Below are 56,025 nucleotides of genomic sequence, written 5' to 3' on the forward strand. Positions count from 1 at the left end.
CCCCCGAGCCCCGAGCCCCGACAGCGACTCCGCCGGCTGCTCCCACGACCACGCCGGTGCGTTCGGCCAGGCCCGAACCACCCGCCCGAACCACTCCACCCAAGCCTCACCACTCCGGTGAACACCTCAGGAAAGGGAAATCCATGATCTACCACTGCATCCGATTCACCATCCGGCCCGACGTCCCCCGGGAGACCGCGGACGCCATCGTCCAGGGCATGACGGGACAGAACGCGGACAACGCGTCGGGGGTCTTCGGCCGCGACTTCGGCGGGGAGTACGAGTACGGCGCCGTCAACGCCGTCGAGGACCTCGCGAGCTACGAGAAGATGATGAACGACCCCGCGCACCTGGAGGTCGACCGGCTCGGTCTGCCGCTGATCTCCAAGTTCGCCTCGTTCGACATCACCGACGACCAGGACCCGGAGATGGACGCGAAGATCGCCGCGATCCACCGGCGCCGGTTCGATGCCCACCCCGACCTCGTCGAGCTGATCGACGACCTCGACGAGTACATCGGCAGCGCCGCCCCCGGCAGGCACGCCGCCTGACCGACCACGGCGACGAGGCCGTTCACCCGCACCTTGCGCCGATCTCCGTCACCGTCCCGGAGGGGTGAACGCCCTCGCACCGGTGAGCGCGAGGCCGTGGACTCTCCTGGCCCCGACCTCGACCACGTCGAGGCCGTCTCCTCCCGGCTCTTCGTGCGGACCGTGGTGGACCTCCTCGCCGGCCGAGGTCGTTCCGGTCCCGGTGGTGGACCGGCGGTCGACCACGCAGGGACCCCCGACGCGTATCCGTCGGGGGTCCCCTCCTACGTCGAGTGTGACGTACCGGTGCGGCGGCGGAACACGGCGTGGCCCACGACCGCGGCATGGCGCCGCCGTGCACGCCCATGGCCCGGCACTCCGTGGTGGACGACCGGCCCCGGGCTATGACGAGGTGGCGCGGTCCCCGCGTTCCGACGTGCCGGAGCCGGCACTGGCGAGGACGAAGACACCGCTCACGACGAAGGGCAGTAGGGCGAAGAAGTAACCGACCCATGATCCACCGAAGTAGGGGACGAGCACTCCGAGGACGCCGGCGGCGAAGAGCACCCCGAGGGTGACCCACAGGACTCTCTGTCTCCAGGGGACTCCTCTGATCGTTCTCACCTGAACCTTTCCTGGTCCCGGTCCGCGGCGGCCCGTCGGGAGGAACGGGTCACCGCCGACCGAAGTATGTGCGATCGGTCGGTCACCCTATGGCGTACCGCGCACAGGACGGGTCAAACCGGAAGCGTCGACGACACGATCGGTCGCACACCCGGCACCTCCGCCGCCACCTGCGCAAAGAGGGCCCGAAGACGTCACGGATCCACCCGGAGGAAGCCCGGCCGCCGCAGCCACCGAGGAACCGCACTCCTCGAACAGGCGAGCCGCTCCGTCTCCGACGCCGGCGGACACCACGGGAGGCCTCCGTCCGAGTGGATCCGTCGACCTGTCGACAAGCCGACGGATCCTCCGACGTCCGCGAGCACCCCCGCGCCCGATCCCGACGCCGGAGCGACCTCGATGGCCACCGTCGCGCTTCGCCCCGCACGGGAACCGGGCGGGGAGACCGGTCACCCGACGGGCGGGCGAGAGCACCCGCACGTCGCGCCCGCCGGACGCGAGGACGTGCGGCCTACCGCCCGGACTCCTCCAGGCGCAGAGCGACCCCCAGGGCGAAGAAGGTGGGTGCCCACTCGCCGACGAAGATCCCCCACCTGTCGGCGCGGTCGGTCCCCGCGTCCTCCTTCTTCTTGGACACGATCCAGCTCAGGAAGGACAGACCGATGCTGACGGTACCGGCGGTGTAGGCCATGTCCGAGGTGATGCCGAGTTCGGAAAGCTTCGCGATCATCGTGGCTCCCAGGTGTCGATCGGATGCTGTGCCTGAGCCCCCTGCCCTGGTGCGCGCGGCCCTATGATCAATGGAGGGTAAAACCGGTCGACCGACCCTGGCGCGGAGAGAAGGGCGAGGCCGCTCCGGAACGCCGCCCACCTCGCATGGGTGCTCCACGCCCAGCGGTATCCGGCCTCCTGAACCGCCGTGGCGAGGAACCACACGCGGGCCGGGGACACGGAGGGGTCGTCCGTGTCCCCGGCCCGCGTGTGTACCGCTGCGCTATTCCTCGGCGCCCGCCTGCGGGTCGACCGGCTCGGTGGTGGCCGGCGGCACCATCTCGCAGACGGTGCCCTCCTCGGGCAGGGTCCCGTCGATCAGCACCGCGTCCACGGCGTCGTCGACGCACGGACCGCTGGAACGGTAGGCGGTGTGGGCCACACCCTCGCGGGTGAGCAACACGGCGTCGTCGAGGCGCTCGGTCATGGCCTCGGCCCAGTGGTAGGGGGAGACGTTGTCCAGACGGCCGCCGACCACCAGGATCGGCGGGGCACCGGCGGCGGTGAGCTCCTCGGTGAAGCGGTCCTCGTTCTCGACGGGCCACTGAGCGCAGTTGAGGGCGCTGTAGGCGGCCCGGCCGGCCAATCGTCCCCCGCGCTCGGTGATGTCGTCCGCGGCGGCGTGGTGCTCGGACAGGTCGCCCAGTTCCGGCCAGTCGGCGCACCGGACGGCGGTGTGCGGCTCCTGGAGGGTCGCGAACGGACCACCGAACGGAGCGACCGTGACCAACGAGGCCAGGATGTACAGACCCGTACCGTCACCCTCCTGGGCGGCCGACAGACCCGCGGTGAGCATGGGCCAGAGTGCCTGACCTCCCGCGGCGGCCCGCACGGCCTCCAGGGCCACCGCCCCGTCGAGCGTGCCGCCCGGGGTGAGGCCCTCGACCGGCGGGACCTCCAGCGGCTCCGACTCCAGTTCGGTGATCAGGGCGTCGAACGCGGCCTCGGGGTCACCGTCGCCGAAGGGGCATACGTCGGTTCCTTCGGCACGGCAGCTCTCGAACCAGGCGTCGAGTGTCTCCTCGTTGGACCGGGAGACCTCGTCCAGGAGCCGCAGCGGGTCGTTCTGCCACAGGTCGGTGTCGACCGGGGCGTCGATCACCATCTGACGCACGCGCTCGGGGAACAGCGTGGCGTACACAGGCCCCACCACCGTGCCGTAGGAGGCGCCGTAGAAGGAGATCTGCTCCTCGTCGAGCGCGGCGCGCACCTGGTCCAGGTCGCGGGCCACGTTGTCGGTGGACAGGCTCGCCAGGAACTCGGTGCTCTGGTGGTCCACGCACCCCTGTGTGAAGGTGTCGGCGTCGGTGAGCAACTCGTCGAACCCCTTACCGCCGGGGATGGTCGGGTCGCGGTCCTCGGCCGCCTGCTCGGCTCGCTGCTCGTCGGTGAGGCAGCGCACGGCGCCGGACTCGCCGACACCACGGGGGTCCATCCCGACGACGTCGAACCGGGCGACGACGTCGGGCGAGTACGGGCCCGTTCCCTCGGCCGCGTCGATGGACGCGACCGTCTCGGTGGCCGGCACACCCGGGCCGCCCGGGTTGATGAACAGGCTGCCGATGCGCTCATCCGGATCGGTGGCACGGTGGCGGACCACGGCGAGCGGGATCCGCTCGCCGTCGGGGTCCGTGTACTCCAGCGGGACCTCGATGGTGGCGCAGTCGAGGCCCTCGCCGCACTCCTCCCAGTCGACCGGGTCGGGGGTGGGCGCGGCCGCGGCCGGGTCGTCCGGCGCCGCCGAACCGATCCCACCGGCGCAGCCGGTCAGGGTCAGCGTGGCGGCGGCCAGCACCGCGGTGATGCGTCGGGGTACCGGTGACACGCGGATCTGTCGGGGTGAAAGTGGCATGGCAACGACGCTAGACCGGCCGTTCGGCGCCGGCCTCCGCCGAAGGGTCCGGAACCGCCGACCAAAGGAGGAGCGCGCCCTGACCCCTTCCGCCGGGAGGTCCGGTGGGGCCCGCACCGCGGCGCCACCGGGGAGTGTGCGGCGGCCGGGGGCGGGGAACGCCCGGTCAGGTCACTCCGGAGACGCGAGCCCCGCCTCGTACACGAGCAGGGCCACCTGCACGCGGTTGTTGAGGTCCAGCTTGGTGAGGATCGCCGACACGTGGGTCTTGACCGTCGTCAGGCCGAGGTGGTGCCGCGCGGCGATCTCCGCGTTGGTGCGTCCGGCGCCGATCTCGGCCGCGACCGTCCGCTCCCGATCGGCGAGCACGTCGAGCCGGCGACGGGCGGCGGCCTGGCGGGTGTCCTGCCCCGACTCCGCGACCCGGGCGATGAGCCGCCGGGTCACCTCGGGCGAGAGCACCGGGCGTCCCCACGCCGCGTGCCGGATCGCGATGACGAGCTCGTCCGGCGGGGTGTCCTTGAGGAGGAACCCCGCCGCCCCCGCGCGCAGGGCGCGCAGCACGTGGTCGTCGGCGTCGAACGTGGTGAGCACGAGGACCTGGGGGGCGGGCGGCCGGCCGCGCAACACCTCGGTGGCGGTGAGCCCGTCGGTCCCGGGCATCCGGATGTCCATCAGCACGACGTCCGGTCGGTGCCGGCGGGCCAGCCCCACCGCCTCGGCACCGTCGCTCGCCTCGGCGACCACGCGCAGGTCGCGGGCTCCGCTCAGCATCATCTTCAGCCCGAACCGGACCACCGGGTCGTCGTCGACGACCAGTACGTCGATGATCGGCCCCTCGCCCGCGGACTCATCGGAGGGCTCATGGTCGGGCGGCGCGGTAGGAGTCATAGCGGCCACGGTAGACGTATCCGGACCCGCCAGCCGCCCGCGTCCGTCGGGCCGTGGTCGAGCCGCCCGGACACGAGCCGGACGCGCTCCGCCAGCCCGCGCAGCCCCGCCCCGGCACCATCGGAGCGCGTCGCGTGGGCCGGAGGCGTGTTGGCCACCTCGGCGACCACGTCATCGCCCGGCCGCCCCTCGATCAGCACCACGACGGAGGAGCCCGGGGCGTGTTTGCGCACGTTGGTCAGACCCTCCTGCACGAGGCGGTAGACCGTGCGGCCCTGGGGCTCCGGAAGGGATCGGTCCCCGGTCGTCACACCGACGCCGTCCCGCAGCTCGACGGGTGTGCCCGCCTCGCGGGCCTCCTCGATCAGCTCCAGGACTTCGGTGACCCCCGGCGGCAGCAGCTCGCCCTCGGGGGCCTGGAGCACCCCGATCACCTCACGAAGGTCCTGCAGGGCGCGGTGCGCGTTCTCCCGGACCACCTCGGCCGCCCGTGCCACGTCCTCGGCCGCCACGTCGCGAGAGTAGGCGAGCGCGCCCGCGTGCACGCTGAGCAGCGACAACCGGTGGCCGAGGACGTCGTGCATCTCCCGTGCCAGGACACCGCGCGCCTCCTGCTCGGACCGTTCGGCCCGCAACCGCGCCTCGACCTCGGCCGCCGCCGCCCGCTCCCGCAGAGAGGTGACCAGAGCCCGGCGGTTGCGCACGGACAACCCCAGCGCCACGGTCGCGAGGTGCCCCAGTCCGAGGATCGTGAACACCGTGACCGGAGGGGCCAACGGCTCGGGCCACACCCACTGGTGCACGCTCACCGCGGTCAGGCTGACCGCGCACACCAGGGCCGTCTCCCGGGTCGAGCGGTGGACCGCCACGGTGAGCAGCCCGACCACCGCGGCCCCGGACACCGCGTCGGAGTACAGGCTCGCGACGGCCAACACCAGGGCGATCCGCACCGGGAACCGACGGCGCCACCACAGCGCGAGACAGCCGAGCAGCCCGGTGACCCGGTCGGCGTACAGGAGCCAGGCGGGCGCGCCCGGCGGGTGGTCCCCCTGTTGCGCCACGGTGACCAGCCCCAGGGCGACCGCCAGACCGAACAGGACGAGATCGCCCAGCCGGCCCCTGGTCGCACCACGGTCCACGCACCCCTGGGTGCCCGTCGATCCGCTCATCACGCAGAGTGTAGGCCCTGCTCCGAGCGCGGTTCGTGGGGAGGTGGGCGGGGGTGCGTCGGGGTGAGTGGTGCGGGCGACCGGAGGCACCGACCATCCGGCCTCGCCCAGGGTCCGGTAGCGGTCGGTGGTGCTCACCCTGGTCTGGAAGCGTTCGGCGGCACGGAGCAGCGGCCGGCCGTCCTCGCCCACGCAGCGGTCCAGGGCCAGGTGCCCGGCGGGATCGAACGAGCGTCGGCATGGGAGGTGTGGGGCGTCGAGGGCCTTCTGGTGGATCGGTGTGGACGTTGTGATCCACACCGATACCGGAAGGCCCTCTTCGTGTGTCGGGAAGGGTGGGTGTTACCGACCACCTTGGTCAGTACAGCCGGCTCACCCCGGGCCCTGGCGGACGAGGTCGAGGACCGGGCGCAGACTGGCCGGGCGGGCGTGGACGGGGAGGTGGTCGACCAGGTGAACGGCACAGCCGATGGCCAGCGCGCCGGTGTCGGCGCGGCGGTCGTCACCGACCATCAGCACCTTCTCGGGAGCCAGGCCCAGCGCCTCGCACGCGGTCCGGAACAGCTCCGGGTCGGGCTTGCGCATGCCGTGCTCGTAGCTCAGGACGAACTCCTGCACCGTTTCCGAGATCCCGTGGGCGCCCAGTACCGGGCGCAGGTCCCAGCCGATGTTGCTGACCACCGCCACCGGGACACCGCGCCGGCGGAGTTCACCCAGCACTTCCGTGGTGTCCGCATAGCAGTGCCAGGCCTCCGGCCTCATGTGGCGGGCGTAGAGGGCGTCGTCCACGGCCACGCCCCACGGAAGGTTCGCTTCACGAGCCAAAGCGGTGTACGTGGTGCGGTGGGTCCTCGCGGAGAGGTCGCGTTCGTCCCACAACCGGTTCAGACGGGGCGGCAGGGCCGCGGGGTCGGCGCCCCCGGGCTGAGCCCCGCAGCGTTCCAACCGGGCCGCGTACTCCTCGACCTCAGCGTCGGTGGCGGCCACGCCGACTTCGCTCAGAACCGCGCGCAACCAGTCGGCGGCGGGCTCGATCCGCATGAGCGTGCCGGAGAAATCGAACATGCACCCTTCAACGGTCACCTGGACACCTCGGGTTCGGGGGGTTCGGAGCCCTCATCGACCTCCACCTTGTCACCGGGGACCTTGGGCAGGTGAAAGACGATGAGCCGGACGCGGTGGGGCACCGGCAGCGCGCCGTGGGCGTCGTTCGGTTCCAAGACGAGCAGATCACCCGCCGCCAACTGGACCACTGCGTCGCCGACCCGGTAGTCGGCGCCGTCCAGGAAGTAGAACACCTCGTAGAGGTGCTGGTGGTAGTGCCGCTGCTCAGTGAAGCCGGCGGGGTGCTCGACGTAGAGGATCCCCGTGCGGTCCACCGGCAGGTCAACGGGAAGGTCGAGCAGGGACAGCACGGTCCGTCCGTCCGGGCGTAGGTCCGGTTCCAGCTCGGACCTGCGAATGACATGCATCCTGCGGGTTCCTTTCTCCTGGGTCATTCGGCTGGGGGAGGCGGTCAGCCGACGGAGCGGTCCATGACCGCGGCCCGCCTCGGCCCGGACCACACCTCGGACCGGATGGGCCCGAGGCGGACGGCGAGCAGGTCTCGGTGGAGCTCGTTGAGCAGTTCCAGCCCGCGCGCGTAGCAAGCGAGCACCACGGTCTCGCGCTGGTCGCGGGCGATGTGGAAGGGCATCACACTGCACATGTGGGCGGCCTCCGCCAGCCGCACCTTCAACATCCAGTGCGGGTCGTCCTGGTGCCACCCCGTGGCGGTGAGCCATGCGTGCACGCGGTCGCGCACCCGGCGGTAGAACTCCACCAGAGTGGGCGAGGTGAACGCGTAGTCGATGCCGTCGCCGCCGGCCGCGACCTCCACGTGGCCGCCGTGGATCAGGTCGTACAGGGAGTTCACCGAGTGCCAGACCTTGCCCAGGTCATAGGCCGGGTCGTAACCGGCGTTTCCCCTGGGGTCGATGAGGAGGAACCGGTGGTTCCGCCGGTCGATGAGGACGTTGTCGAAGTGCGGATCGCCGTGCGTACGGACCAGCCGTTCCGGCGTGAGCATGCGCAGGGCCTGCCCGTCCTGGGCGATTTCGGCGACAAGGGCGCCGGCTCCCCGCAGCCGGACACCGTTGACCAGGAGGCTGTCCGCGTTCCATAACGCGCGCAGACCCGGTAACGCGACGGCCGTCTCGGCCAGCCTGGTCTCGATGCGGCTCAGGTGGGTGCGGAGCACGTAGTCGACGGGCACCGCCCTGTATCCGGCCGGGTAGACGTCGCGGCGCAGGGCGGCGAGGATGCGGCGTGCCCACAGGGCCGCCTCCTCGGAGTCGATCTCTCCGCTGAGGATGAGCCCCCGCAGGGTGGGCAGGTGGTGGAAGGCCAGGTCCATGGAGGCGTTGTGAGGCTCGACCCGGGACGAGACGATTCCAGCGAAGTGTCGGCCGGCGGTGGGGTCAAGCCCGCTCAGCCAACTGATCTCCTCGTTGAGTTTGCCGAGGCCGGCGCCGGTGGCCTCCTTGCGAACCGTTCTGTTCCCGTAGCCGCTGGGCAGGCGGACGTAGGTCTGGGCGTGGGAGCCGCCGCCCAGCCACTCCTCGATCACCGCCTCCTCACCGTGGACGTCGTGGCCGAGCACCGCGCACGGGACCCGGGTGCGTCGGGCCAGTGCGTCGATCGCGGCGTGCCAAGGGGACAGGCCCGCCGCATCGCGGGGGCCGCCGCAACGGGACTCGAGCGCGTCCGCGAGGAACCGGCGGTCTGCCTCGCCGGAGACCAACAGGGCGCCGATGTAGTGCATCGGGGCCTGGCTGTTCCCTGCGGGCATCTGCCCCTCCGTCCGGAGCACACCCTCCAGCCAGAGGTGCCGGCCCTCGCGGCGGGTAGCGGCCGTAATGGGGACCGGGCGGCCGGGGCGGCCGGTCACCAGGGCCGTGGTGGCGGCCAGGTCCGCGAAGGCTTCGACGGTCCCGCGCCGAATGTCGCAGGCGCAGTCCAGCACCAGCAGATTTCCTGTTCCACGCCGCAGGCCGGCGGCGAGCAGCCAGTCCCGCTGCTGTTCGCGCGCCGGGATCGTCCATTCCACGACACCGGGCCACCGGGACGCCGCTTCCTCGCCGGTTTCGCCGACGTCGGAGGCCAGGACACTGACACGGCTGAGAGTGCCGTCCAAGACCGCGCCGCGGACGCGGTCGACTACCCCGCCCGGCGCTTTCGAGTGCCACTGGCACGTAGTGCTGCACACGATGGCTTCCACGAGGGATCTCCTTCTACGAGTGTGTACGCCGGACGGCCGACGGGCCTGTGCCCTCAGGCACGGGACCGGGGCCGAGAGTCCGTCAAGCGCAGGTAGTCGGCGGCTCTGTCACGGACCCCGGGCGGCGGCCGCAGGCCGAGGGACTCCAACCGTTCGGTGAGCAGCCAGGGCCGCTCGGGTCTGAGGGCCCCGCCGGGTTCGGGCCGGGTAGGGAGCAGCAGGTCCGGGGACAGCCCTGCGGCCTCCGCGACGAGCCGTCCCCACCCGTACTTGGTGGCTCCCTCCTGCGCCGCTACGTGCAGGACCCCGGTGAGGTCGAGGGAGACGGCCCGCGCCACCAGCGCTGCCACGTCGTGACTCCAGGTGGGTTGGCGCACGTAGTGGTCGTCGAGGCCGACGTGGCGGCCCCGGCCGATCGCTTCCAGCATGGCTTCGAGCCAGGTGGGCTCACGGTGGGGGACCGGATCGCCGTACAGCACGGGCAGGCGGACCGTGAGCGCACCGGGGGCCAGGGCGGCACGGTGCTCTCCGAGGAGTTTGGTCTCGCCGTAGGACTGGAGCGGAGCCGGGGCGTCGTCCTCGCGGTATCCGCCGTCGGCAGAGCCATCGAAGACGTACTCCGTGGAGATGTAGACGAGCTTGGTGCCGTACCGTTCGCACGCTCTGGCCACGTTCTCGGTGCTCGTGGTGTTCAACAGGTAGGCGGTGCGCGGGGATCGCTCGCACACCTGGACGTCCGGTGCGGCGACGCAGTGCACACACACCTGGGGGGTGTACTCGGCGAAGTACCGGTCGACCTGTTCCTCGGACGTGGCGTCGACGCTGCGTAGTCCCGGGGCCTCGCGGCGGTACGACCAACCCGTGACGGTGTTGTGCGCGCCTTCGGCCCCCGGGGCTTTCCGATCTCCTGGAATTTCCGCGCGGAGTGCGGCCACCATCCGACTTCCCAACATTCCACTGGCACCGGTTACGAGCATATGACGGGACATATTTTCCCTGCTTCGAAAGGGCATGGGTGTACTGATTCGGACACCGTGTCCAGCGTGATCGGTGAACGAGTTAAACATAGATGAAGAGACAGAATTGATGGCCGCAAGTACTGGTTCATGAAGGGTTGGTGAAATAGTGATTTTCATGAACCTGACCGGGACCGGCCTGGAGCTGGAGGTCGCGAACACCCCCGCAGTTGTACCATCGGCCGCATCAGTCCAGATCAGAGCATGGACGTCTGCGGTGACGGACGTGGGGCGCGACGTGGCGTGAGGGGGCAGCAAGTCGGGAGGGCCCTGGAGCGCGGATTACTTCAGCGTAATACTCAGGGATGAATGGCAATCAGTTGAATAATTTTTCGAGAAGCGAACGAGATCCGACAGGCCATCATGTGAGCGCTCACATCGACTTGCGATTTGAGGCTAACCGTCCAATTGTGGAACTGTCAACCACGCCCCATGATCGAGAAGTGTCGTAAAGTTGCAGATCATAGACATCGCTCCTGCTCACAAGAAGGCGTAAGGCCCGGGAAACGTTGTCCGCATCCGGTGGGGCTTCCCACACTGCGCTCGGGGATCAGGCCGGTGCCACCCGGCGGGCCGTGCGCCGAAGCCCGGCCCGCCGGGTGGCCGAGGGCCTGCGTCGCCATGCCCCGTTGGGCGTGCCGCCCGCCGTGGAGAGCTCGCGAGAGGGGGGCGACGTTCACAGTCGCCCCACCCAGCGGGTGGGTGGGGCTGTTCGTGTGGATCAGGTCCCGGACCGGGACGTCCGCCGCTCAGAGATCGCGATCGCCACTCTGACCTCACAGGGACGGCCGGTCGGCTTCTCGGTCCTGGCCGCTCTCCAAGACCCGCACAAGGAGGTCATGGACCTGCGCAACCTGTTCCCGGCCAAGATCGCCCCGCGCCTGGACGAGGCGTCCCAGGTGGACATGGTCCTCGGAGAAGGAGTCAGGGTACGCGGGGCGGAGGCGCACCTGATCGATCCCACCCTTCCCGGGGTGGCCTACGTCCGTTGGTAGACCTCACCGTCCCCGGTGCGGGTGCGGGCCGCGTTCGTCTCCGATGACGACATCACCGCCATGGCAGGTGGCTACGACGCCGGCTGCTCGTCGGAGGACGAGGTCGCCTGCTGCTCACGCGAGCGAACCCGATGGAGCACGTACAGGGCGAACCAGCCCACCACATTCGACGCCCACACGAGCGTGAGCACCCACATCTGGAACGGCACCATGACGTCGGGATCCAGCCAGATCATCACGGCACCCGCCACGGTGATAAGAACGCTCACGGCCAGATACCACGGCCTCGGCGGCCTATCGAAAGTCATGCCGTGGGCTCTCCTTGCCTGTGGTCGAGAGAGTGGCGCTGATGCCGACTCCTACCGGTAAGTCCACCTGTGCCGAACGCCTTGCGCAACCCTGAACCTGGGAGGTGGACGAAGCCATGGACGCCGTATGCCTGCGGGTGCTCGCCGCCTGAGAGCGGCCCCGGGCATCTGCACTGGATACGCAACGCGGCCCGCACGTGGGCTCTCCGGCCCCTGCCACAAAAGAAGCCGCCCGAGCTGCTTGCGCAGTTCGGGCGGCTTCTCCACTGTCTCAAGGTGGCGCACTCGGGAGGACTCGAACCCCCAACCTTCTGATCCGTAGTCAGATGCTCTATCCATTGAGCTACGAGTGCAGGTCTTCAGTTGTGTGTCGCCCGAGTGAGCTTTGCGCTCTCCCTTGCGACGTCTCCGACTCTATCACGCTGTCAGAGTGGGTTCGCGCCACTTTCGGGTGTGAGCCGGACCATGCGGGCGCCGCCGGATCTCCCGGCGGCGCCCGAGCGGGTCAGGCGATGTCCCCGAGGGAGGCCGACCACAGCTCCAGAGCCGTGTCGACCTGGTCGGAGTTGACGATCAGCGGTGGGATGAACCGCACGACGTTGCCGGCCGGACCGCAGGTCAGCAGGAGCAGACCGTTCTGCGCGGCGGCCTGCTGGGCCCGCTGGGCGGTCTCAGCGTCGGGCGAACCGTCCGCCTTCACGAACTCGTTGGCCTGCATCAGGCCACGCCCGCGGACGTCGCCGATGGCCGCGTGCGCCTCGGCGATCTTGGCCAGGCCCTGGTGGAGTCGCTCGCCCTGGCGCGCGGAGTTCTCGACCAGGTTCTCCTCCTGGATGACCTCCAGGGTGGCGAGCGCACCGGCGCAGGCGACGGCGTTGCCGCCGTACGTGCCGCCCTGCGACCCCGGCCAGGCCTTGTCCATGATCGCTGCGGGAGCGGCGATGGCGGAGATCGGGAACCCGCTGGCCAGCCCCTTGGCGGTGATGACGATGTCCGGACGGATACCGGAGGGCTCGTGGCCCCAGAACGTTCCGGTACGGCCGAACCCGGTCTGCACCTCGTCGACGACCAGCAGGAACCCGTGCTGGTCGGCGCGCTCGCGCAGACCCTGGAGGAAGGCGTCCGGAACGGGGACGTAACCGCCCTCACCGAGGACCGGTTCGATGAACACGGCGGCGGTGTCCTTGGGCGAGGTGACCGTCGCGAACTGGTAGTCCAGCTCGCGCAGGGCGTAGGCGACGGCCTCGTCCTCGGACATGCCCAGGCGGTAGGCGTACGGGAAGGGAGTGACCACGACGCCGGGGACCAGCGGGCCGATGCCGGCGCGGATCTTGGTCCCGGAAGTGGTCAGGGAGGCGGCGCCCATGGTGCGCCCGTGGAAGGAACCCTGGAAGACGATGGCGTTCTGACGCCCGGTGGCCTGGCGGGCCAGGCGCAGGGCCGCTTCCACGGCCTCGCTGCCGGAATTGACGTAGAACAGCCGGTCGAGCCCGGTGGGCAGGACCTCGCCGAGGCGTTCGGTGAGTCGCAGCAGGGGACGGTGCATCACGGTGGTGTACTGGCCGTGGATCAGGGTGGCGACCTGCTCCTGGGCGGCGGCGACCACCTTGGGGTGGCAGTGCCCGGTGCTGGTCACACCGATCCCGGCGGTGAAGTCCAGAAAGCGGCGGCCGTCCTCGTCGAAGAGGTGGACGCCCTCGCCACGTGCGGCGATGACCGGGGTCGCCTGCTTGAGGACCGGGGAGAGTTCCGCCATGCGATGGCCTCAATTCCTTGTATCGGGTTCCGTAGGATTGTTGACAATCGACGCTGCTATGGAAACATCCGGGACGCGGCGGTGTCCAGCGGACGCACGCCGGGCAGTTTTTCTCTGACCACAGTCGACTGAGGAGCCAGGCATGTCGGATCGGGAAGCACGGGTCGTCGCACAGGTGAACAAGACGCTCTTCCTCGGTGGGAAGTGGCGGGAAGCCTCCTCGGGGTCCACGTTCCCCGTCGAGGACCCCTCAACGCGCAAGGTCCTGTGCGATGTCGCGGACGCGAGCAAGGAGGACGCCCTCGAAGCCCTGGACATCGCCGCCGAGGTCCAGCCGGAGTGGGCGAGGACCGCACCGCGCGAACGCGGTGAGATCCTGCACCGCGCCTACCGCCTGTTGATGGAACGCCAGGAGGACCTGGCGGTCCTGATGACCCTGGAGATGGGCAAGCCCCTCGCGGAGGCGCGCGGTGAGATCGCCTACGCCGGCGAGTTCTTCCGCTGGTTCTCCGAGGAGGCGGTGCGGATCGAGGGCGGTTTCTCGACCTCACCGGACGGTAAGGCGCGCTTCCTCATCATGCGCCAGGCGGTCGGCCCCTGCATGCTCATCACCCCCTGGAACTTCCCCATGGCGATGGGCACCCGCAAGATCGGGCCGGCCATCGCCGCGGGGTGCACGATGGTCCTCAAGCCCGCCCAGCAGACCCCTCTGTCCGCGCTGGCGCTGGCGGACATCCTCACCGAGGCCGGGCTGCCCGAGGGCGTGCTGAGCGTTCTGCCCACCACGGACCCGGGTGGGGTCACCGAACCGCTGCTCAAGGACGGCCGGATCCGCAAGGTGTCCTTCACGGGGTCGACGGCGGTGGGCCGCATGCTGCTGGAGCAGAGCGCGAGCCAGGTGTTGCGCACGTCCATGGAGCTGGGCGGCAACGCGCCGTTCATCGTGTTCGACGACGCCGACCTGGACGCGGCCGTGGACGGGGCGATGCTCGCCAAGATGCGCAACATCGGGGAGGCCTGCACGGCGGCCAACCGGATCTACGCGCAGTCCGGGATCGCCGAGGAGTTCTCCCGGCGGCTCAGCGAGCGCATGGGCGCGCTCCGTCTGGGCCGCGGGTTGGACGACAACGTCGACGTGGGTCCGCTCATCGACGACAAGGCCCGACAGAAGGTGCAGGGACTGGTCGACGACGCCGTGGAGCGTGGCGCCGAGGTCCTGGTGGGCGGTGGACGCGGTGAGGGCCCCGGGCACTTCTACCGGCCGACGGTGTTGGCGAACGTGCCGTTCGCGGCGGAGCTGTCCAACACCGAGATCTTCGGTCCGGTGGCCCCGGTGATGCCCTTCGACACCGAGGAGGAGGTGCTCCACGCCGCCAACGACACCGAGTTCGGCCTGGTCAGCTACCTGTACACGCGTGACCTGAACCGGGCGTTCCGGGTCAGCGAGGCGTTGGAGACGGGCATGGTCGGGCTCAACCAGGGCGTGGTGTCCAACCCGGCGGCACCGTTCGGCGGCGTGAAGCACTCCGGGCTGGGCCGTGAGGGCGGCCGGGTCGGCATCGACGAATTCCTCGACGTCAAATACGTGGGAATCGGCGGCCTCTCCTGATCACCGGGAAATAGCCGGAACGCCGTTCCGAAAGGCGTCGATATTCACCCTCCGGTGTTTTCGGCGCACATCATCGGACGCGATTTCGGACAGGGAGAGCCACGCCCCGTCGCACGGGGCGTGGCTCCGCCCTCCCGGGCCCTCGAAGAGGAGACACGGCGCGGCCCGCTCATGCGGCCGTCCGTTCCTCCGTCCCTCTCCGGGGCCTCACGGTGTGACCCCGGGCGGTGGGTCGCACGGTGCAGCCTCCTCCGGATCATGTGGCCGGACCCCCCACGGTTCCGCCCACACCCGCTCCGGTGCACCAGGACCCCGGTCCGCCCGGGGCCGCGCGCTCCCGCTTGTCACAGCGCGGGGCGCGCGGTCGAACCGACGGCTACAGCAGGCCGTCGGTCGGGTCGGTGTCCAGGACGTCGGTGGCGTCGTCGACCAGGTCGGTGTCGACCACGTCCGTGTCCAGGGAGTCGGTGGGCAGGACCTCCGTCTCGGCCAGGGCGTCGACCTTCGTGAGACCGTCGACGGTGTGCTCCACCCCACCGAGCTCGGGGGTCCGGGGCAGGTCCTCGGTGTCCACGACACCGGTGTCCACGACGTCGGTCGCGGGCACGTCCAGGTCCTCGACGGCGTCGTCGACACCGTCGGTGACGTCGGTGACGGCGTCCGAGGCGAGGTCGTCCACCCCGTCCAGGTCGGTGGGCACGCCCTGGGCGGTGCGGTCCACGACGGTGCGTGCCTCGGCGGTGACGGCGTCGACGTCGCCCCGGGTCTGCAGGGCGACGAAGTCCACCAGGAGGGTCGCGCCCCGGACGGTGGCGAGGTGACCGTCCACGTCCACCTCGGGAACATCGATCTCGGGGACGTCCACCCGCGGGACGGTCACGCCGGGCACGTCGACGCGGTCCCGGGCGTCGCCCACGACGCCGTCCACCTCGGGCACCGCGACCTCGGGCAGGGCCGGGGCCGGCAGCGCGGTGTCGACCTCGGGCAGGGCCGGGGCCGGCAGCGCGGGGTCGACCGCCGGCGCCCAACCCAGGGCGTCGGTACCGGGAGCACCGGTGAGGTCTCCGACGGTGTCCGCCGCCGCGAAGCCGCTGCCGAGGGCGACGAAGCCGGCGGCTCCGACCGCGATGAGCAGGCTCTTGGCGGTGGTACGGGCGGTGTTGCGCATGGGAATCCTTCCGGGTGTCGTGCATTGCGGGCCCCGATCGGTGTCGCCGCGCGTTCGGGAGTGGGGCGGGTCCACGATCGGGGGTGCATCGGTCTCTGAGTCCTGTGGACCGTTGACCGACCTGAACTCCGCTACAGGCGCACGCGGGTGCGGGAGCGGGGCTCACGTCGACCCCCAGGCGGTCGGCCTCAGGCGCGCCGGGAAGGGCGGCGGGGCCGGGACTGGGCGGGTCCGTGGGTCGCGTCGAAGGCGACGGGGAGGCACCGGGGCGCGACCGAGGCGGCCGGGTGCGCTGGAGGGGACCCGCTAGTCGGGGGCGAAGGTGGGCTCGTCGGCGACCGCGGTGGGGACCGCGCGCAGGACGTGCCGGACGGCGCCGTCGAAGGCGGGCGCCGGGAGGGGGGTGCCCGCGGCGGGCAGGTGCGCCGCGAGGCCGGGTGCCGACGTTCCGGAGGCGGAGGAGGCACCGGTGAGGACGGCCAGGGAGCCGTCGAGGAAGGGGGCGTCGCCGGTGACGGCGGAGGACTCGCTCACGGTGGTCTCACGCGGTTCGGCGGGCGCGGCGGCCGTCGCGCCGGGGCCTCCCTCGGGCGTGACGGACGCGGTGTCCCGCGCCTGCGAGGCTTCCCCGGAGGTCCTGGACGTGGCGTCGGAACCGGGGGCGTGGTCCACCCGCCCTTCGGTCGCACCTTCGACGCCGTCGGGGCGTGCGTCCACCGTGCCGGTGATCTCGTCCACGGCCCGGTGCACCGGCGTGACCAGGTCGGCGTCGGGGACCTCGACCTCGGAGGCGACGGTCGCGGAGACCTCGCGCACCGTGTCGGTGGTCTCCCGGCCGGCCTTGGTGACGGTGTCGGTCAGTGGACGGGCGTACGCCGGGTCGACACGGTCGAGGCGCTCGACGGGCTCCAGGGACTCCTCGGGCACGACGGGTTCGACGGCCTGCGCGGGTTCGATCGCCTCGGCCACCTCGGCCGTCGTGTCGGCCATCGTCTCGACGCCGGCGTCGGACTCGGTGTCCGGTGCCCCCTCCACGAGGTCGACGGTGTCCGTGAGCGGGGCGTCCACCGCCACGGTGGCCCCGACGGGGGCGATCTCCTCCGCCTCGGCGTCGGAGGCGCCGAGGAGCCACCCGGCGGCCAGGACGCCGGTGAGCAGGCCGAGGAGGAACAGGGACCGACGCGGCGCGTCGGACGGCACGGTGGTACGCACGCCGGAGGCGTTCGCGAGACCGTGGAGTCCGGGCACCGGGGGTTCCTTCCACCTTGGGGACGGCGACGGCGCAGGGCCGACGAGGGTTCGGGGGCGGGGCGCCGGGCCTCGGCGCGGTCGGGGCCACGATCCACAGGGACGTGGCGGGGACCGTTCCTGCGGGACGCACATCCGAGGACGCGTGTCCGAAAAGGCCTGAATTCGCTGCCCGAAACAGAAGCTAGCACGGAATACCCACCGGTTCGCAACCCATTCTCCCGATTTCTTCCCCTCGAATCCCGTCGGTGGCATTCGGACACGGAAAAGGGTCGGGACCGCCGTGCGGCACCCGACCCTCGTTCTTTTCTCCTCGACGGTCGTCCCGATCACTCCACCGGGCCGCCCTCGGGGACCTCTCCGTCGCCCCCCACCGTCCCGTGCTCGCCGTTGATGCGTGTGACCGTGTCGATCATGTGCGACTCGATCAGGGCGAGCAGGCGCTCCTCCTCGCCCTCGACGATCGCGTCCAGGATCCGCCGGTGCTCCTCCAGGAGCTCCTCCGGCTGCGGGTAGACGTCCTGCATCACCGTCAGGCACATGCGGGTCTCCACCAACAGCGTCTGGGCCATGCGCTCCAGGCGGGAGTTGCCCGAACAGCTGACCAGGGTCCGGTGGAACTCCTGGTCGGCGTCGCTCATCTCGTCACGGTCCCCGTCGGCCGCGGCCTCCGCCAACCGGTCGACGGCGGGGGTGAGTCGGGCGAGGGCCTCACCGCGGTTCCCGCGCATGATGAGCTCGCACGCGGTGCGCTCCACCGCGAGTCGGGCGACGTAGACGTCCCGCACGTCGGCCGGGGTCAGTTCGCGCACGAACAGACCCCTGTGCCGTTCACTGCGGAGCAGCCCCTCCTGGACCAGACGCTGCATCGCCTCCCGGAGCGGCCCACGGCTCACCCCCAGCCGACCGGCGAGGTCGGCCTCACCGAGTTGGTCCCCCGGGGAGAGGGAGCCGTACATGATCGCCGACCGCAGTTGGTCGGCGATCAGCTCCGCGGTGGAGCGCCGTGGGACGGGTCTGAGTTGACCAGGGGCTGGCATGGGGTTCCCCTTCTCGGGACTCGGATCGGGTTCCTGACGGCGGTCGAGTCCTCGACCGCGGAGATGGGGCCACGGACACGGGTGGACGAACCGGACACGGACCGGCCCCTGAGGTTAACGGGCGGCGAAGGCGTTCCGGACCGTGGAAGTCCCCGATCGGAACAGGTTTCCGGGGCCGGTGCGAGCACCGCAACGGCCGACCAGACGCAGGGCCTCCCAGATGCTGACCTGGTTGGCGGTGAGCACCGTCTTGCCCAGGAGCGCCTCCATGGGGTCGATGAGGTCGGCGCTGTGCAGGGCGGTGTCCGGCACCAGGACCACCTCGGCTCGGGGATGGTCGTTGGAGATGACGAAGTCGAGCGCGTCGTCGGGGTCCAGGTTCCCGACCTCGGCCGCCGTGGCGATGCCGTGGCTGGCCAGGGACATCACCGAGACGCCCGCGTCGCCCAGGAACTCCACGAAGCGCTGGGCAACGTCGTCGGGGTAGGTGGCGGCGATGGCGACCCGCGAGGCGCGCAACTGCCGTAGGGCGTGCACGAAGGCGAAGGAGGTGCTGGAGGCGGGGACGCCCACGACGTCCCGCACCCCCTGGACCTGGCGGCGGGCGCCCTCCCAACCGAACACGAAGCTGCCGCTGGTGCAGGCCCAGATCGCGGCCTCCACGTCCATGGCGGCGAGCTCCTGCGCTCCCTTGGCGAGGACGTCCTCACCCCCCACGTCGAGCAGGGCGTCCACGCGGTGGGCGTCCTCGCGCATGAGCGTGTGCACGAGGGGCAGTTCGACGTCGCCGAGCAGGCCGGCGAAGGCCTGGTAGTCGTCCTCGGCGCTGTGGCCTGGGTACAGGAATCCGACGCGGGTCATGTCTCTCCTCGGGTCCGGGGCGCCCTCCGGGGCGTGTGGTCGGCGGCCGTCATGCGGCACTGGGCGCGGCCACGTCGATCAGGCTCTGGCCGTGGGCGACGGCGTGATGCCCGGCCGCGCGCATGACCGCCCACATGGTGACCTGGTTGGCCGCTATGACGGGTTTACCCAGTTCCCGCTCCAAGGGCGCGATGATGTCGTAGGTGAGGACGTTGGTACAGCTGATGAACACCGCCTGGGCGTCCGGGCGGTCCACCTCGTGCACCGCGTGGGCGACCTCGGCGTAGGTGACCTTCCAGATGTGACTGAGCAGACCGAGGCCGACGCTGGAGGTGACACCGACGTCGTGTTCGGCGAGGTAGGACAGCAGGCGGTCGGTCACGCTGTCCACGTACGGGGTGACCACCGCGATCCGGTCGGCGTCCAGGGTGCGCAGGGCGTCGATCAGGGCGCCCGAGGTGGTCACGGCCCGGGGTGCCCCGGCCGCCACCATGGTGTCGTGGAGGGCGCGTTGGCCCGCGGCCCCGTGCACGAAGCTGCCGGAGGCGCAGGCGTACCCGACGGCCCGGGGTTCGGGTGCCATGAGCGCCTTGACGGCGCGGGTCACCCCCTTGGCCTTGCTGAGAGCGGCGGCCTGGTCCACCGTCACCGGGACGTGGACGTAGGGGAGGCGGGTGACGTGCAACGAGACGTCGTCCGGCGTCCACCGCCACAGTTCGCGGTCGAGCGCGAAGTCGTAGGGCGCGATGACGCCCACTCCGGCCTGCCAGGGCGTCACGGCCGCCGCCGACAGTTCGACGACCTCCGGCGCGGTCACCTGTCCCGCCGGTCGCTCCGTCATCGTCGCCGGTTCCCCCGGCCCCGCAGGGACCGTCGGGGTCCTGTACTCGCGGTCGCCCTGGGGGGCCGATCCGGTTCCCTCGGTTCGCATCGGTCACTCACCTCCCGTTGATGTTCCGTGTTCAGACGTGACGGGTGTTTCGGATGTGCGCGCACGGCCCCACGAAGCGGTGGGGCCCGGGCCGCCGATCAGCGGTCGAGCCGCTCGTACAGAAGGCGTTCACCGACGCTGCCGGAGCGCCAGACGTCGTTGCAGGCCTCGGCCATGGCGGGCAGGTTCTCCACGACGGTGCCGAACACGTTGCCCGGGACCCAGCCCACGTCGCCGTTGAGCAGCAGGTTGTTGCGGCCGTAGAAGAGCGCGAGGTCGATGACCCCGGGCAGGTGGTCGATGCCCTTGTCCTCCTTGAACGAGCGGTCGAGCATGCCCGATTCGAAGGAGAAGTACACGAGGTCGCCCGGGATCGGGGTCACGGTGGGGTTCTCCTGACCGGGTTCGGGGTCGGCGAACCGCGGCACCATCGTGTAGACCTCGTTGCGCGCGTACTTGGCGTGTTGGACGGCGTCGCCCTGGGGCAGTGCGTTCCACACCGCCTCACAGGTGCGGGGCGCGTCCTTGTCGAGGAGTTCGGCGACGCAGGAGACCCCGCGTCGGGCGAGCGTGACGGTCATGTACCTGGGCAAGTGCGATCCCTTCGGCGGGGCTTGCGAGATTCCTGGGAGACCGGCCCGGACGTGCCCTTCGGGCCGCAGAGGTCACGGCGCTGTTGATTGTCGACAATCTTACGATCAACCCTCCGGAGGAGGCAATAGACCTGCCCGGAGTCGGGTATCCCTGCAGTGCCGCCAGGGTCGCTAGGTGGGTCTTTGCCCAGGAACAGTCCTTTTGTGGATTGTTGACAATCCTATGCGCGCTCCTTAGCGTTTCCCGTGCAGGGCGAACCAGCATCCCCGACGGCACCGCACAACCCGTCGCAACCGGAAAGCTCACGCCAGTGAACCGTCCGCCCAGTTCCACCACCGTCTCCGCACCCGAGCGGCCCCGCCTGCTCGTCCTCCACGGAGAGGACCTGCCACCGGGGCACGAACGTCTCGACGACCACCCAGGACTGGGCGAGGTCGTCTACACCACCGCCGACGGCCTGTCCGCCGCACTGCCCGGCACCGACGCCCTCCTGGTGTGGGACCTGTTCACCGAGGCGCTCGCCTCGTCCTGGCCCAAGGCCGACAGGTTGCGATGGGTGCACGCGGCCACCACCGGGGTGGACAACCTGATGTTCCCCGGTCTGGTCGAGGACGACGCGATCGTCACCAACTCCCGCGGGGTGTTCGACGAACACATCGCCGAGTACGTGCTCGGCCTGGTCATCGCCTTCGCCAAGGACCTCCACCGCACCTGGGAACTCCAGCAGGGCCACCGGTGGGAGCACCGGGAGACCGAGCGGGTCGCCGGCAAGCGCGCCCTGGTGGTCGGCACCGGACCCATCGGCCGGGCCATCGGACGCACCCTGTCCGCGGTCGGGATGAAGGTGTACGCCTCCGGCAGCCACGCCCGCGACGGCGACCCCGACTTCGGCTCGGTGGTCGCCTCCAGCCTGGACCGACACGGCACCGACGGTGGCGCCACCCTGGTCGACGCGCTCCCCGAGGCCGACTACGTGATCGTCGCGGCACCGCTGACCGACGCCACCCGCGGCCTGGTCGACCGACGCTTCCTCGACCTCATGAAACCCACCGCGCGACTGATCAACATCGCGCGCGGCCCCATCGTCGTCCAGTCCGACCTGGTCGGCGCGCTCGACCAGGGCGCGATCGCCGGAGCGGCCCTGGACGTCTTCGAACGGGAACCCCTCAAGGCCATCGACCCGCTGTGGGGCCTGCCCGGGTCCATCGTCTCGCCGCACATGTCCGGTGACGTGGTCGGTTGGCGCGAGGACCTGCTGGAACTGTTCCTGGACAACCTCGCCCGTTACCTGGGCGGACGGGAACTGCGCAACGTCGTGGACAAGGACCGGGGCTACGTACCCGGCTGACCCCTCGCAGGACTTGGGAGGCTGAAGTGACGATCCGTTCCGACCGGGCCGGGACCGAAGACGCGGGAACCACCATCGGTGGGGGCGCGGGCACAGCGGGGACCGACCCCGACGTTCCCCGAGCCCGCACCGGCGCGCACACGGCCGCCGACCTGTCCGCGGAACAGCTGTTGAGCGCCTACTCCACCGGGGAGCTGTCCCCGGTGGAGGCGGTCGACTCCGTGCTCGAACGCATCGAGCAGGACAACCCGGCGCTCAACGCGTTCTGTCTGGTCCGGCCGGAGGAGGCCAGGGAGGCGGCACGCGCCTCGGCCGAGCGGTGGCGACGGGGCGAACCCGCCGGCAGGCTCGACGGGGTGCCCGCCTCGGTCAAGGACATCCACCTGACCCGGGGGTGGCCGACCCTGAAGGGGTCGGTGACCTCCTCCCAGGAGGGCCCGTGGGAGGAGGACTCCCCCGTCGTGGCCCGCATGCGCGAGCACGGTGCGGTGTTCGTCGGCAAGACCACCACCCCCGAACTGGCGTGGAAGGGGGTCACCGACAACCCGCTGACCGGGGTGACCCGCAACCCCTGGGACCTGTCCACCACACCGGGCGGCTCCAGCGGCGGTTCCGCGGCGGCGATCGCCGCGGGGATGGGCCCCCTGTCCACCGGCACCGACGGGGGCGGGTCCATCCGTATCCCCGCGAGCTTCACGGGCATCTGCGGGATCAAGCCCACCTGGGGTCTGGTGCCCCACTACCCGGCGAGCCCGTTCGGATCCCTGGCGCACACCGGCCCGATGGCGCGCACGGTGGGCGACATGACGCTGATGCTGGACGTGATCTCCGGGTTCGACTCCCGCGACTGGATGGCGATGCCCACCCCGGGTCCCGGTCTGGCCGACGCCGGGCGCGGTGACGACCCGCGCGCACTGGTCCGGGGCATGCGGATCGCCTACAGCCCCACCCTCGGGGGACAGGACGTGGACCCGGAGGTGGCCGCCGCGGTCGCCGAGGCGGTCCGGGTGTTCGACGAACTCGGCGCCAAGGTGGAGGAGGCCGACCCGGGGCTGCCCGAGTCCGTGGAGGAGTTCCACGTGCTCTGGTACTCGGGGGCCGCCAAGGCCACCGAGAAGCTCACCGACCGCGAGCGGGACCTGCAGGATCCGGGGCTGCGGGAGATCGTCGAGCAGGGCCTGACCTACTCGGCACAGGACTACCTCACCGCCATGGCGCTGCGGATGGCCATGGGCGCCCGGATGGGTCGCTTCCACGAGACCTACGACCTGCTGCTCACACCGACCATGCCGATCGTGGCCTTCGAGGCCGGGCTGGAGTCGCCGCCGGAGCTGTCCGGACGACGGTGGACCTCCTGGGCGGGGTTCAGCTACCCGTTCAACATGACCCAGCAGCCCGCGGCGACCGTGCCGTGCGGGTTCAGCGGATCGGGGCTGCCGATCGGGCTCCAGCTGGTCGGACCGCGCCACGCGGACGCACGGGTGCTGCGGGCCTGCCGGGCCTTCGAACTGGCGAGCCCGTGGGTCGGGCGACGCCCCTGAACCCCTTCTCCCCGGGGGCCCGCGGCCCCCGGGGAGCACTGTGGCGAAACGGTGATCTCGGCACGAACGGTGTCACTTCCGCACCACTCGTGAGCAGGGTCTTTTCCGCGTCCGACCGCCTTTTTGGCCGGTTACGGGACCTTCGGCCGGGCAGTTTGGTGGCCTAAGACCCCCGATGCACCTCTCACACGTATTAACGTCTTCCTCGGAGTGGTGTCGCGATCACGCGGACGTGAGGAGAGGGAGGACCGATCGTGAGCGGTGAAGCCGAGGATGCGCGGAAGCGGATCAGGGTCTTCCTCGTCGATGACCATGAGGTCGTCCGGCGTGGTGTGGCCTCGCTTCTGGAGACCGAGGACGACATGACGGTGGTCGGCGAGGCCGGGACCGCCGAACAGGCGCTGGCGCGGATCCCCGTCGTCCTGCCCGACGTCGCGGTCCTGGACGTGCGGTTGCCCGGTGGTTCGGGGGTTCAGGTCTGCCGGGAGATTCGGTCCGACCACCCCGAGATCGCCTGCCTCATGCTCACGTCCTTCGCCGACGAGGACGCCCTGTACGACGCCGTCATGGCCGGAGCCGCCGGCTACGTGCTCAAGCAGATCCACGGCGCCGACCTGGTCGGCGCGGTGCGCACCGTCGCCGCCGGCGGTTCGCTCCTGGACTCGGGGAGCACGGGCGCGATGTTGGAGCGCCTGCGCGGCAGCCAGGCCGAGCCCGACCCCCTCGCGGAACTGACCCCGCAGGAGCGGCAGATCCTCGATCTCATCGGGGAGGGCATGACCAACCGGCAGATCGGTGAGCGGCTGTACCTGGCGGAGAAGACCGTGAAGAACTACGTGTCCGCGCTGCTGGCCAAGCTCGACCTCAAACGCCGGACCCAGGCCGCGGTCCTGGTCGCCGAGCTCCGCGGGCGCCGTTACTGACGCACCCCCCGCACCGGCCCCTCCGTGGGAGGGGCCTGTCGCTCGCCCGGGCGACCTGGGAGGATGAAGACTTCCTCATGTTCGCTTCATCCTGTCTTCCTGTCCTGCGGTGAGGCTCGGTCGGTATGAGATCTCCTCTGGTGCCCGTGGTCACCGGGGCGTTGACGGTCGTCCTCGTGGCGACCGCGGCCCTGGTCTGGGCACTGTTCCTGCGTACCCCGGACCCGGCACCGGCCACGGAGGTGGTGGTCGGCGCCTCACCCGAGGGCGCCACCGCCGAGCCCACCGACGACGACGTGGTCTCCCCTCCCCCACCGGTCACCGAGGAGTCCACCGAACCGGAGCCGGAGCCCGAACCCGCTCCGGAACCCTCGCCGACCGGGTTCCCGTTCGACTGCCTCGACGGGCACTCCGGCCAGGAGCACTGGGACGAGGACACCTGGGACGACTGGTGGGAGACCTGCCTGGACGCGCGGTTCGGGGACGACGACCATGACGACTGATCGTGACGGCTCCCCCGACGCCACCACCGTCCGGGTCCCTCGGGGCGGCCGGTCCGCGGGCGACTCCGGGTCCACCTCCCTCTTCCCCACCCTGGTGCTGCGCGGCCCCCAGCCCGAACTCCCGCACCATCGGCGCGTCCCCGCCCGGCTGATCATCATGGCCTGGGTGGTCCTGCTCATGGCCGCCGTCCTGTTGTCGGTCAACGTCGTCACCTGGAGCGCGCTCACCGCGCGGATGGACGAACGCGTCGACCGGGCCCTGAACCAGGAGACCGGAGAGTTCGAGGAGTTCGCGTCCGTGGGCATCGATCCGCGGACCGCGGAACCCTTCACCGACGTGGGCTCGCTCATCCGGGTCCACCTGGAACGGCAGTACCCCGACGACTCCGAGATCCTCTTCGGCTGGGTCGACGAGGGCGCGAGCGCCGAGACACCCCGGCGGCGGGCGGGCGCCCCCGACGGCGGGGAGGAGACGACGGTCGCACCCGGGCGGATCCGACAGGGCCAGGACCCACCGCACGACCTGTCCGCCGACCCGGAGGCCGTGGAGGCCGTCCTGGGTTCCGAGGACGCCCGAGGCGTCCTCGACACCCCGGCGGGGCCGGTGGAGTGGCAGAAGGTCCGCGCGCTCCCCCCGGAGGGTGTGGAGGGCCCCGCCGGATGGTTCGTGATCGGCTACTTCACCGAGGAGGACCGCGCCGCCACCCACGCCACGATGGGCACGATCGCCCTGGTGAGCACGCTCGGCCTGCTGGCCGCGGGCACCGCGGCCTGGTGGGTGGCCGGACGCATCCTCGCGCCGGTCCGCCTGGTCCGTCGCACCGCCGCGGCGATCGGCGAGGAGGACCTCACCCAGCGCATCGAGGTGTCCGGTCGGGACGACATCGCCGCCCTGGCGGAACAGTTCAACAGCATGCTGGACCGGTTGGAGGGGGCGTTCACCGCGCAACGACGGTTCGTCGACGACGCCGGCCACGAACTGCGCACCCCGATCACCATCGTGCGCGGCCACCTCGAACTCATGGGCGACTCCCCCGAGGAGCGCGAGGAGGTGGTCCGTCTGGTCACCGACGAGCTGGACCGGATGGGCCGGATCGTGGAGGACCTGTTGCTGCTCGCCAAGGCACAGCAACCCGACTTCGTCCGACCCGAGCCCGTCTCGTTGGCGGAGCTCACCAGCGACATCGACGCGAAGATCCGCCCCCTGGGCGACCGTTCCTGGCGGTTGGAGTCCGTGGCCGAGGGCACCGCCCGCCTCGACCCCCAGCGCATCACCCAGGCCATGGTGCAGTTGGCCGCGAACGCGGTCCGCTACGGCCCCGAGGGATCCTCGGTGCGGATCGGTTCGGCGCTGGTGGGCTCGGACGTCCGCCTGTGGGTGTCGGACCAGGGCGCGGGCATCCCCGCCGAGGACCACGGACGTGTGTTCGCGCGCTTCTCCCGAGGCGGGCGGACCGCCCGGGGCGGTGACGGTGGCGCCGGGCTGGGTCTGGCCATCGTCCGGGCCATCGCCGAAGCCCACCACGGTCGGGTCGACCTGCGCTCGACCCCCGGCCACGGATCCACGTTCACCCTGGTCATCCCGGTCGACCGCACCACCGGAAGGGAGCACGCGTGAGCCGCGTACTCATCGTCGAGGACGAGGAACGGATCGCCTCGTTCGTCCGCAAGGGCCTGACCGCCAACGGCTTCACCACCACCGTGGTCGGCACCGGTGGCGAGGCCGTGGACTACGCCGTCACCGGCGGTTTCGATCTGATGTTGTTGGACCTGGGGTTGCCCGACACCGACGGGTTCGACGTGCTGCGCCGGATCCGGTCGATGGGCGTGGACACCCCCGTGGTGATCCTGACCGCCCGGGACGGGGTGCGCGACACCGTGACCGGGCTGGAGATCGGGGCCGACGACTACGTCACCAAACCCTTCCGCTTCGAGGAACTCCTGGCCCGGGTGCGCCTGCGGATGCGCACCGAGCGCACCGCCGACCTGACGGTGCTGCACGCCGGCGGGCTGTCCCTGGACCTGCGCACGCGACGGGCGTCGGTGGCCGACCTGACCATGGACCTGACCGCGCGCGAGTTCGCGTTGTTGGAGCTGCTCATGCGGCATCAGGGTCAGGTCCTGTCCCGGCAGCAGATGTTGTCGCACGTGTGGGGTTACGACTACGACCCCGGGTCGAACGTGGTGGACGTGTTCGTGCGGGCGCTGCGCCGCAAGGTGGGCGCGGAGCGGATCGTCACGGTGCGGGGCATGGGGTACCGGTTGACGGGGTGAGCGGAGCGCACCGCCCGCCACCCTGGATCCGTGACGGGTGACGGACACTCGGATGAACGATGACCGGAACACACCGCCGACCCCACCGCACCGGTGACCGATGAGGGACGAGCAGGTGACGCTCCCCCCGGTGCCGGGTGACCGCACGACGCGGGTCCGGGTGAGCCCCGGATGACGTCGATGAGGGTTTCCTCATCGAGGGCTCATGGTCGCCTCACCGCCGGTGCCCAGGATGTCGACCATGATCTGGTTCGCGTTGGCGGTCGACCTGACCGCGATCACGGTGTTGTCCTACGTCCTCTACTTCCGTCGGCACGGCCGCCGGGACCTGCTGCTGGCCTACGTGGCGCTGAACATCGGCATCTTCGCCGTGGTGTCGATGCTGGCCCGCCAAGAGGTGGGACTGGCGGTCGGCTTCGGACTGTTCGGGGTGCTGTCGATCCTGCGGCTGCGCTCGGACCTGATCAGCCAGGGCGAGATCGGCTACTACTTCGTGGCCATCGCCCTGGGCCTGGTCAACGCCATCGCCCCACCGCTCCTCATGGTGGGGCTGAACGTCCTGTTGCTGGGCTCCCTGTACGTGGCGGGCCACCCGAGGCTGTTGCCCCGGACCCAACGACGGATCATGACGCTGGACGTCGTGCACGAGGACCCCGTGGCGCTCCGCCAGGACCTGGAGGGCCGGCTCCGGGGCCGGGTACGGCACGTGGAGGTCACCGAGGTGGACTACGTGCGCGACCTCATGGTGCTGGACGTGCGGTTCCAGGAACCCGGGACGGGGCCCGTCCCGGGCCCGTCGGCGCGCGAGCGCCGCCACCCCATGCCCGCCTGGTGGGGTGAGCGATGAACCCCTCCCCGGGCATCGACCCGGCCGTGTCCCCCACCAGCGGTGCCCCCACCGCGCCGCACGACCACTCCCCCGGGCTCACCCCGGGCCAGGCGCCGCCCGGCCTGGAGGGCCTGCGACCCCTGTCGCTCGCGGAGATCAACGCCCGCGCCGCCCTGGTCACCCGGACCTGTCGCAAGTACCTGGTGCCCACCGGGCTCGTTCGGGAGCTGTTCTCGGGGGCGGAACGGGACTTCGGCGTGCTGGAGATCGACGGACGCAACTCCTTCCTCTACTCGTCCACCTACCTGGACACCCCGGACCTGCGCACCTTCCACGACCACCGACAGGGGCGACGACTGCGGTACAAGGTACGCACCCGCACCTACGTGAACACCGGAACGAGGATGTTCGAGGTGAAGGTGCAGGGGGCCCGCGGGATCACCGACAAGGTCCGCGTGGAGGTCCCCGCGGACGCGCCCTCGGACCGCCTGACCCTGCGGACCCGGGAGTTCCTCGACCGCTCGCTGGCCGGCTACCGGATGACCGCGCCGGACACACTGGTGCCCGCGGCCGTGACGGACTACCGCCGGTCCACGGTGGCGTCGTTCTGCGGACGCGAACGGGTGACGGTCGACACGGAGTTGGAGGGGCACCGGGGCGACTGGTCGGTGCGGATGCGCCCGGACGTGGTGCTGTTGGAGGTCAAGACCCGGGGCGGACTGACCCGGACCGAGCGCCGTCTGCACGAACTGGGGGTACGGGAGGCACGGTTCAGCAAGTACGCCGCGGCGCTGTCCGCGCTGGAACCCCGGCTTCGAGGCAACCCTTGGCTCCGGGCCATGGGCCGTTGCCTGGACCATCCGGGACCGAGGAGGAACCCGTCGACGGAAACGCGAGCGCAGGTCAGGGCCGTCGCGGATGCTTACGGAGGTTTCACGTGAAACATCGGGTCCGGTGCCCGTGACCCGGCCCCGGGCACCCCTTCAGGGGCGGCCGCCGCCTCGTAACCGGTCGAGGCGGCGACCTCGCCGCGAGCCCCCTCCCGCTACAAGAGGGCGAACACGACCCCCCAATGTTGTCACCTGCCACCCCGCGGGTCCAGACCGGTGGCCGAACCCCGCCATTTCCGGTCTCACCGGATCCCGGGATGACTGAGGGCACGGGCGACCCGGCGCCAGTCCACGTCGCCCAACCCGCCCGCACCGAGGTCCTCCACCACGGCCTTCAGGGTGCGCAGGTCGAAGTCGTCGCTGACCGGGGAGGTCCCGTCGCGGTGGTCGCGCACCAGTTCGGTGACGTAGACCCGCAGGTGCTCCGAACCGCGCCCTGCCTGCTCCCGGGCCCGGGAGTGCCAGCGGGCGTCGTGCGGGATCCATGCCTCGATGACCTCGGTGGGATCCGGCTGGACCGGAGGCACTAGGACCATCCGATCCACGTCGACGACCAGGCGCGGACGCCCAGGATGCGTAGGCAGTTACGGCACTTCTGGTTCACGCCGCCGTTCCAGGACCCGCAGTAGTCGCAGTACACGTGAGCTCCTCCCCTGGCCTGTTCATGCCGACGGTAAAGGTAATCGGCCCCCGGTAGGGGCGGAATGGGACAAGTACCCCCCTCGCGGTGTCGGCCCTCACGATCGGACCGGCCCGGGGCACCGGCGCGTGAAAGGATTTCGAGGACACCCGAACACGGCCGAACAGGTGATGCCCCATGCTGTCCACGGAGAAGATCGGCGACTTCCTGGACCGGTTGTCCGCCCGAGAACCCACCCCCGGCGGTGGGGCCGCGGCCGCACTGCACGCGGCGCAGGGAGCGGCCCTGGTCGCCATGGTCGCCCGGTACAGCACCGGCGCGAAGTACGCCGACCACGCCGACGCGATCGCGCGGTGCACCGAACGCGCCGACGCTCTGACGGCCCGGTCCCTGGAACTGGCCGACGAGGACGAGGCGGCGTTCGCCTCGGTGGGCGCGGCCTACGGTCTGCCGAGGGACACCGACGCCGCCAAGGCCGTGCGGAAGGCGGCCATCGCGCGCGCCACCGCCGGCGCCGCCGTGCCCCCGGCCGAGGTGGTCGCGGTCGCACGGGAGATCGTCGCGCTGGCCGCGGACCTGCTGCCCATCGGCAATCGCAACGTCATCACCGACGTCGCGGCCGGCGCGGAGGCGGCCCGGGCGGCGGCCACCACCAGCCGGGTCAACATCGAGATCAACCTCGCCGGGGTCGAGGACCCGGAACTCCGCTCCCGGTTGGAGACCGCCGCGACCGATGTCGACGCCCTCGTCGAGGCGGCCGACCGGGTGACGGCTCGGGTGCGGGAGGTGATCCGTCGATGACGGCACGGTCGTGGTCCGGCAAGGAGATCGCGGCGGAGATCCGTCGGTGGAGCGCGGATCGGGCCGCCGCCCTGGCCGCCCGGGGCACACCGCCCCGGCTCGCCGTGGTGGTGGCCACCGACGACGGGGGAAGCGCCTGGTACGTGCGCTCGATCGCCCGCGCGGCGGAGAAGGCGGGGATCGTCTGCGACGTGGTGGACCTGGGCGCGGACGCGTCGGCGAAGGTCCTCGGGGACCGTCTCGACGCTCTGAGCCGGGACCCCGCGGTGCACGGGATCATCCTGCAGACCCCGCTCCCCGCGGGGGTCTCGGCGGCCGAACTCGCCGAGAGGATCGCCGTCGCCAAGGACGTGGACGGCGCCAACCCCGCCTCGCTCGGGCGGCTGGTGGCGGGTCTGCCGGCGTTCGCACCGGCGACGGCGGAGGCCGTCGTGACGCTCCTGGAGCACCACGGGGTCGCGCTGGAGGGTGCGGAGGTCGCGGTGGTGGGCCGATCCACGGTGGTCGGCAAACCCCTGGCCCACCTGCTGATGGACCGGAACGCCACGGTCACCGTCGGCCACTCACGGACCAGGGACCTGCCCCGGGTGACCTCCCGCGCGGACGTGCTGGTCGCCGCCGTGGGCCGCCCCGCACTGGTGGGCGCCGAACACGTGCGCCCGGGAGCGGTGGTGGTCGACGTGGGCACCAACCCGACCGAGGACGGCGGCCTGGTCGGTGACGTCGACGCCGACGCGGTGTCCGGGCGGGCCGAGGCCCTGACCCCGGTGCCCGGTGGCGTGGGGCCCGTGACCACGGCGCTGTTGCTGCGGCACACGGTGGAGGCCGCCTCACGCTGACCCCGCCTGGTCGGAGCGCACCGGCCCTACGGTGCGGGCCGACACGGCGGGCGCACGGGACGGCGGCCCCGGTCTCCGAGGCCGCCGTAGCGGCCCTCAGTCCCGGGGCCGCAGGTCCAATCCGCGCAGTACCTGGGCGTTGAGCGCGACGACGATGGTCGACAGACTCATCAGCACCGCGCCCACGGCCGGGGCGAGCACGATCCCGACCGGCGCCAGGACACCGGCGGCCAAGGGAACGGCGGCGACGTTGTAGCCGGCGGCCCAGACGAGGTTCTGGATCATCTTCCGGTATCCCGCCCGGGACAGGTCCCGGACCGACACCACGCCTCGGGGGTCGTCGGAGGCCAGCACCACACCGGCGGACTCGATGGCCACGTCGGTGCCCGCGCCGATGGCGATGCCGACGTCCGCCCGGGCCAGGGCGGGGGCGTCGTTCACCCCGTCACCGACCATCGCCACCCTGTGTCCGCGCTCCTGCAGGTCCCGGACGACGGCGTCCTTCTGGTCGGGCAGCACCTGGGCGAACACCTCGTCCAGGCCGAGCCTCTCGGCGACGGCGTCCGCGACGTTGCGGGCGTCGCCCGTCACCATCGCCACCCGCACCCCCTGCGCCCGCAGGCGCCGCACGGCGGAGGCGGACTCGGGGCGGATCTCGTCCGCCAGGGCCAGCGCTCCCACAACGTCCCCACCGGCGACGACGTGCAGGACCGTGGCCCCCTGATCGCGCCGGAACCGCGTGTCCTCGGTCAGGTCGTCGGGTTCGGTCAGCCCGAGCGACTCCAGGAGCGCGGGTCCGCCGACGTGGACCGGGACCCCGTCGACCACGGCCCGGACGCCGCGCCCGGTCAGGGAACGGAAGTCCGTGGCCGTGGGCACCGGGCCCGCCTCCCGGGCGGCCCGGACGATGGCCTTGGCGAGCGGGTGTTCGGAGTCGGCCTCCACGGCGCCGGCCAGCGCCAGCACCCGATCCGTGGTCGCCCCCACGGTGGCGACGGTGTCGGTGACCGCCGGCGCGCCCTTGGTGAGGGTGCCGGTCTTGTCGAAGAGGACCGTGTCCACCGAACGGGTGCGCTCCAGGGCCAGACGGTCCTTGACCAGGATGCCGTGACGGGCCGACAGGGTGGTGGAGATCGCGATGACCAGGGGGATCGCCAGGCCCAGCGCGTGCGGGCAGGCGATCACCAGGACCGTGACGGTCCGTTCGACCGCCTGACCGGGCTCAGCCAGAAGCAGCCCCCACACCACGGCGGTGACGACCGCCGCGGCGAGCGCGAACCAGAACAGCAGGGCCGCGGCCCGGTCGGCGAGCGCCTGGGACCGGGACCGCGACCGCTGCGCCTCCCCGACCAGTCGTTGGATACCGGCGAGCGTGGTGTCGTCGCCGACGGCGTCCAGTCGGACGCGCACGGCGGAGTCGGTGGCGACGGTCCCCGCCACCACACGGTCGCCCTCGGCCCGGGTGACGGCACGGGACTCTCCGGTGATCATCGACTCGTCGACGTCCGCGCGGCCCTGGACGACGGTGCCGTCCGCGGGCACGCGTCCACCGGAGCGGACCAGGACGGTGTCACCGGCCACCAGCCCGGCGACGGGGACCTCCTCGATCCGTCCGTCCGCGTCGACGCGTTCGGCACGGTCGGGCAGGAGCGCCGCGAGGGCCTCCAACGCACCCGAGGCCTGCCCCAGCGCCCGCATCTCCAGCCAGTGGCCCAGGAGCATCACCACGACCAGCAGCACCAGCTCCCACCAGAAGTCGAGCCGCATGCCGACCACCCCGAAGGTGGCGAGCAGGCTGGCGCCGAAGGCGACGGTGATCGCCATGGCGACCAGGGTCATCATGCCCGGCCTGCGGTCGCGGAGCTCACCGACCACCCCGGACAGGAACGGCCATCCGCCGTAGAGGAAGACCACGGTGCCCAGGGCCGGTGGCACCCAGGTCAGCGCGTCGGGGACGTCGTAGCCGAGCCAACCGGAGATCATGTGGCTGGTGAGGACCACGGGGATACTCAGGAGCAGACTCCACCAGAAGCGGGTGCGGAACATCGCGGCGTGGTCACCGTGGCCCCCGTGACCCTCACCGTGGTCGTGACCGGCGTGACCGGTGTGACCGTTCGGATCGGTGTGGTCGGTGTGGTCGTGCGCGCTCGTGCCCATGTGTACTCCCTTCCCCGTCCGAAAATACCCGCCAGGGGTATATTCGGAACAGAGGTCCGCACCATCGCGTGTCCCGCCCTCGTCAACGCATACCCCTAAGGGGTATTCCCGAACGAAGGCGTCCGCCGCGACGAGGGTGCCCCGTCGACCTCCGTGACGGACACCCCCACCACCGCTCAGGCGGAGCCCAGCGCCTCGGTCGGTTGCTGGGCGGCTGCGCGCAACGCCGGCCACAGACCGGCCACCGCACCGATCAGCACCGTGACGCACACCGCTCCGACCCCCGCCCACCAGGGCAGGGCCACCGGCCATCCCCGCAACAGCGCGTACCCCGCGGTCGCCGCGGCGCCCAACAGGACCCCCGCCAGCCCACCCAGCGCCGACAGGGCCATCGCCTCCACCAGGAACTGGGTCCGCACGTCACGACGGGTGGCGCCCAGGGCGCGCCGCAGCCCGATCTCGCCCCGCCGCTCCAACACGGAGATGACCATCGTGTTGGCCACCCCGACCCCGCCCACCAGCAAGGCGACGCCGCCCAGCCCCAGCAGCAGCCCGTTCAGGGTCTGGTCGGCGGCCCGTCGGGCCTCCAGGGCGTCCGAAGGGCGCGACACCTCGACCTCGTTGGGCCGCTCCGGGTTGGCGTTGCGCCCGACCCGTTCACGGACGCTCGCGACCTTCTCCGGGTCCACCCGCACGTACACGGTCGAGGCCTCGCCCTCGGCGCCGAACACCCGCTCCGCGACCGAACGTCCGATCAGGGCGGCGTTGTCGAGTTCCGGCGCCAGGTCGGCCCGCTCCAGCACACCGACCACGGAGAAGTACGTGTCACCGATGAGCACCACGGTGTCCGGGGTGATCCGGTCGATCCCCAACCGCTCGGCGGCGGCGGCGCCCAGGACCACGGAGGGATGATCCCGGGTGGCCGGGTTAAGCCCGCTCCCCAGGCGCACCTCGGCGCGGATGGTCTCCAGGAGCCCCGGATCGACCGCGTACGCGCCGATACCGCCAGACTCCCCGCTCGGCACGAGATCACTGCGGTACACGTTCGTCCCGGAGAGCAGTTCGACCTGGGAGACGCTCTCCACCTCGGGCATCCGGCCGATCCGCCCCTGTGCCTCCTCGGGCAGCGTCGCCTCGCCCCCGAACAGGTCGCTCCCCGGGGAGACGGTCACCAGGTTGGTACCCAACCGTCCGATGCGCTCGTCCAGCTCCGCCCGACCGGAACTCGACACACCCACCACGGCGACCATCGCCGCGATCCCGATCGCGATCCCCAACGCGGACAGCACCACGCGAGTGGGTCGGGCCCGCAGACCACCGGCCCCGGTGCGCAACCGGTCGCCGAACGCCATCCGGGCCGGCCGCGGTCCCGGACCAGGCCCGCCCCGGCGTCGCAACGGCGCCCTCATCACACCGCCTCCTCTCGCGGCGCGACCCCCGAGTCCGCCACCACCCGTCCGTCCCGGACCTCCACGCGTCGGGGCAACCGCGCCGCCAGTTCCCGATCGTGCGTGATGACGACGACGGTCACCCCCTCCAGGTTCAGCTCGCCGAGCAGCTCCATCACGGCCGCCCCCGAGGCCGTGTCCAGTGCGCCCGTCGGTTCGTCGGCGAGCAACAGTCGCGGAGACCCGACCACAGCGCGGGCGATGGCGACCCGCTGGCGCTGGCCACCGGACAGTTCGTGCGGCCGGTGGTGCGCCCGGTCGGTGAGCCCCACCCGATCGAGCGCGCGCAACGCCCGCCGTCTGCGGGTGCGGAAACCGGCGCCCGTGTAGAGCAGTCCGTCCGCCACATTGTCGACGGCGGGCACGTTGGGGGCGAGGTGGAACTGCTGGAACACGAAACCGATCGACCGCGCGCGCAGGGCGGAGAGTCCGTCGTCGGACAGCGCTCCCACGTCGTGCCCGAACACGCGCACGGTGCCCTCCGTGGGCGCGTCCAGGGTGCCGAGCAGATGGAGCAGTGTGGACTTTCCCGAACCGGAGGGTCCGAGGATCGCCGCCATCTCGCCCTGGTCGATCCGCAGGTCCACCGCGTCCAGGGCCCGGACCCCGCCGGGGTAGTGGCGGCCCACCGCGGTGAACTCGGCGGCCGGTACGGCGCTCATTCGGGCACCACGACCTCGATCCCCTCGGAGATCGCGTCTCCGGTGACCTCGACGAGACCGTCGGAGAACCAGCCGGTCTCCACCTCGACGTCGTCCACCCGGCCGTCGCCGCCCACGACCGACAGGCCGTAGCCGCCGCCGGCCAGCGCGATCAGGGCTCCCGCCGGGACGGCCAGCACGTCCTCGCGCACCTCCCCTCGGGCGAGGACGGTGACCGGAGCGTGCTCCAGGAAGTCCGCGATCTCCTCCTCGAAGCCGATGACGACCTCCACGGTGGGGTCCTCCCCCGCGCCTCCGTCCCGCTCGTCGCCCTCCGCGACCTCGGCGACGGTGCCGACGGACTCCACCTCACCGGTGACGGTCTCCCCGCCCGGCAGCTCCACGGAGACCTCGTCGCCCTCCGCCACCAGGTCCCGGTCGTCGAGCTTCAGGTCCACCCGCACCACCTGGCGGGTCGAGCCGGTCGCGAGCAGCGGCGTGGCGGGGGCGACGTTCTCGCCCAGGGAGGCCTCGTGTCCGGTGATACGCACCGTCCCGGGGGCGTACCAGATCTGGTCGGGATCGACGGTGCCGGTGACCTCCATCCCCTCGGTGTCCTTCTGCCAGCGCCGGACGGCCTCGGCGGTGAGCCAGGTGTACTCGTCGTCCACCGTGAACCCGCCATAGCCGAGCTCGGCCAGTGCCTGCTCGAACAGGCGCACGTCCGGCCCCTTGCTGCCGGGTTCCAGACGCCGGTAGGCGGGGGTCTCGCCACGCAGCAGGATCACCGGCGCACCGTCGATCTCCCAGACCCGTTGCCCCGGCGCGCGTGTCTCCCCGACCTCCGGGAGCCAGGTGAGCACACCGTCGGAGCGGGCGAAGAAGGAACCCCCGCCCGCGTGCCCGAGGGTCCCGTCCAGGCTCTCCTCCCGGCTCAGAGTCGTGTTGCGCACCTCGGTGGTGGACTCCGGCGCCGGGCTCCCCTCCTCCTCGGATCCCTGGGACACTCCGCGGACCGTCACCACCGCACCGGCGCAGAGCACCACGAGTGTCACGAGGGCGGCGGACAGCCACACGAGGCCGCGCCGGTCCGGACGGGGACGGCCCTCGGCCGTGTCCCTCCACGGATCCGTGTCGGTGTCGACGGTCACGACTCGCCCTCTTCCCCGGAGGGCTCACCGAACTCGATCTCACCGCACTCCTGGACGGCCCGCATGTTCTCCTCGTCGTCCGGGTCGACCGTCAGGGCCAGGCCCTCGCCGGGTTCGGGGTCGGGGACGTCGACCCCGTTCTCCCTCATGCACTCGGCCACGCGCAGGTTGTCCTCGAAGACCTCCTCGTCGGAAGGCGCGTTCTCGTCCACGGGGAGCAGCGCGTCGCACTCCTCCACGGCGGCCATCATCTCCTCGTCCTCCGGGTCCACGGCCGGCAGTGCGACCAGGCCCCCGTCCGGTTCGGGGTCGGGCATGTCGACGCCGTGGTCGCGCATGCAGGAGGCGAAGTCCATCATTGCCTCCTCCATGGTCTTCTCGGTCGCCTCGCCCTCGGCTCCCTCGCCCTCCTCGGCGAGTACTCCGCAGCCGGTCAACAGCAGACCGAGCGTGGCGACGGCGGAGGCCGCCAGGGTCCTGGTACGCATGTGTTCACTCCTGTGGGGTCGGGGCACCGACGCGGCGCCCGATCGAAGGGGTCGACGCACATGTCAGCGGGACCGCGGTTAGTCGCCGGTTAGGCCGGTGGCCTCGGGCGGTGTTCGGGACCGCGTTCGGTCGTTCGGGCCCGCGGTCGGGTACTCCCGCGCGCGTTCGGGTGCACCGGCTCGGCGGGAACCTTCGAGGGCCGCGGTGTGCCGGCCCGGCCCTCGCCCTCCCGTCACCGCTCCCACCCGGGGTTTCCCGGAGGCTTGGTCCGCCGGCGCCCGCCCACGAAACACCGGCCGATCCCGGGTCGGACCGGCCTTAACCCCGGCCTCACCGGCCGGGCGATACAGCTGGTCCGCCGTGGTGGAGAGACTCGGGAGGGGAACACATGCGCATCCTGGTGGTGGAGGACCAACCGGATCTGGCGGCGACGGTCGCCGAGGGGCTGCGCGGCGAGGGTCTGGCCGTCGACGTGTGCCATGACGGTGACACCGGCTTGGAGATGGCCACCGTGCACGACTACGACGTCGTCATCCTCGACCGGGACCTGCCCGTGCTCCACGGCGACCTGGTGTGTCAGCACCTGGCGGAGAACCCCGACGTCGAGGCCCGGGTCCTGATGCTCACCGCGGCCGGCGGTCTGGAGGACCGCGTCGATGGGCTGGACCTGGGCGCCGACGACTACCTCGCCAAACCCTTCGCGTACGTGGAGCTCCTGGCCCGGGTCCGGGCCCTGGGGCGCCGCGCCCGGCCCGCCGCCCGCCCCCGCCTGAGCCGGGCCGGCCTGGTGCTCGACACCAACCGGCGCACCGCGTCCAGGGACGGACGCGCGCTGTCGCTCTCCCCCAAGGAACTCGGTGTCCTGGAGGAGTTGCTGCGGGCCGACGGTGCCCCGGTGAACGCCACCCTCCTCATCGAGAAGGTGTGGGACGCCCACCTGGACCCGTTCAGCGGCGTGCTCAAGGTGGTGGTGCACGGGCTGCGGCGCAAGCTCGGCGATCCCCCGGTGATCGAGACGGTGCCCGGCCACGGATACCGGATCTGACGTGGCCGCGCTCCGGAACGACCGCCGCCCGAGCACCGGCCGCGGACTCACCCTGCGCACCAAACTCGGCCTCATCTACACGGGGGTCTTCGTCCTCGGCGGGGCTCTCCTCCTGGGGGTGAACTACGGCATCGTGTCGGCGAGCCTGGAGGACCGCGGCGTGGAGTTCGCGAGCACGGTCCAGGGCGTGGGGTCGACGGAGGAGATGTCCGACACCGCGCTCCGTCCGGCCCCCACCACACCCCTGGAACCGGTCACCGGGCCCACGGAGACGCAGGAGGGAGAGACGCGACCGGCGGCCGTGGCCGTGCTCGTCGACGACTACCGGTCCGGCGTGCTCTCGGACCTCGTGGTGAACTCGGTGCTCGTCCTGGCCGCCGTGACCGCCCTGGCGGGTCTGGCCGGATGGCTGATCGCCGGCGGGCCGATGCGCCGCCTGCACCGGGTCACCGAGACCGCCCGCACCCTGTCCGACCGCGACCTGCACAGCCGGTTGAACCTGCCGGGACCGGACGACGAGTTCCGCGAACTGGGCGACACGTTCGACGGCATGTTGACCCGGCTGGAACGGGCCTTCGACTCCCAGCGCCGGTTCGTGGCCAACGCCTCCCACGAACTCCGCACTCCACTGGCCCTGCAACGGGCCGCATTGGAGATCCCCCTGGCGCAGAGTCGGGTCCCGGAAGACCTCATGCCCGCCTTCACCCGGATGCTGGACTCGGTGACGCGCAGCGAGGCGCTCATCAGCGGGCTGCTCCTCCTGGCCCGTTCCGATCGCGGTCTGGAGAGCACCGAGGAGGTCGACCTGGCCGAGGTCGCCGCGGGCGTGGTGTCCGATCGGCGCGCGGACGCCGAGGAGGCGGAGGTGGAGCTGGAGACGGACCTGGAGGCCGACGTCGTGGACGGGGATCGCGTCCTGCTGGAGCACCTCGTCCGCAACCTCGTCGAGAACGCGATCCGCTACAACCACGCCGGGGGACGCGTGTCGGTACGGTTGCGCTCCACCGACACCCGGACCGTGCTGAAGGTGAGCAACACCGGCGGCGGGGTCGTCGACGATCCCGACGTGCTGTTCGAGCCCTTCCACCGGGGCGACGCGGCCCGGCTGCACGCCGATCGGCCGGGCAGTGGTCTGGGACTGTCCATCGTGCGGTCGATCGCCAACGCGCACGGGGCGACCGCGACCGCCCATGCCCGGCCGGAGGGCGGTCTGGTGGTGACGGTCGGGTTCGACCGGTAGGGGGAAGTGAGGCCTGGCCTCGGCGCCCCCGCCGCGCCGCGGCCGGTGTTCGCACGCCCGAGGGCGAGACCGGAACCCGCGGCGTCTCCCGGGGTTTCGGCGAGGACCGGCCACCGGTGCCCGAACGTCCCCTGGGGTGCAGGGGCCGCGCGTCCGTGGACGGCCCCGAGGGACGGGGGCCGCGGGTCGGCGGAACGGACCCGCGGGCTCGGGGACCGCGCTTCCGGCCCGTGGACCGCCGGTCAGGCCTCGGCCCGGCCCCGCCCGCCGTACCAGGGCCACCACTGGGCGGTGTGCCCGTGCGGGATCATCCGGTCCAGACGGATCGTGAGCCGCAGTGCGAACCCGCCGGCGATCATCCCGGCCACCAGGTCGGTGAACCAGTGGAAGTGCAGGTAGATGGAGACGGTGGACTGGAGCAGGGCGATGCCCACGATGCAGTAGGCCAGGCGCTTGATGATGTGCGGCCGCGCCGCCCCGAACCTGATGATCAGGAACAGCACCAGCCCGTAGATGAGGATCGCGTTGGCTCCGTGGCCCGAGGGGAAGGCCACGTTGCCCATGCCCGCGAAGAAGTCGGGGTCGAAGTACTTGGCGTGACCTCGGTTGAAGAACAGCTTCATCACCGAGACCATCGACATCATCCCGAAGACGCCGCCCGCCCCCAGGATGATGGGGCGCCAACTCCGGTGCCAGTAGGCCAGCTGAAGGGTGGTCACCCCCAGGACCGGCAACGCCACGTAACGGGAGGCCACGTTGTCCGGCCAGAAGATGAACGGCTCACGCAGGACGTCCCAGAAAGGGCGGGGCACCTCGTTGAGAAAGTTGTCGACCGGGTGCAGCGGCCCCGCGGCGAGCATCGTCATCACGATCAGCGCCACGAAGAGGATGATCGCGATCCGGTCCGAGGCGAGCCCCCACGCGATCTCGCTCACACTCGGCCACTTGACGGCGCGTACGACGGGCGGCCCTGGCGCGAACTCCTTGGCTCGCACCACGGGGATGGGTCCGCTGTAGGGCCCGGGAGCCGGCTGTCGCCGCTCCTCCTCGGGCTGCGGAGGCGTCTGTCTGGACCGTGCGCGCCTGGTCCTCGAAGAATGCGTCATGTGCTCAGTGCTGTCTCACACGTCGTGGGCTTGCCTGTGGCACTGCTGAGGCGTGGGGGGACGGGCTAGCCGCGGTTGTCGGGACTGGTTCTGACGTCCTCGGGGTCGACACCGGGCGTCGGTGGAACACCGAGGGGGTCTGGTCCCCTGCGCCTGGTTCGACGGCCGAACCTTCCGGCTGGTTCGCGATGTTCGCGACCGGTCGGTGGACAGGTCCGGTTCTCCGAGACGGAACTGGTCGTCGGTCGATGCCTCCCTTCCCGCGCCGCATCCCTCTCCGGTTCCGTTCGCGCAGTTCGAGGCACCCTGTTCGCGGCGAGGTCGTGACGTCCACTACATTCCGTCCGACCTTGTCTGGGTATCGCCGACAGGTGAGCCTACCCGGACACACCACGGCAATGGTGGCCCGACGGGTCAAGTGTGATCCTTCTACCTCGGACTTTGCCCCAGGCACTTCTCTCCGCTCCGGTCGCTTCACCGGGGCGCGATCTTTTCGTGAGGTTATCGTTAGCGGTTCGTGGCCGACGGTCCGGTCGACCCACCCGCGTGTGGCACTCTTCAAGGAGCTTGTCAGACAGCGGTGTGCGTCGGCCCCTGCGCCGGTCGCGCACGGGACGGAGAACGGAAGGGCCCTGGATGGTCGACCTCCCACAGTTGCCGGACGACCCCTCGAAGCTCGCGCGCGAGCCCTTGAGGGAGCAGATCCGGCAGGTCTTGGTCGAGGGCCTGTTGTCCGGTCGTTGGCAGCCGGGCGAACGCATCGTCGAACGCCGGATCGCCACCGAACTCAAGGTGAGCCAGGCGCCGGTCCGCGAGGCACTGCGCGAACTGGAGACGTTGCGTCTGATCGAGACGGTGCCCAACAAGGGCGCCAGGGTCAGGGCGTTCGGTGTCCAGGACATGGCGGAGATCTACCCCGTTCGTGCCGGTCTAGAGCTCGTCGCCGCTCAGTTGGCGGCTCCACGTCTGGCCGAGGACCCGTCCTCGTTGGAGCGCGAGGTCAAGGCTCTCCAGTCCGCGACGGCCCGGGGCGACGTCACCGAGCAGATTCGGCACAGCGTGGAGTTCCACCGCGAGGTCGTGCGGGCCGCGCACAACAGCGTGCTCCTGCACACCTGGGAGTCCCTGGGCGTGGAGGTGTGGACCGCGCTGTCGGTGCGCTGGCTCAACATGGAGCTGCACGCCAAGGCGGCCGACCACGCCCAGATCACCAAGGCCTTCCGCGAGGGGGACCCGACCGTGGGCCAGATGCTCAGCGACCACGTCATGAACTACGTCGAGGCGGCGCTGAAGACCCACGGCGGCAAGCGCTAGGACCCGTGCGGCGGGCCCGACCCGCCGCGCGACCCGCGCCTCTCCCGTGCGGGCGGCCCGACGACGGACCGCGGTGCGGATCTGTCTTCTCCTCTTCGCCCTACCCGTACGCGGGCGGGTCTACTCGGCGTCCACACCCACGCACCGGTTCCCTCCACCGACCCCGGACGGACCTGGTGCTTTGCACCGAACTGCGGGCATCTGTCGTAAAGTTGTATTGATCGATCATCGATCAGACCGTAGAGTGTGCGCGACGCACGTCACACTCACGCGCGCGTGCACCCTGGTGGCACGGGGTCGTTCATCCGGCCGGTGAACGAACTCGGGCGGCCTCCCGGCGGATGCTTACGGCACTCCAGACCGGGAAGCAATGCCGTCAAGGGTCGCGGCGCGACAACTGCACACGCGACCCGACACGCTTCGCGTCCGTCACCGGGCACAGCCACGCCCCCATCGGACGCGCCCCGCAACAGCCACAGTGTCGCCGCCGACGAGCCCGGCGGCGGCACACGCCGGGACCACGCCTGACAGCGGGGTCCGGGCGGGCCACGCCACCCGACCCACAGGCCGGAAGGGCAGGCCTTCTCGTACGTAGAAAGGCACACCATGGCTGACACGGCCAAGCCGAAGGGCGGCACCGCCCGGGCCTCCGGGTCCAGGCGACGCAGCCGCAAGGACACCACCGGTCTCGGAAACGAGAAGCCGGAGACCCTCCTCGACTACTACCGCCAGATGCTGTTCATCCGGCGCTTCGAGGAGCGCACGGGCCAGGCCTACACCCAGGCCCGGATCGGCGGTTACTGCCACCTCAACCTCGGCGAGGAGGCCACCGTCGTCGGCCTGATGACGGCCCTCCAGGAGCGCGACTACCTGTTCACGAACTACCGTGACCACGGGTACGCGATCGGCAAGGGCATGGACCCCAAGCGGGTCATGGCCGAGCTCTACGGGCGCTCCGACGGCGTGTCCAAGGGCTGGGGCGGTTCCATGCACATGTACGACACCGAGACCCGCATGCTCGGCGGCTACGGCATCGTCGGCGGGCAGCTGCCGCTGGCCACCGGTGCGGCCCTGGCCGTCACCTACCGCGGCGGCGACGAGGTCGTCATGTGCCAGATGGGCGACGGCACCACCAACATCGGCGCCTGGCACGAGTCCCTCAACATCGCCAAGCTGTGGAACCTGCCGGTCGTCTTCGTGGTGATCAACAACTTCACCGGCATGGGCACCACCGTGGAGATGTCCTCCGCCGAGCCCGAGCTGTACAAGCGCGGTGCCGCCTTCCGCATCGAGGGTGAGCGCGTGGACGGCCGTGACGTCCTGGCCGTGCGCGACACCGCCACCCGGCTGGTCGAGCGCGCCCGCGAGGAGCAGACCCCGTTCCTGCTGGAGGCCTGGAGCTACCGGCAGAAGGGCCACTCCGTCGTCGACCCGGCCAAGTACCGCACCGACGAGCAGCGCGACGAGGCCCGCGCCGAGGAGAACGACCCGATCGCGCTCTTCGGCGACCTGCTGACCAAGGCCGGGGTCCTCACGGACGACCTCCGCGACGAGATCGCCGCCTCCGTCAAGGCCGAGGTCACCGAGGCCGCCGACTTCGCGGAGAACAGCCCGAAGCCGGACCCCGCCACGCTCTTCGACTACACGTACGCCACCCCGGTTCCCAACGAGTCGCGGCGCATGCCCGCCGACCCGGTGTTCGCGGAGTAGGGAAGGAACCAGTCACATGTCCGTGATCACATACCGCCAGGCTCTGCGGGACACGCTGCGCGCCGAGATGGTGCGCGACGAGAACGTCCTCGTCATCGGCGAGGAGATCGGCGTCTTCGAGGGCTCCTACAAGATCACCGAGGGGCTCCTCAAGGAGTTCGGCCCCCGGCGCGTCAAGGACACCCCGATCGCCGAGGAGGGCTTCGTCGGCGCCGCCGTCGGCGCCGCCATGCTGGGCCTGCGCCCGGTCGTCGAGCTCATGACGATCAACTTCTCGCTGATCGCCATCGACCAGATCATCAACCACGCCGCCAAGATCTACGGCATGTTCGGCGGCCAGACCAGCGTGCCCATGGTCATCCGCACCCCCGGTGGTGGCGGCCAGCAGTTGGGCGCGACCCACTCCCAGAACATCGAACTGTTCTACTCCTTCATCCCCGGCCTCAAGGTGATGGCTCCCAGCACCCCGGCCGAGGCCTCCTCGATGCTGCGCGCGGCCATTCGCGACGACGACCCGGTCCTGTTCCTGGAGAACCTGGGTCTGTACAACTCCAAGGGCGAGGTTCCCGAGGACTACGCGGAGCCCGTCAACGACAACGTCGCCACCATCGGCCGTGCCTCCGTCACCCGCGAGGGCAGTGACATCACGCTGATCGGCTACTCCCGGATGGCCATGGTCGCCACCCAGGTCGCCGAGAAGCTGGCCGAGGAGGACATCAGCGTCGAGGTCGTGGACCTGCGCAGCCTGCGTCCGCTGGACCGTCAGACCTTCGTGGACTCGGTCAAGAAGACCGGTGCCGCGGTCATCTGCGAGGATGACTGGCTCACCTACGGGATCGGCGCGGAGATCGCCGCCTCGATCCAGGAGGGGGCCTTCGACTACCTGGACGCCCCGGTCCGCCGGGTGGCCATGGCGGAGGTGCCGATGCCCTACGCCAAGCCGCTGGAGACCGCGGCCCTGCCGTCGGTCGAGTCGATCAGCACCGCGATCAAGGAGACCCTGAGCGCCGTCGGCAAACGGGTCGGGTAGAGGGAGTTTCAATGAGCGAGATCCACATGCCGCGCCTCTCCGACACCATGGAAGAGGGCGTCATCTCCACCTGGGTGAAGAAGGTGGGGGACAAGGTCGCGTCCGGTGACGTGCTGGTCGAGATCGAGACCGACAAGGCCGTCATGGAGTTCGAGGCCTACGAGGACGGCTACCTGGTCAAGCAGACCGTCTCCGAGGGCGACACCGTGCCGATCGGTGAGGTCATCGGCTACATCGGCGACTCCCCCGAGGCGGTCCCCGAGGAGTCGGGCGGCACGGACGCCCCCGCCGCCGAGGAGAAGGCCCCCGAGCCCGCCGCCGAGGAGAAGTCCGAGGACCGGGCCGCCGAGCCCGCCCCGGCCGCTCCCACGGGCGACGGCTCCGCCCCGGCCGACCGTCCTCGTACCTCCCCGCTGGCCCGCCGGCTGGCCAAGGAGTACGGCCTGGACATCACCAAGATCCAGGGCTCCGGGCCCAAGGGTCGGATCGTGCGCGCCGACATCGAGGCCGCCGCCGAGGACGGCTACGCCGCCCAGGACACCGCGCCCGCCACGTCGAGCGCGCCGTCCGCCCCCGCCGCCCAGAGCACCCCGCCGAGCCAGGACGACGTCCGCGGCTCGGAGGCGGTCAAGACCAGCAACGTGCGCAAGGTGATCGCGCGCCGTCTGACCGAGAGCAAGCAGACGGTCCCGCACTTCTACCTGCGCCGCACGATCGACGCCGAGGCCCTCAAGGCCTTCCGCGGGCAGATCAACGAGCAGCTGGCCTCGACCGGCGTGAAGATCAGCTTCAACGACCTCATCGTCAAGGCCTGCGCCACCGCGCTCAAGCTGCACCCCGAGGTCAACACCTCCTGGATCGACGACACGCTGGTCCAGCACCACCGGGTCAACGTCGGTGTGGCGGTGGCCGTGGACGCCGGTCTGGTCGTGCCGGTGCTGCACGACACCGACAAGGCCACGCTGTCGGAGATCTCCACCCGCACGCGTGAGCTGGCCGGCAAGGCCCGCGACAACAAGCTCAAGCCGCAGGAGATGAGCGGCGGCACGTTCAGCGTGTCCAACCTGGGCATGTTCGGCGTGGACAGCTTCTCCGCGGTGATCAACCCGCCGGAGGCCGCCATCCTCGCGGTCGGCGCCATGCGTCAGGAGCCCGTCGTCGTGGACGGCGAGGTCGCCGTGCGCAACCGCATCTCCCTGGAGCTGTCGGTCGACCACCGCGCGGTGGACGGCGCCGTCGGTGCCGCCTACCTCAAGACGCTCGCCGAGATCCTCGAAGAGCCCATGCGGATCATCCTGTAGAACAACGTCGGCGCCCCGCGCGTCGACACCGTCGAACGCCCCGCCCGGAACCCGATTCCGGTCGGGGCGTTCGGCATTGCCGGCATGATCGACGCATCACCTGGAAAGGCCGCACACCATGACGAACGACCTTTGGGCGACGGACCGGATCGGCGCCCTCGGTTCCCTGTTGGAGCACCTCGATCCCGGGAAGTGGACCGAGGCGGACCTGTCCCGGATGGCGATCGACCAGGGCTGGAAATGGGAGGCCGGGGAGTGGGGGCCGATCCTGCGCACGGGTTCCTTCGGCGACGCGTGGCTGCGCCCCGCCGACGAGCTCATGGACAGGCACGTCACCCGCGAGGAGTACGTCGGAGCGCACTTCCCCCTGGGCCGTGTCGAGGGCGGGACGCGCGCCCAGGTCGAGGCCTTCCGGGACGCGGGGCGTGCCCTGCGCGCACGGCTCGGGGAGCCGAACGTCGTCGGGTCCGAGGACGCGAACATCTCCTTCCACGACCGGACCCCCCTGTGGGGCGCCCCCTTCCTGCGATGGCGGCGACACGACCACAGCGTGGAGCTGCGGGCCGGTGGCGACGGCCCCGTCCTGTGTCTGCTGCCGACCTCTCCGGTCGAGGGGTGGTTCTGGTACCACCGTGAGCACGGGGGCGACCGGACCGGCGGGTTCCTCGGCGTCTCCCTGACGGGGGACATCGGCGGCATGTCCATCGCGGGGGTCACCCACGGCGAGGACTGGACGGACTACGCGCGCCGGCTGGTCGAGGTCTTCCGTCACATGCCCGCCGAGCTCACGGCGCTGGACCTGGGCCGCGCGTTCGGCTTCCACGGCCACATCCCCGGGCACGGCGCCCCCTGGGTCTTCCACCTGGAACTCGGCGAGTACGCGGAACTGGGTCTGGACGAGGCCGCCGTCCACGCCCTGGCGCAGAACCCGGAGGCCCCCGCCCCCGAGGAGCTGGGGTGGATCGAGGCCACCGAGGAGCGCCATCGGAGCGCCGACATCCTCTACCAGGCGCCCCGCTACCGCTACGACGAGGTCAACGCGGTGCGGATGGCGATGCTCGTGCTGGAGACCGTCGAGGCTCTGCGGATCGACTCCCCGCGAGACCTGTCACTGACCGACGACGGCGACCGCATCCCCTTCCCCGGTGGTGGCGGAAGGCGGTCGGACTACCAGGTCAGCGACTACGGCCTGGGCCTGACCGGCAACCCCTGAGACTACTGGGGCCGTGAGCGGTGCCGTGCCCCGTCGCCGTGTCGGGCGGCGGGGGCGCGCTCCGCGTACCCCGCACCCACCCGGTAGCGTCCCGGCATGCCGCACATTCTGCACCTGACCGAACTCTCCCGTTGGCGGGCCGGCGGGGACGTGCACGCCGCGTCCCTGAGCACCCAGGGGTTCCTGCACGCCTCCCCCGACGAATCCACCATGCTCGCGGTGGCCCGGGCCTTCTACTCGGAACCCGAGGAGCCCCTGGTCGTGCTGGTGGTGGACACCGACCTCGTCGACGCGGAGGTCCGGTGGGAGGAGGCCGACCCCGCTCCCCCGCCCGGGGTCGGCCCCGACGTGCGGTTCCCGCACGTCCTCGGCCCGATCCCGCGCCGCGCGGTGGTGGGTGTGCGCGGCCTGGGACGTGACGACCGGGGCCGTTACACCGGCCTGGAAGACGTCCTCCACGACGACTGACCAGCCCGGAAGCCCGCGTCGACACGTCGACTACGCACTGTGGACAGAGGCCGATGACGCACTGTGGCGACACGTCGACACGATGACGGTCCGCACAGGCGAAGGAAGGGTCTGTCCACAGGCTGTGGACAGACCCTTCGCGACGTCGGCTCCCGCTCGGGAGACGCAGATCAGGCGTGACCGAGTCCGGTCTGGTCGGGCATCACGCTGCTGTGCTGCCCGACACTGCTGGGGATCGTGTGGCGGGCCCTGCCCTTGTCGATCCCGAGGAAGCGGTTGAGGTGACCCTTCCTGCCGACCACGAACCAGGCGATGGCCCCGAACAGCGGGAACCACAGGATGAAGATCACCCACAGGAGCTTGCCGCCTCCGGAGGTGTCGCCATCGAAGAGGGCGGAGATGACCGCGGCGATCACCAGCAACACGATCGCGAGGAACACGAGCCCGATGAGGACGCCGGTGATCCCGCCCAGCCAGGCGACCGCGCGGTCGTTGTTGTCCGCCAGTTGGATCAGTCGCTCCATGCGCTGTGACTCCGACAGGTTCGTGATCATGTCTCCCCCAAGCAAGACGTAGCTGAATCAATACACAGAGTAATAATACGGAGGGTCAGGGAAGTACATTCCTTCGGTTTCGGGCGTTTCCTCGTGTCGGCCGTGCCGGTTCCGATTCCATGGTCCCCCCGGGGAGGACACCGACGACTTTCCGATAGCGCCCCCCACCAGGCCTTTCCGCTGCTTTACTGGTGCCATGGGCGAGCTTCGGCGATCTGGCAGGTTCACTCCGTCCCCCCGTCCCCGGGTCGGCAGCACCACGGGCACGGGCGTCCCCGCCCACCGGACCGCGAGAACCCGCCTCCACCGTCGGCCACCCGTACCGAGGGTCCGGTGAGCGGTGGCCAGGCAACCCCGATACCTCTGGCTGGCCGAACAACTGCGCACCCCCATCCTCACGGGGGAGATGACCCCGGGAACCCGGTTGCCCTCCCGCACCCGCCTGGCCCGCACCTACCGGGTCAGTGAGCAGATCTCCCGCACCGCGCTGCGGCTGCTGGTCACCGAGGGCCTGGTGGAGTCGCGTCCCGGCTCCGGGTACTTCGTCCGCGCCGTACCCGAGGTGTTCCGACTACCCCGCACCGACGCCAGCTCCGGTTCCGGCCTGGGCAGACTCGTCCGGGACCGCGTCGGCACCGAGCAGGAGCGGTGTTGCGGTCGGCTCAGCACCCGTCTGTCCCTGCGGGAGGGCGACCCCGTCTACCGGACCACCTCGCTCGGGCTCAACGGCGACCGGCCGGTCACCCTGCACCGATCATGGGAACCGGCCGTCCTCACCGCCGGCACGCTCCGCACGCCCTTCGACGCCGCCGAGGCGGGCCCGCTGGACCGCCTGGGCGCCTCCGGCCACCCCGTCGACCGGGTCGTGGAGGAGGTCGGGGTGCGCACGCTGCGTGACTCCGAGGCGGCCCTGCTCGACAGTCCCACGGGGGTCCCCGTCCTCGTCGTGGAACGGACCCACTACAGCGGCGACCGCCCCGTGGAGACCTCGGACCTCATCGGCTCCGCGGAACAATGTCGACTTCTCTACAAATTGTCCCTGGCACGACCGCGTAACCGCAGACCCGCGCCCTGACCCGGACACGACCGAGGGCGGTGGCCCGCCTCTCCCGTGGGAGGGACGGGCCACCGCCCTCGGTTCATCCGTCCGACGCGCGGCCGGACCGGACGGTCCCGACCGCTCTAGGCCTGGGTGAACTCCTTGGCGACGACCTCGGCGATCTGCGCGGTGTTCAGCGCGGCGCCCTTGCGCAGGTTGTCCCCGCACAGGAAGAGGTCGAGCGACCGGGGGTCGTCGAGCGACTGGCGGATCCGACCGACCCAGGTCGGGTCGGTGCCCACCACGTCGTTCGGGGTCGGGAACTCGCCCTTGGCGGGGTCGTCCAGGACCTCGACGCCCTCGGCGCCGGCCAGCAGCTTGCGGGCGTCGTCGGCGGCGACCTCGCTCTCGAAGGTCGCGTGCACGACCAGCGAGTGCGTGGTGATCACCGGGACGCGGACGCAGGTCGCGGAGACCTTCAGGTCCGACAGGCCCAGGATCTTGCGGGACTCGTTACGGACCTTCAGCTCCTCGGAGGACCAGCCGTCGTCCTTGAGCGAACCCGCCCACGGAACGACGTTGTAGGCCAGCGGCGCCGGGAAGGGACCGAGCTCGTCGACGGCGGAGCGCATGTCGCCCTCCTTGTCCCCGAGGGTGCGGTCCGCGCCGGCCTTGGCCATCTGGTCGCGCAGCACGTCGATGCCCTCCTGACCGGCGCCGGAGGCGGCCTGGTAGGAGGAGACCACGAGCTCCTTGACGCCGTAGGTGCGGTGCAGGGCACCGATCGCCACGATCATCGACAGGGTCGTGCAGTTCGGGTTGGAGATGATGCCCCGCGGGCGGTTGCGGACCTGGTCCGCGTTGACCTCGGGCACCACCAGCGGGACGTCCGGGTCGAGCCGGAACGCGCCGGAGTTGTCGACGGCGACCGCGCCGCGGGCGGCGGCGATCGGCGCCCACTCCTTGGACACCTCGTCCGGAACGTCGAACATGGCGACGTCGACGCCCTCGAAGACCTCGGGGGCCAGCGCCTGGACGACGACGTCCTCGCCGCGCACGCTCAGGACCTTGCCGGCGCTGCGCGCGGAGGCGATCAGGCGGATCTCGCCCCACACGTTCGGACGACGGGTGAGGATGTCGAGCATGACGGTGCCCACGGCGCCGGTCGCGCCGACGATGGCCAGGGTGGGAAGACGGTTGCTCATCGGCCGGTACCTCCGTAGACGACAGCCTCGACCTGGTCGGCGTCGAGCTGGAATTCACTGTGCGCGGCCTGGACCGCGGCGTCGACCTGGTCCTCCTCGACGATGACCGAGATGCGGATCTCCGACGTGGAGATCATCTCGACGTTGGTGCCCGAGGTGGCGATCGCGTCGAAGAAGCGGGCGGTCACACCCGGGTACGAGCGCATACCGGCGCCGATCAGCGAGACCTTGCCGATCTTGTCGTCGTACCGCAGGGAGTCGTAGCCGACCTTCTCCTGGACCTTCTTCAGGGAGGAGACGGCCTGCTTGCCGAAGTCCTTGGGCACCGTGAAGGAGATGTCGGTGCGGGAGGTGGAGACGGCCGACACGTTCTGCACGATCATGTCGATGTTGATCTCGGCGTCCGCGAGCGCCTTGAAGATCGTCGCGGCCTCACCGACCTTGTCCGGGACTCCGACGACGGTGATCTTGGCTTCGCTCCGGTCGTGGGAGACCCCGGAGATGATCGGCTGTTCCATGCCTTCGCTTTCCTCGACTTCCGAAACGATCCACGTGCCGGGCTTCTGGCTGAACGACGAGCGGACGTGCAGGGGAATGTTGTACTGGCGCGCGTACTCGACGCAGCGCAGGTGAAGGATCTTGGTGCCGCTGGCGGCCATCTCCAGCATCTCCTCATAGGAGACCTGGGGGATGCGCCGCGCGTTCGGCACGACACGCGGGTCGGCGGTGAACACTCCGTCCACGTCGCTGTAGATCTCGCAGGCGTCGGCGTTGAGCGCGCCCGCGAGAGCGACGGCGGTGGTGTCGGAACCGCCACGACCCAGGGACGTGATGTCCTTCGTGTCCTGGGAGACGCCCTGGAAGCCGGCCACGATACAGATCGAGCCCTCGGAGATGGCCTCCTGGATGCGTCCGGGCGTCACGTCGATGATCTTGGCGTTGCCGTGCAACGACGTGGTGATGACCCCGGCCTGGGAGCCGGTGAAGGAGCGCGCCTCGTAACCGAGGTTCTCGATGGCCATGGCGACGAGGGCCATGGACATGCGCTCACCCGCGGTGACGAGCATGTCGAGCTCGCGCGCCGGGGGCATCGGAGAGACCTGTTCGGCCAGGTCCAGCAGTTCGTCGGTCGTGTCGCCCATCGCGGAGACGACGACCACGACGTCATGTCCCGCCTTTTTCTGAGCCACGATCCTTTGGGCTACTCGCTTGATGGCTTCCGCGTCGGCCACGGAAGACCCACCGTACTTCTGCACGATTAGGGCCACGATCGATGCTCCTGAGGAGTTGGGATCAAGACAATTCACAAGGGAGTGTAGCCAGGGACGCCGCGCCGCACCCGTTCCGACCTGCGGTAGAAGGGCGTGGCGTCTTGACACACCAGCGCTCGGGCCTACCCGTTCGATCGGAGGTTACTCATATTTCGTCCGAATTACGGCGAAGTGTGAGCTAGAACTCCAGGCTGCGGCGACCCTCGAAGGCACGGCCCAGGGTGACCTCGTCGGCGTACTCCAGGTCGCCGCCGACGGGCAGACCGCTGGCCAGGCGGGTGACTTTCAGGCCCATCGGTTTGACCAGCCGCGCCAGGTAGGTCGCGGTGGCCTCCCCCTCCAGATTGGGGTCGGTCGCCAGGATCAGCTCGGTCACCTGGCCGTCGGCCAGGCGCGTCATGAGCTCCTTGACGCGCAGGTCGTCCGGGCCGACGCCCTCGATGGGGCTGATGGCGCCCCCGAGCACGTGGTAGCGGCCGCGGAACTCCCGCGTGCGTTCGATGGCGACGACGTCCTTGGACTCCTCGACCACGCAGATGACGGCGACGTCGCGGCGGACGTCACGGCAGATACGGCACTCGGATTCCTCGGCGACGTTGCCGCAGATCGAGCAGAAGCGAACCCGCTCCTTGACCTCGACGAGCGCGTTGACCAGGCGCTTGACGTCCGCGTGCTCGGCGGACAGCAGGTGGAAGGCGATGCGTTGCGCGCTTTTCGGACCGACGCCGGGCAGTCGCCCGAGCTCGTCGATCAGATTCTGAACCGCGCCTTCGTACATGCCTACCCACTCGGTCGGAGCCGGGACCGATACTCCCGGCGGGGGCGTGCGCGCCCCTACTCTCCCCACCGTATCGGGGAACGGCGACCTCTTCGGCCGAAGACCCCGCACGGAACGGGTGTGTCGTGGTCGCACCGTCCCGGTGGGTCCACCGGGACGGTGCCCCGGGGACGACCTCGGTCGCCCCGGTACGTGCCCTAGAAGCCGGGCAGCCCGGGGATACCGCCGCCGGGCATGCCCTGGGTCAGCGGGCCCATCTTCTCCTGCTGCAGGCTCTCCACCTGCGCCTCGGCGTCACGGATGGCCGCCAGGACCAGGTCCGCGACGGTCTGGGCGGTCTCCTCCACGTCGGTGGGGTCGATCGCCTTGGGGTCGACGGTGATGTCCTCGACCTGACCGCGCCCGCTCAACTTGACCTTGACCAGGCCACCACCGGAGGTGCCCTCGACCTCGGCATCCTCCAGGTCCTGCTGCGCCTGCACAAGCTGCTGCTGCATCTGCTGGGCCTGCTGGAGCAGGGCCTGCATGTCCATTCCGCCAGGGTTCACGGCCATCTCCTCGCCGCACTCGTGGTGCTGGGTCTACCGGGTGTCACTTGTCTGTGAGGGTAGTCGGTACATCCGCCGCCGGTCCCTCCTCCACCGCGTGCGTCCCGGCCGCCGCCCGACCCGGCCCTACCCCTTCCCTGCCCGTTCCCCCGCCGACGACGCGTTCGGCCACGGGCGTCCTCGGCTGGGAGCGGACGGACGTTCGCGCTCGGCGCACGCGCGGTCCGCGCCCCACCCCCAGACCGGGGGTCGGAGCCGAGGTCGGGCCGGACCGCGGACCCTCGCGTCACCGGGAGGACTTGGTCGCACCATTGACCCGATTTCACCAGCCGAAAGACCGAAGAGTGACACGAGCGTCACCGTCGGTTGACATGATGGCCGACGGGGTTCATCGACCCCTTCGGTGTCCTCGCACACCACATCCGACCAGCGAAGACGACCAGGGGACAGAGGACGTGTTGACCGCCAGGGAGCGCAACTCGGCACTGATCGAGGCGATGATCGCGGAAGGCACGCTGAGGGACGCCGCACTCGTGGACGCGTTCCGCTCCGTGCCCCGGCACCTGTTCATCCCGGAGACGGGGGCGCTCACCGCGCGCGGCGGCACCCTGAACGCCGAGGGGAACCCGGACCGATGGCTGGCCACCGTCTACGCCGACCACGCCATCGTCACCCGCGTGGAGGGGCCCGAGGTGCCCCCGCCTCGCGACCACCACCAGGGCCCCGCCACCTCCTACAGCTCGGCGCCGACCGTGCTCGCGCGCGTTCTGGAGCTGGCCGAGCTCGCCGACGGACACCGGGCCCTGGAGGTGGGCACGGGAACGGGCTGGAACACGGCGCTGCTCGCCCACCGTCTGGGCGAGGGGTCGGTGGTCTCCCTGGAGATCGACGACCGTCTTCTCCGGGTGGCCCGCGCCGCGCTGCGCGAGGCCGGCCTGTCCCCCGCCACCCATCTGGCGGACGGCCACGCCGGGTACCCGGACGGAGCCCCCTACGACCGGATCATCAGTGTGTGCGGGGTGCGCCGGATACCGCGGGCCTGGCAGGAACAGCTCGGCGAGGGCGGACGCGTGGTGTGCCCGTGGGGACTGTTGGAGAGCGCGGGGGTGCTCATGCACCTCGAACGCGGACCGCGGGGCACGTTCGTGGGCCGTTTCCACGGAGGGGTGGGGTTCGTGGCACTGCGCACCCCGGGCTCGGCGCTGCCGCCGATGCGCGACGCCGGGCAGCAACCGGACGAGTACCGCCTCACCCAGGAGGATCCCGTCGCGCCCCTGGTGACGTTCGCGCCGGCGTTCGCTCTGTCGGTGATGGTGCCGGACTGGCGGATGCGGCGGCGCTGGATCGGTACCGGTTCGGGACTGTGGCTGTGCGACCGCCGCGGATCGTCGTGGGTGCGGATCTACCCCTACGGCACCTCGTGGATGATCGAGCAGGGCGGACCGCGGAGCATCTGGGACGAGTTCGAGGACGCCCTGGAACTCTGGTCGGCGCTGGGCGCGCCGCCACCGGAACGGTTCGGGCTGGTGGTGGAACCCGAGGGCGGTCAGCGGGTGTGGCTGGACGATCCGACCGGACGGTCCTGGCCGGTGGGTTCACCCATCTGAACCGCGGGAACACGCCGACGGCCCCCGAACACGGGGGCCGTCGCACGAGGACGCTCAGAGGAACGCCGTGGGCCGACGACGCCCCCAGGACGCGGGGGCCGTCGTCACGGGGTCAGGAACGTTCCTCGGAACCCTCGTTCCGCTGGGCCGCGTTCTTCTCGCGGAACCTGCGGAGCAGTTCCTTCTTGCGTTCGTGGGCGTCGCCTTCGGGCCCGCCCTTGGTACCGTTCTGGCCCCCGCGCAGCGTGGAGCGGGAGACCGTGGCGCGTTGTCCGCCCATACCGAGCAGATTGTCGCTGTTCTTGGCCAAGGGGTCCTCCGGTTCGCAGGGAACGAGATCCGACGTCTCGTTCACGAGGTGCGTCCCTGATCGTAGCCATACCAAGACGAGACGTCTCGTCCTTTTCAGGGGACTACCGTGGAAGTATGGCCGACAACACCGATGAACACCCCCGACGGGCACCGGACCCCCGCCGTCGCAGCCAACGCGCGCGCAACGCCATCCTCGACGCCGCGGCCGAACTCCTGGGCGAGGTCGGTTACGCCAAACTGACGGTGGAGGCCATCGCCTCCCGCGCCCGGGTGGGCAAGCAGACGATCTACCGCTGGTGGCCCTCCAAGGCCGCCGTGGTCTTCGACGTGTTCACCCGCGTCACCGGCGCCGAGGCCGGCGTTCCCCTCCCCGACACCGGCGACCTGGCCGCCGACCTCACCACGGTGCTGCGCGCTACCGCCGACGAGTTCGGCGACCCCACGATGGACCGCACCATCCGGGCCTTCACCGCCGAGATCCAGCACGACGAGGAGTTCGCCCGAGCGGTCCACGAACGTTTCACCAAGCCCAACCTCGACGCGTTCCGCGACCGTCTGCGCGCGGCCCGGGACGCCGGCCAGATCCGCTCCGACGTCGACCTGGACCTGGCCGTGGAGATGCTCAACGGCCCCGTCCAGCACCGGTGGCTGCTGCGCACCGGCCCCCTCGACCACGCCTACGCCGACGCTCTGGTCGAGGCGGTCCTGCGCGCGCTCCGGCCCTGAACCTCCCGGGCGCGGGGCCACGATCACAGTTCCTCGGGGGCCCCGTGTTCGATCTCGTCGATGAGCTTGCCGCCCAACTCGGTCTCGATGAGGGCGACCCCACCACCGGTCCCGGTCCCCCCCGCGCCACCGGGCGAGCCGGCACCGGAGGATCCACCGGGTGTCGGGGTGCCGCCGGCCGGGATGGCCGGGGTCGCCGGTCCGTCCGAGGCACCGGCCACGGTGGCCCCGCCACCGGCGGACTCGCCCGACGGTCGCGGGCCGGCGCCGTTCTCGGGACGCGCGCCCCAGCCGTCCCGACCCCCTCCGCCCGGAGAGGGCGCGACGGGGCCGTGGTCCTCCGGCGGCGGCGCGGCCGCGGCGTCCTCGTAGGGGTCCGGCGGCGGTTCCGGACGATCGCTGAGCAGCCGTTCCGGCGGCGGGCCGGCCGGCCGTGCCGACGGCTCCGGAGCCGGTTCGGAC

The 56,025-nt window shown here is 71.0% G+C and carries 53 protein-coding genes, 1 tRNA gene and 2 pseudogenes; 24 read left to right on the plus strand and 32 right to left on the minus strand.

Translation table 11 applies throughout. The features are described from left to right. The first annotated feature begins 143 nt into the window (after positions 1–143). Positions 144–551 carry a Dabb family protein gene (locus DSY14_RS04895; RefSeq protein ID WP_211715242.1) on the plus strand — a complete coding sequence of 136 codons (408 nt, stop codon included), beginning with the start codon at positions 144–146 and terminating at the stop codon, positions 549–551. Positions 552–932: 381 nt separating this feature from the next. On the opposite strand, the gene DSY14_RS04900 is transcribed toward DSY14_RS04895, so the two are convergent. The 9 genes from DSY14_RS04900 to DSY14_RS04940 all read right to left on the minus strand — a co-directional run bounded on the left by DSY14_RS04900 (position 933) and on the right by DSY14_RS04940 (position 10,232). Continuing rightward, the gene (locus tag DSY14_RS04900) at positions 933–1,154 is read right to left on the minus strand and encodes a hypothetical protein (protein WP_211715243.1); all 222 of its coding nucleotides are present in this window, start codon (positions 1,152–1,154) and stop codon (positions 933–935) included. Positions 1,155–1,665: 511 nt separating this feature from the next. Beyond that, entirely contained in the window at positions 1,666–1,884 is a 219-nt protein-coding gene (locus DSY14_RS04905; protein ID WP_211715244.1) for a hypothetical protein, read from the minus strand. 264 nt (positions 1,885–2,148) lie between these two features. After that, a complete protein-coding gene (locus tag DSY14_RS04910; protein WP_211715245.1) occupies positions 2,149–3,777 on the minus strand; it encodes an alpha/beta hydrolase in 1,629 nt (542 codons plus the stop codon). A gap of 171 nt (positions 3,778–3,948) precedes the next feature. After that, positions 3,949–4,668, minus strand: a complete 720-nt coding sequence (locus DSY14_RS04915; protein ID WP_211715246.1) for a response regulator transcription factor — start codon at positions 4,666–4,668, stop codon at positions 3,949–3,951. Beyond that, positions 4,665–5,837 (minus strand): histidine kinase, encoded by a 1,173-nt coding sequence (locus DSY14_RS04920; protein WP_211715247.1) that lies wholly within the window; start codon positions 5,835–5,837, stop codon positions 4,665–4,667. Before DSY14_RS04920 ends, DSY14_RS04915 begins: the two co-directional genes overlap by 4 nt. Before the next feature lie 372 nt (positions 5,838–6,209). Continuing rightward, positions 6,210–6,902: an HAD family hydrolase gene (locus DSY14_RS04925; RefSeq protein WP_211715248.1), complete on the minus strand. Its 693-nt coding sequence runs from the start codon at positions 6,900–6,902 to the stop codon at positions 6,210–6,212. 14 nt (positions 6,903–6,916) lie between these two features. Beyond that, positions 6,917–7,309: a cupin domain-containing protein gene (locus tag DSY14_RS04930; protein ID WP_211715249.1), complete on the minus strand. Its 393-nt coding sequence runs from the start codon at positions 7,307–7,309 to the stop codon at positions 6,917–6,919. Between the two features lie 44 nt (positions 7,310–7,353). After that, complete coding sequence (locus tag DSY14_RS04935; protein ID WP_249187340.1) at positions 7,354–9,012, minus strand: phosphotransferase; 1,659 nt, start codon at positions 9,010–9,012, stop codon at positions 7,354–7,356. A 137-nt stretch (positions 9,013–9,149) separates the two neighbouring features. Beyond that, positions 9,150–10,232: an SDR family oxidoreductase gene (locus tag DSY14_RS04940; protein WP_307851130.1), complete on the minus strand. Its 1,083-nt coding sequence runs from the start codon at positions 10,230–10,232 to the stop codon at positions 9,150–9,152. 608 nt (positions 10,233–10,840) lie between these two features. On the opposite strand from DSY14_RS04940, the pseudogene DSY14_RS04945 reads away from it, so the two are divergent. Then, positions 10,841–11,191 (plus strand): annotated as a pseudogene (locus tag DSY14_RS04945) (cell division protein FtsK); the annotation flags it as partial. On the opposite strand, the gene DSY14_RS04950 reads toward DSY14_RS04945, so the two are convergent. From DSY14_RS04950 to DSY14_RS04960, 3 genes are all read right to left on the minus strand, one after another. Next, positions 11,179–11,376, minus strand: coding sequence for a hypothetical protein (locus DSY14_RS04950; RefSeq protein WP_307851131.1), 198 nt, complete (start codon positions 11,374–11,376; stop codon positions 11,179–11,181). The pseudogene DSY14_RS04945 and the gene DSY14_RS04950 overlap by 13 nt on opposite strands. 316 nt (positions 11,377–11,692) lie before the next feature. After that, positions 11,693–11,768: transfer RNA gene (locus tag DSY14_RS04955), tRNA-Arg, on the minus strand. 152 nt (positions 11,769–11,920) lie between these two features. Next, positions 11,921–13,171, minus strand: a complete 1,251-nt coding sequence (locus tag DSY14_RS04960) for an aspartate aminotransferase family protein (RefSeq protein WP_211715252.1) — start codon at positions 13,169–13,171, stop codon at positions 11,921–11,923. Between the two features lie 142 nt (positions 13,172–13,313). On the opposite strand from DSY14_RS04960, the gene DSY14_RS04965 reads away from it, so the two are divergent. Continuing rightward, entirely contained in the window at positions 13,314–14,780 is a 1,467-nt protein-coding gene (locus tag DSY14_RS04965; RefSeq protein ID WP_211715253.1) for an NAD-dependent succinate-semialdehyde dehydrogenase, read from the plus strand. Between the two features lie 376 nt (positions 14,781–15,156). On the opposite strand, the gene DSY14_RS04970 is transcribed toward DSY14_RS04965, so the two are convergent. From DSY14_RS04970 to DSY14_RS04995, 6 genes are all read right to left on the minus strand, one after another. Beyond that, entirely contained in the window at positions 15,157–15,948 is a 792-nt protein-coding gene (locus DSY14_RS04970) for a hypothetical protein (RefSeq protein ID WP_211715254.1), read from the minus strand. A gap of 306 nt (positions 15,949–16,254) precedes the next feature. Continuing rightward, positions 16,255–17,196 (minus strand): hypothetical protein, encoded by a 942-nt coding sequence (locus DSY14_RS04975; RefSeq protein ID WP_211715255.1) that lies wholly within the window; start codon positions 17,194–17,196, stop codon positions 16,255–16,257. A gap of 329 nt (positions 17,197–17,525) precedes the next feature. Continuing rightward, positions 17,526–18,236 carry a GntR family transcriptional regulator gene (locus tag DSY14_RS04980; protein WP_211715256.1) on the minus strand — a complete coding sequence of 237 codons (711 nt, stop codon included), beginning with the start codon at positions 18,234–18,236 and terminating at the stop codon, positions 17,526–17,528. A gap of 114 nt (positions 18,237–18,350) precedes the next feature. After that, entirely contained in the window at positions 18,351–19,097 is a 747-nt protein-coding gene (locus DSY14_RS04985) for a maleate cis-trans isomerase (RefSeq protein WP_211715257.1), read from the minus strand. Between the two features lie 49 nt (positions 19,098–19,146). Beyond that, positions 19,147–19,938: an Asp/Glu racemase gene (locus tag DSY14_RS04990; protein WP_249187342.1), complete on the minus strand. Its 792-nt coding sequence runs from the start codon at positions 19,936–19,938 to the stop codon at positions 19,147–19,149. A 188-nt stretch (positions 19,939–20,126) separates the two neighbouring features. Then, positions 20,127–20,609 (minus strand): DUF3830 family protein, encoded by a 483-nt coding sequence (locus tag DSY14_RS04995; protein ID WP_211715287.1) that lies wholly within the window; start codon positions 20,607–20,609, stop codon positions 20,127–20,129. 323 nt (positions 20,610–20,932) lie between these two features. Here DSY14_RS04995 and DSY14_RS05000 point away from each other — a divergent pair, with 323 nt between their 5' ends. The 8 genes from DSY14_RS05000 to DSY14_RS05035 all read left to right on the plus strand — a co-directional run bounded on the left by DSY14_RS05000 (position 20,933) and on the right by DSY14_RS05035 (position 28,981). Next, positions 20,933–21,970: a D-2-hydroxyacid dehydrogenase gene (locus DSY14_RS05000; RefSeq protein ID WP_211715259.1), complete on the plus strand. Its 1,038-nt coding sequence runs from the start codon at positions 20,933–20,935 to the stop codon at positions 21,968–21,970. 26 nt (positions 21,971–21,996) lie between these two features. Further along, on the plus strand, positions 21,997–23,511 hold the full coding sequence (locus DSY14_RS05005) for an amidase (RefSeq protein WP_211715260.1): 1,515 nt from the start codon (positions 21,997–21,999) through the stop codon (positions 23,509–23,511). Between the two features lie 251 nt (positions 23,512–23,762). Continuing rightward, positions 23,763–24,434, plus strand: a complete 672-nt coding sequence (locus DSY14_RS05010; RefSeq protein WP_307851132.1) for a response regulator transcription factor — start codon at positions 23,763–23,765, stop codon at positions 24,432–24,434. A gap of 125 nt (positions 24,435–24,559) precedes the next feature. Beyond that, a complete protein-coding gene (locus DSY14_RS05015; protein WP_249187343.1) occupies positions 24,560–24,937 on the plus strand; it encodes a hypothetical protein in 378 nt (125 codons plus the stop codon). After that, a complete protein-coding gene (locus tag DSY14_RS05020) occupies positions 24,927–26,555 on the plus strand; it encodes a cell wall metabolism sensor histidine kinase WalK (protein ID WP_211715262.1) in 1,629 nt (542 codons plus the stop codon). The genes DSY14_RS05015 and DSY14_RS05020 overlap by 11 nt, the downstream gene beginning before the upstream one ends. Then, on the plus strand, positions 26,552–27,211 hold the full coding sequence (locus DSY14_RS05025; protein ID WP_211715263.1) for a response regulator transcription factor: 660 nt from the start codon (positions 26,552–26,554) through the stop codon (positions 27,209–27,211). The genes DSY14_RS05020 and DSY14_RS05025 overlap by 4 nt, the downstream gene beginning before the upstream one ends. A 241-nt stretch (positions 27,212–27,452) precedes the next feature. Beyond that, complete coding sequence (locus DSY14_RS05030; protein ID WP_211715264.1) at positions 27,453–28,058, plus strand: DUF4956 domain-containing protein; 606 nt, start codon at positions 27,453–27,455, stop codon at positions 28,056–28,058. Beyond that, positions 28,055–28,981: a polyphosphate polymerase domain-containing protein gene (locus DSY14_RS05035; protein WP_211715265.1), complete on the plus strand. Its 927-nt coding sequence runs from the start codon at positions 28,055–28,057 to the stop codon at positions 28,979–28,981. Before DSY14_RS05030 ends, DSY14_RS05035 begins: the two co-directional genes overlap by 4 nt. A 191-nt stretch (positions 28,982–29,172) precedes the next feature. Here DSY14_RS05035 and DSY14_RS05040 read toward each other — a convergent pair whose 3' ends face one another. Next, a complete protein-coding gene (locus DSY14_RS05040) occupies positions 29,173–29,457 on the minus strand; it encodes a hypothetical protein (RefSeq protein WP_211715289.1) in 285 nt (94 codons plus the stop codon). A 290-nt stretch (positions 29,458–29,747) separates the two neighbouring features. Here DSY14_RS05040 and DSY14_RS05045 point away from each other — a divergent pair, with 290 nt between their 5' ends. Then, entirely contained in the window at positions 29,748–30,371 is a 624-nt protein-coding gene (locus DSY14_RS05045) for a cyclodeaminase/cyclohydrolase family protein (protein WP_249187345.1), read from the plus strand. Then, a complete protein-coding gene (locus DSY14_RS05050; RefSeq protein WP_211715266.1) occupies positions 30,368–31,210 on the plus strand; it encodes a bifunctional 5,10-methylenetetrahydrofolate dehydrogenase/5,10-methenyltetrahydrofolate cyclohydrolase in 843 nt (280 codons plus the stop codon). The genes DSY14_RS05045 and DSY14_RS05050 overlap by 4 nt, the downstream gene beginning before the upstream one ends. Before the next feature lie 96 nt (positions 31,211–31,306). On the opposite strand, the gene DSY14_RS05055 is transcribed toward DSY14_RS05050, so the two are convergent. The 5 genes from DSY14_RS05055 to DSY14_RS05075 form a co-directional block, all read right to left on the minus strand. Continuing rightward, positions 31,307–33,256, minus strand: coding sequence for a heavy metal translocating P-type ATPase (locus DSY14_RS05055; protein WP_211715291.1), 1,950 nt, complete (start codon positions 33,254–33,256; stop codon positions 31,307–31,309). A gap of 287 nt (positions 33,257–33,543) precedes the next feature. Continuing rightward, a complete protein-coding gene (locus tag DSY14_RS05060; RefSeq protein WP_211715267.1) occupies positions 33,544–34,776 on the minus strand; it encodes an ABC transporter permease in 1,233 nt (410 codons plus the stop codon). Continuing rightward, positions 34,776–35,477: an ABC transporter ATP-binding protein gene (locus DSY14_RS05065; RefSeq protein WP_211715268.1), complete on the minus strand. Its 702-nt coding sequence runs from the start codon at positions 35,475–35,477 to the stop codon at positions 34,776–34,778. Before DSY14_RS05065 ends, DSY14_RS05060 begins: the two co-directional genes overlap by 1 nt. Further along, the gene (locus DSY14_RS29415; protein WP_211715269.1) at positions 35,474–36,607 is read right to left on the minus strand and encodes a peptidoglycan-binding protein; all 1,134 of its coding nucleotides are present in this window, start codon (positions 36,605–36,607) and stop codon (positions 35,474–35,476) included. The genes DSY14_RS05065 and DSY14_RS29415 overlap by 4 nt, the downstream gene beginning before the upstream one ends. Next, on the minus strand, positions 36,604–37,095 hold the full coding sequence (locus tag DSY14_RS05075) for a hypothetical protein (RefSeq protein ID WP_211715270.1): 492 nt from the start codon (positions 37,093–37,095) through the stop codon (positions 36,604–36,606). Before DSY14_RS05075 ends, DSY14_RS29415 begins: the two co-directional genes overlap by 4 nt. 389 nt (positions 37,096–37,484) lie before the next feature. On the opposite strand from DSY14_RS05075, the gene DSY14_RS05080 reads away from it, so the two are divergent. Next, on the plus strand, positions 37,485–38,141 hold the full coding sequence (locus DSY14_RS05080; protein WP_211715271.1) for a response regulator transcription factor: 657 nt from the start codon (positions 37,485–37,487) through the stop codon (positions 38,139–38,141). Between the two features lies 1 nt (position 38,142). After that, complete coding sequence (locus DSY14_RS05085; protein WP_211715272.1) at positions 38,143–39,381, plus strand: HAMP domain-containing sensor histidine kinase; 1,239 nt, start codon at positions 38,143–38,145, stop codon at positions 39,379–39,381. Between the two features lie 242 nt (positions 39,382–39,623). Here DSY14_RS05085 and DSY14_RS05090 read toward each other — a convergent pair whose 3' ends face one another. Continuing rightward, the gene (locus DSY14_RS05090; protein ID WP_374223981.1) at positions 39,624–40,316 is read right to left on the minus strand and encodes a phosphatase PAP2 family protein; all 693 of its coding nucleotides are present in this window, start codon (positions 40,314–40,316) and stop codon (positions 39,624–39,626) included. Between the two features lie 807 nt (positions 40,317–41,123). On the opposite strand from DSY14_RS05090, the gene DSY14_RS05095 reads away from it, so the two are divergent. The 6 genes from DSY14_RS05095 to DSY14_RS05120 all read left to right on the plus strand — a co-directional run bounded on the left by DSY14_RS05095 (position 41,124) and on the right by DSY14_RS05120 (position 47,523). After that, positions 41,124–41,801: a GntR family transcriptional regulator gene (locus DSY14_RS05095; RefSeq protein WP_211715274.1), complete on the plus strand. Its 678-nt coding sequence runs from the start codon at positions 41,124–41,126 to the stop codon at positions 41,799–41,801. A 606-nt stretch (positions 41,802–42,407) separates the two neighbouring features. Then, complete coding sequence (gene pdhA / locus DSY14_RS05100; RefSeq protein WP_211715275.1) at positions 42,408–43,511, plus strand: pyruvate dehydrogenase (acetyl-transferring) E1 component subunit alpha; 1,104 nt, start codon at positions 42,408–42,410, stop codon at positions 43,509–43,511. Positions 43,512–43,527: 16 nt separating this feature from the next. After that, positions 43,528–44,541, plus strand: a complete 1,014-nt coding sequence (locus DSY14_RS05105) for an alpha-ketoacid dehydrogenase subunit beta (protein WP_211715276.1) — start codon at positions 43,528–43,530, stop codon at positions 44,539–44,541. A gap of 11 nt (positions 44,542–44,552) precedes the next feature. Then, complete coding sequence (locus DSY14_RS05110; protein WP_211715277.1) at positions 44,553–45,842, plus strand: dihydrolipoamide acetyltransferase family protein; 1,290 nt, start codon at positions 44,553–44,555, stop codon at positions 45,840–45,842. 118 nt (positions 45,843–45,960) lie between these two features. Continuing rightward, positions 45,961–47,055 carry a hypothetical protein gene (locus tag DSY14_RS05115; RefSeq protein ID WP_211715278.1) on the plus strand — a complete coding sequence of 365 codons (1,095 nt, stop codon included), beginning with the start codon at positions 45,961–45,963 and terminating at the stop codon, positions 47,053–47,055. Between the two features lie 96 nt (positions 47,056–47,151). Next, positions 47,152–47,523 carry a DUF952 domain-containing protein gene (locus tag DSY14_RS05120; RefSeq protein WP_211715279.1) on the plus strand — a complete coding sequence of 124 codons (372 nt, stop codon included), beginning with the start codon at positions 47,152–47,154 and terminating at the stop codon, positions 47,521–47,523. Positions 47,524–47,693: 170 nt separating this feature from the next. Here DSY14_RS05120 and DSY14_RS05125 read toward each other — a convergent pair whose 3' ends face one another. After that, positions 47,694–48,077 (minus strand): PLD nuclease N-terminal domain-containing protein, encoded by a 384-nt coding sequence (locus DSY14_RS05125; RefSeq protein WP_211715280.1) that lies wholly within the window; start codon positions 48,075–48,077, stop codon positions 47,694–47,696. A 340-nt stretch (positions 48,078–48,417) separates the two neighbouring features. Between DSY14_RS05125 and DSY14_RS05130 the strand changes: the two genes are divergently transcribed. After that, a complete protein-coding gene (locus tag DSY14_RS05130; protein WP_211715281.1) occupies positions 48,418–49,152 on the plus strand; it encodes a GntR family transcriptional regulator in 735 nt (244 codons plus the stop codon). 107 nt (positions 49,153–49,259) lie between these two features. Here the strand turns inward: DSY14_RS05130 and DSY14_RS05135 are convergent, their stop codons facing one another. The 4 genes from DSY14_RS05135 to DSY14_RS05150 all read right to left on the minus strand — a co-directional run bounded on the left by DSY14_RS05135 (position 49,260) and on the right by DSY14_RS05150 (position 52,903). Further along, entirely contained in the window at positions 49,260–50,321 is a 1,062-nt protein-coding gene (locus DSY14_RS05135) for an aspartate-semialdehyde dehydrogenase (RefSeq protein ID WP_211715282.1), read from the minus strand. Further along, the gene (locus DSY14_RS05140) at positions 50,318–51,589 is read right to left on the minus strand and encodes an aspartate kinase (protein WP_211715283.1); all 1,272 of its coding nucleotides are present in this window, start codon (positions 51,587–51,589) and stop codon (positions 50,318–50,320) included. Before DSY14_RS05140 ends, DSY14_RS05135 begins: the two co-directional genes overlap by 4 nt. Positions 51,590–51,770: 181 nt before the next feature. After that, positions 51,771–52,370 (minus strand): recombination mediator RecR, encoded by a 600-nt coding sequence (gene recR / locus DSY14_RS05145; protein WP_211715284.1) that lies wholly within the window; start codon positions 52,368–52,370, stop codon positions 51,771–51,773. A gap of 197 nt (positions 52,371–52,567) precedes the next feature. Next, on the minus strand, positions 52,568–52,903 hold the full coding sequence (locus DSY14_RS05150; RefSeq protein ID WP_211715292.1) for a YbaB/EbfC family nucleoid-associated protein: 336 nt from the start codon (positions 52,901–52,903) through the stop codon (positions 52,568–52,570). Between the two features lie 473 nt (positions 52,904–53,376). Here DSY14_RS05150 and DSY14_RS05155 point away from each other — a divergent pair, with 473 nt between their 5' ends. Next, the gene (locus DSY14_RS05155; protein WP_211715293.1) at positions 53,377–54,525 is read left to right on the plus strand and encodes a methyltransferase domain-containing protein; all 1,149 of its coding nucleotides are present in this window, start codon (positions 53,377–53,379) and stop codon (positions 54,523–54,525) included. Positions 54,526–54,637: 112 nt separating this feature from the next. Here DSY14_RS05155 and DSY14_RS05160 read toward each other — a convergent pair whose 3' ends face one another. Next, on the minus strand, positions 54,638–54,880 hold the full coding sequence (locus DSY14_RS05160) for a DUF6243 family protein (protein WP_374223982.1): 243 nt from the start codon (positions 54,878–54,880) through the stop codon (positions 54,638–54,640). A 71-nt stretch (positions 54,881–54,951) separates the two neighbouring features. Between DSY14_RS05160 and DSY14_RS05165 the strand changes: the two genes are divergently transcribed. Next, a complete protein-coding gene (locus DSY14_RS05165; protein ID WP_211715285.1) occupies positions 54,952–55,563 on the plus strand; it encodes a TetR/AcrR family transcriptional regulator in 612 nt (203 codons plus the stop codon). A 23-nt stretch (positions 55,564–55,586) separates the two neighbouring features. Here the strand turns inward: DSY14_RS05165 and DSY14_RS05170 are convergent. Beyond that, positions 55,587–56,025: pseudogene (locus DSY14_RS05170) on the minus strand (DNA polymerase III subunit gamma/tau); the annotation flags it as partial.

This window comes from Nocardiopsis sp. MG754419, assembly GCF_018207095.1.
In the GTDB taxonomy this organism is placed as follows: Bacteria; Actinomycetota; Actinomycetes; order Streptosporangiales; family Streptosporangiaceae; genus Nocardiopsis.

Coding starts and splice junctions, on each gene's coding strand:
- DSY14_RS05080 (WP_211715271.1), top strand. CDS start 37,485: ATGCGCATCCTGGTGGTGGAGGACCAACCGGATCTGGCGGCGACGGTC.
- DSY14_RS05055 (WP_211715291.1), bottom strand. CDS start 33,256: ATGTTCCGCACCCGCTTCTGGTGGAGTCTGCTCCTGAGTATCCCCGTG.
- DSY14_RS04965 (WP_211715253.1), top strand. CDS start 13,314: ATGTCGGATCGGGAAGCACGGGTCGTCGCACAGGTGAACAAGACGCTC.
- DSY14_RS05135 (WP_211715282.1), bottom strand. CDS start 50,321: ATGAGCAACCGTCTTCCCACCCTGGCCATCGTCGGCGCGACCGGCGCC.
- DSY14_RS05050 (WP_211715266.1), top strand. CDS start 30,368: ATGACGGCACGGTCGTGGTCCGGCAAGGAGATCGCGGCGGAGATCCGT.
- DSY14_RS04905 (WP_211715244.1), bottom strand. CDS start 1,884: ATGATCGCGAAGCTTTCCGAACTCGGCATCACCTCGGACATGGCCTAC.
- DSY14_RS04960 (WP_211715252.1), bottom strand. CDS start 13,171: ATGGCGGAACTCTCCCCGGTCCTCAAGCAGGCGACCCCGGTCATCGCC.
- DSY14_RS05125 (WP_211715280.1), bottom strand. CDS start 48,077: ATGATCACGAACCTGTCGGAGTCACAGCGCATGGAGCGACTGATCCAA.
- DSY14_RS04940 (WP_307851130.1), bottom strand. CDS start 10,232: ATGAAAATCACTATTTCACCAACCCTTCATGAACCAGTACTTGCGGCC.
- DSY14_RS04920 (WP_211715247.1), bottom strand. CDS start 5,837: ATGAGCGGATCGACGGGCACCCAGGGGTGCGTGGACCGTGGTGCGACC.
- DSY14_RS05075 (WP_211715270.1), bottom strand. CDS start 37,095: ATGCGTACCAGGACCCTGGCGGCCTCCGCCGTCGCCACGCTCGGTCTG.
- DSY14_RS05110 (WP_211715277.1), top strand. CDS start 44,553: ATGAGCGAGATCCACATGCCGCGCCTCTCCGACACCATGGAAGAGGGC.
- DSY14_RS05060 (WP_211715267.1), bottom strand. CDS start 34,776: ATGAGGGCGCCGTTGCGACGCCGGGGCGGGCCTGGTCCGGGACCGCGG.
- recR (WP_211715284.1), bottom strand. CDS start 52,370: ATGTACGAAGGCGCGGTTCAGAATCTGATCGACGAGCTCGGGCGACTG.
- DSY14_RS04895 (WP_211715242.1), top strand. CDS start 144: ATGATCTACCACTGCATCCGATTCACCATCCGGCCCGACGTCCCCCGG.
- DSY14_RS04990 (WP_249187342.1), bottom strand. CDS start 19,938: ATGACGGAGCGACCGGCGGGACAGGTGACCGCGCCGGAGGTCGTCGAA.
- DSY14_RS04970 (WP_211715254.1), bottom strand. CDS start 15,948: ATGCGCAACACCGCCCGTACCACCGCCAAGAGCCTGCTCATCGCGGTC.
- DSY14_RS04910 (WP_211715245.1), bottom strand. CDS start 3,777: ATGCCACTTTCACCCCGACAGATCCGCGTGTCACCGGTACCCCGACGC.
- DSY14_RS05095 (WP_211715274.1), top strand. CDS start 41,124: ATGGTCGACCTCCCACAGTTGCCGGACGACCCCTCGAAGCTCGCGCGC.
- DSY14_RS05150 (WP_211715292.1), bottom strand. CDS start 52,903: ATGGACATGCAGGCCCTGCTCCAGCAGGCCCAGCAGATGCAGCAGCAG.
- pdhA (WP_211715275.1), top strand. CDS start 42,408: ATGGCTGACACGGCCAAGCCGAAGGGCGGCACCGCCCGGGCCTCCGGG.
- DSY14_RS05105 (WP_211715276.1), top strand. CDS start 43,528: ATGTCCGTGATCACATACCGCCAGGCTCTGCGGGACACGCTGCGCGCC.
- DSY14_RS05065 (WP_211715268.1), bottom strand. CDS start 35,477: ATGAGCGCCGTACCGGCCGCCGAGTTCACCGCGGTGGGCCGCCACTAC.
- DSY14_RS05165 (WP_211715285.1), top strand. CDS start 54,952: ATGGCCGACAACACCGATGAACACCCCCGACGGGCACCGGACCCCCGC.
- DSY14_RS04915 (WP_211715246.1), bottom strand. CDS start 4,668: ATGACTCCTACCGCGCCGCCCGACCATGAGCCCTCCGATGAGTCCGCG.
- DSY14_RS05020 (WP_211715262.1), top strand. CDS start 24,927: ATGACGACTGATCGTGACGGCTCCCCCGACGCCACCACCGTCCGGGTC.
- DSY14_RS05015 (WP_249187343.1), top strand. CDS start 24,560: ATGAGATCTCCTCTGGTGCCCGTGGTCACCGGGGCGTTGACGGTCGTC.
- DSY14_RS05045 (WP_249187345.1), top strand. CDS start 29,748: ATGCTGTCCACGGAGAAGATCGGCGACTTCCTGGACCGGTTGTCCGCC.
- DSY14_RS04925 (WP_211715248.1), bottom strand. CDS start 6,902: ATGTTCGATTTCTCCGGCACGCTCATGCGGATCGAGCCCGCCGCCGAC.
- DSY14_RS05115 (WP_211715278.1), top strand. CDS start 45,961: ATGACGAACGACCTTTGGGCGACGGACCGGATCGGCGCCCTCGGTTCC.
- DSY14_RS04980 (WP_211715256.1), bottom strand. CDS start 18,236: ATGCCAGCCCCTGGTCAACTCAGACCCGTCCCACGGCGCTCCACCGCG.
- DSY14_RS05035 (WP_211715265.1), top strand. CDS start 28,055: ATGAACCCCTCCCCGGGCATCGACCCGGCCGTGTCCCCCACCAGCGGT.
- DSY14_RS04930 (WP_211715249.1), bottom strand. CDS start 7,309: ATGCATGTCATTCGCAGGTCCGAGCTGGAACCGGACCTACGCCCGGAC.
- DSY14_RS05030 (WP_211715264.1), top strand. CDS start 27,453: ATGATCTGGTTCGCGTTGGCGGTCGACCTGACCGCGATCACGGTGTTG.
- DSY14_RS05120 (WP_211715279.1), top strand. CDS start 47,152: ATGCCGCACATTCTGCACCTGACCGAACTCTCCCGTTGGCGGGCCGGC.
- DSY14_RS04985 (WP_211715257.1), bottom strand. CDS start 19,097: ATGACCCGCGTCGGATTCCTGTACCCAGGCCACAGCGCCGAGGACGAC.
- DSY14_RS04995 (WP_211715287.1), bottom strand. CDS start 20,609: ATGACCGTCACGCTCGCCCGACGCGGGGTCTCCTGCGTCGCCGAACTC.